Raw genomic sequence first — 57,258 nt, forward strand, 5'->3', positions numbered from 1 at the left:
CGACGCCTGGTACTACCGGGTGCTGAAACTGGACGCGCCCTATGAAATCAACGTCGACCTGGACATGGCCAACCAGGACAAGCTGACGGTGTTCATCAACTACCGCGTGTTCGACTACAGCGGCAACTTCATCGGTGTCGCCGGCATCGGTCTTACGGTCGAAGCCGTGGTGCGCCTGATCGATGACTACCAGCAGCGCTACCAGCGTCAGGTGTACTTCGTCGATCCGCAAGGCAACGTGGTGTTGACCGGCTCAAAGGGCGGTGCCCATGGTGCCCGCACGGGCCAGTCGCTACGCGAACTGGACGGTTTGCGGGAATTGCTCAGGCAGATGCCACAACCGGTCAGCGGCAGCCATGAATACCTGAGCAGTGACGGTCACAGTCACTTTCTCAACGTGCGCCTGGTGCCAGAGCTGAACTGGTACCTGTTCGTCGACAAACGCGAAGACGGCGCCCTGGATAACATCCGCCAGTCGCTGTACCTGAACCTGGTGATCTGCACCATCATCGGCCTGGTGGTGCTGTCGCTGCTCAACGCCATGGTCAAGCGCCATCAGGACAATATCGAAACCCTGGCCACCCGTGACAGCCTCACCGGCCTGCCCAACCGCCGCGGCTTCGACCTGCTGGCCGCCCAGGCGCTACAAGAATCCCAGCGCGAGCCCAAGCCACTGGTCGCCTTGCTGATCGATCTCGATCACTTCAAGCAACTCAACGACACCCATGGCCACCTGGCCGGGGACGAAGTCCTGCGCCAGTTCGCTGACGTACTGGAAAACTGCCTGCGCCAGGCGGATATTATCTGTCGCTGGGGTGGCGAGGAGTTCATCGTACTGCTCAAGGACACCGACGGTGCTCATGCCCAGGAAGTAGCGGAAAAGCTCCGCCTGCACACCGAACAACGGGATTTCAGCTTCGCCGACAAAGTGATCCGCTTGACCACCAGCATCGGCTTGAGCAGCCTGCAGCCGGAGGATACCCTGCACAGCCTGATCGCCCGCGCCGATCATGCGCTGTACCGCGCCAAGCAAAGTGGACGCAACCGTGTCTGCGTAGAAATGCCCAGGTCCGACTATGAATGACACCCAACGCTGCCCCGCCTGTGGCGCCAGCAACCGCTGCAGCCTCGCCGACCCGCGCACAGCGGCCCAGGCGTGCTGGTGCTACAGCGTCAGCATCGCCGCCGAAGTGCTTGAGGCGTTGCCTGTCGAACAGCGCAACAAGGCTTGCCTGTGCCCCGCCTGCGCCCAGGTGCTGGAACAACTGGAAGCGGCAAAACCCGTCGGCGAGCGTTAAACTGCAGCGCCCTGCACCTGGCCTTGTATGCGTCTCGATCGATTCCTCAGCAACCTGCCCTGCTTCAACCGTCAGCAAGTACGCCTGCTGCTGGCAGAACGACGGGTGCGTGTGGACGGTTATTGCGTCAGCGACCCACGCCTGGAAGTGCGTGAATTCAGCCGCATCGAGGTCGATGAACAGTTGCTGCAGGCCGGACGTGCGGCGCGCTACCTGATGCTGCACAAACCCCAGGGCTGCGTCAGCGCCACCCAGGACCCGGAGCACCGCACCGTGCTCGACCTGATCGATGAAGCGGACAAGCACGAGTTGCACATTGCCGGACGCCTGGACTTCAACACCACCGGCCTGATGCTGCTGACCAACGACGGCCAATGGTCACGACGCCTGACCCAGCCGCAAACCAAACTGCCGAAGATCTACTACGTCGAAACCGAGCAGGTCATCGAAGCCCATTACCTCGAAAAATTCCAGCAGGGCTTCTACTTCGCCTTCGAGGACCTCACCACCCTGCCCGCCGAACTGACCCAGCTCGGCCCGCGCAGCGCGCGCCTGAGCATCGTTGAAGGCCGCTACCATCAGGTCAAGCGCATGTTCGGTCACTTCGACAACAAGGTGCTGCGCCTGCACCGCGAAGCCATGGGCCCGCTGCACCTGGACCCCGGTTTGCGTCCCGGCGAGTACCGCGCGCTCTATCCCGAGGAAATCCTGGCGATCTGAGGTCACGACCGCCGGGCAGAAAAGTTTCGTCAATTTCCCCAAAGGCACTTGCGGGTTACTCCGCTGCCTGCTTGAATCCAATCGTCGGTCTGCATGTGACCAATCAGTCACGCCCGTAGTCCAAGACACCTTTTTGCTGGCTACCCGTGCCTTGAAGCACCGGAGTCCGGCAGATTGCCCACCTAGAACAATACCCGTCGACCGGCGTTACAGGATCGACAAGGGCCCTCAGTTTCTCTTCAAGGCGTATGCCTACCTGTCATAAAGAACGCGCATCCTTGCATGTGCGAACACCCTTTTTGCGCCAGGAGTCGACGACATGAGGCCAGAAATTGCTGTGCTTGATATACAAGGTCAGTATCGGGTTTACACGGAGTTCTATCGCGCAGACGCCGCTGAGAAGACAATCATCCTGATCAATGGCTCGCTGGCCACGACGGCCTCGTTTGCCCAGACGGTGCGCAGCCTGCACCCGCAATTCAACGTGGTGCTCTACGATCAGCCCTATGCCGGCAAGTCCAAGGCACACAACCGCCACGAGCGGCTGCTGACCAAGGAAACCGAGGGGCAGATCCTCCTCGAGCTGATCGACCACTTCGCCGCCGACCATGTGATGTCGTTTTCCTGGGGCGGCGCCTGCACCCTGCTGGCCCTGGCGCACAAGCCACGGCGCATCGAAAAGGCCGTGGTCAGCTCGTTCTCGCCGGTGATCAACGAGCCGATGCGCGAGTACCTTGAACGTGGCTGCCAGTACCTCAGTGCCTGTGACCGCTACCAGGTCGGCAACCTGGTCAACGACACCATCGGCAAACACCTGCCATCGCTGTTCAAGCGCTTCAACTACCGGCACGTCAGCAGCCTGGACAACCACGAATACGCGCAGATGCACTTTCACATCAACCAGGTGCTCGACCACGACCTGGACAATGCCCTGCGCTCGGCCCGGGTGATCGACATTCCGGTGCTGTTCATCAACGGCGAGTGGGACGAATACACCACCAGCGATGACGCCCGGCAGTTCAGCCAGCATGTGCGCAACAGCCACTTCAGCGAAATCCGCGCCACCGGCCACTTCCTCGACATGGAACACAAGGCGGCCAGCAACGCCACGCGTGACGCCTTGCTGGGTTTCCTCAAACCCGCCGTCCGGGAGTCGCGCATCCGTAATCAGCACGTCCAGGAGCATCATGCACTGGCGATCTGAATACCCTGGTTGGCGGTAGCGCAGCCTCCTGCATCAACGGCCCGAACGGGCAGAAGGAAGATGCATGACCCCGCACTACCGGCCAACGACCCAGGCTTTTTGCACAACAAGGCTTCAAATCGCAGAGCACTTCTGGTACAACGTCAGCCCTGCAAGCGGGTGTCGTATAATGGCATTACTCCAGCTTCCCAAGCTGATAACGAGGGTTCGATTCCCTTCACCCGCTCCAGCCCTTCATTCCCCCGTTATCCCATCCCTTCCCGCAACACCCCACAACCCCGAAAGCATTGACTCAAAACCATCCCCAGCCAATCCCTTCTATTCCCAGCCATTCCCCCACTACCCTTGATTCCGTGTATGGCGGGATATATGGTGCAGAACTGTTCGAACCAAACCATACAAAAACCACCATGAAGCGATCCGAAATCAAGCGCCGGCCATTGGCCGATACGGCGCTGGCTTCCCTGGAACCAGAGGAAAAGGAATACCGCGAAAATTATGGAGTTGATCGGCTCTATTTCATGGTTGGCAGCACCGGCCGGAAGCGCTGGGAACTGAGATTCAAGAAGCCCGATGGTAAATGGGGATGGCACGGCCTTGGTTCCTATCCTGACGTTCCCGCCAAAAAGGCCAGGGACAAAGCGCAGGATGCAAAGAGGCTGAACGCTGGCAGCGTTGATCCCATCACCCGCAAAGCAAACCGCAAGGCGTCCAGGGATGCGGCAGAGACGGACACTTTCAGAGCCGCCGATCTGTGGCTTGAAAAGAAGATCGAGGACGGTCGCGCCGAGAAGACACTCGCTGGAATCAATGGCGCTCTGACGAACGACATATTGCCAGCCCTTGGCAAAAAGCCTTTGAGCAAGATCACCCGGGCCGACTGCGCCAACCTGCAAGCAAGCATCGAGGGTCGCGGAGCCCACAACACCGCCGAAAAGGTACGCGTGTGGGTAGCGGCACCATCGTACGCACGGCCCCATGGCTTACTCTACTGTCCTGCCGGGCTCGTATCCGTCAATCGGTAAAAGTGATAAATTTCCGCAAATTTTAAAATGCAGTGCCGCACATACGCCGCATAAACAGGAACTTCCCTATGGACGCTGTCACTCCACCAAAAACAAGAATCGGGATACTGCATGCCCTTAGGGGCTTTGCTGCCCTACTGGTTGTGTATGGGCACATGTTTTCAGTTGGCTTCAATGACTCTGTATCGCCCCATTACTACGTACCAGCCATCACAGGGACGGCCATATCAGAAAGCCAACGATTTCTGGAAGCTTACTATCTATCGTTTGAATTACTGCTTGCCAGTCTCGGCACAAACTCCGGGCATCTAGGTGTCATGCTGTTCTTCCTTATAAGCGGCTTTGTTATCAGTATCAGCATCAACAAAACCAACCAGTTAACCTTTTTGGCTAGGCGTGCAGCCAGGATATATCCGAGCTGCATTGCGGCAGTGATTGCAACGGCCATCCTCGTTAAGCTGTACTGCAACTTCTACGGCGCTGAATATCCATTCAGTCTTGGGAATGTACTCAATTCCGCAACTCTGACGTCTGGCTGGCTAGGTCAAGGCGCGGTGATTCCAGTCCTTTGGACCCTATCCGTAGAAATCATATTTTACTTGGTGCTTAGCGCTGTTGCAGCCAGTACCAAATCAAAGCTTGGGCTCAAGGAATTAACCATTGCATCACTTGCGTGTATTGCTCTTGTTTCGATAGGCGCAATGCCACTAGAAAGACTGAGCAACTGGCCGACCGTCGTTGCCGCACTTAAATGGACGTCATTTGTTGCGGTGAACGTTGCCTACATGCTGATAGGTTCGGCGGTATTCCTTCTCTACTCACGCTCTGTGAGCGTATTGCAAGGCAGTATCGGAATAGCAACAACAATCGCCCTTTACGGGATAGCAATTTTTATTTTCTCAACTCAGCGAGAGCCAATAGGCGCGAGTTTCTTTGGTGGACTGGGTATCCTTGCTATGTTCGTCGCAATACTAGTACTTGGCCAAAGTATGAACCCAAGAGGGATCATAAAGTTTTACGGTGATATCAGTTACCCGCTTTATTTATGTCACATACCGCTTGCCTGGATAGTTCTCTACGAAACTACAAGGCATGGAATTAGCTTGCACGTTGGCGCAGCGCTTTCAATTGCGGTGATAACTTTTGTATCCTGGATCCTTCACATAGCAATCGAGAGGCCATCGCAGGAGTGGAGTAAAAAGCTGAGCATTTCCATTCCCCGCAAAGCAGCGGCCGCAGCTTCTCAGTAAGGTAATCGGCCAAACCAGTGGCAGGTTAGGGCGAGCCCGCCACTGGTAACCGCTCAGGCTGGATAGGTTTGAGCCACCCAGTTCACCGTACCTACACGATGGTTTCCCGATTGAACAATTTCTGGAGGGGAGCCCTGAGTAACGGTGCCATGCACGCAATTGTGGATATCAGAAAACAAGTGCCCACCCGCTCCAGCCCCTTCAAGACATTCAGCCTGAACATCCCTGCCCTCGCTCCAGGGCGACAAAACCTTCATCTCATTTCCCGCTGATCACCCGCGTCCACAGCCGCGTGCTCAAACGCATGCCCGCCGGTGACAAGGTCTTGATCGGAAACAGCGAATCGAGCACCGAAGACGGTGGATAGATCGCCGGGTTGTCGCGTAATTCCGGCGTGATGTATTCCAGCGCGGCGGCATTGCCGTTGGGGTATTTCACCGCGTTGCTGATATTGGCATCACCTTCGGCTCGAGCAGGTAATTGAGGTAGGCATAGGCGCTTTCCAGGTGCGGCGCGCCCTTGGGGATCACCACCATGTCGACCGCCACCGTGGAGCCTTCGCGCGGGATGCTGTAGCCGATGTTCACCCCGTTGCCGGCCTGCTGCGCGCTGCTCATGGCCTGCAGTACGTCGCCGCTGAAGCCGATGGCCACGCAGATGTTGCCGTTGGCCAGGTCACTGACGTACTTCGACTGGTGGAAATAGCTGATGTAGGGACGAATCGTCATCAAGGCGGCTTCGGCCTTTTTCAGGTCTGCCGGATCCTGGCTATGTGGGTCCAGCCCCAGGGTCTTGAGGGTGATCGAGACGATCTGGGTCGGATTGTCGAGAAACGCCACGCCGCACTGGCTGAGCTTCTCGATGTTCTCCGGCTTGAACAGCATGTCCCAGGACTGGGTCACGTCGGTGTTGCCAAAGATCGCCTTGATCTTGTCAACGTTGTAGCCGATGCCGGTGGTTACCCACATGTAGGGAATCGCGTAGCGGTTGCCCGGGTCGCTGGCCTCGAGGATTTTCATCAGCTTGGGGTCGAGGTTGTTCCAGTTCGGCAGCTTGCTGCGATCCAGCTCCTGAATGGCCCCGGCCTTGATCAGGCGCGGCAGGAAGTGGTTGGATGGGCTGGCCAGGTCATAGCCACTGCTGCCGGTCATCAACTTGGCCTCGGTGGTCTCGTTGCTGTCGATCAGGTCGTAGGTGGTCTGGATCTGGGTGCGACGAGTGAACTCGCTCAGGGTGTCGTCGGCGATGTAACCACTCCAGTTGGCAATGTTGACGGTTTCAGCCGCCTGGGCCGTCGTGGTCAGCAACGCCATCGACAACAGGGTCATGCAGGTGCGCTTGATCATGGGGTGCCTCTCTTGTTTTTGTTGCGGCGTGTGCGCCGAAGGGTTCAACGTTCGTTGCGGGCCCGCCAGACTTCCCAGGCCATGCGGGCTTTGGCGCCCATGTCGAAGAACGGCCTGGGTGGCAGATAGCCCGGTTTGGCCTGGCCGAGAACATCGCTGAGCAAGGCCGAGTCGGCGCCAATCGCCATCTCGACCAGCAAGCGTCCCCACAAGGTGCCGCGGGCAACGCCGGAACCGTTGCAACCGGCGACCGTATGCAGGCCGTCATCGACCCTGGCGAAATACGGCTCACCAGAACGGGTGCCGCTCAGATGGCCGGTCCAGGTGTACTCGAGGTCTTGTGCGTTGATGCCGGGGAAGCGCTTTTGCAGCCCCAGCAGGTGCTCGCGTTGGCGCGCCGCCAGTCCTCGGGCGTCAATGTCGTGCTGGCGGTACTCGACGGTATTGCGAATCAACAGGCGATGCCCCGGCAGCAAGCGCAGCGTGCACCCGCCTGGCAAGGTGGAGAGCACACCCCAGCCCTGCTCGTCGAACAGGCTCTGCCAGTGGTCTTGCGTCAACGGGCGGGTGATGCTGGCGCTCAGCTCCAGCGGGAACGTGCCACTGCGCTTCACCCCGACCCTTGGCAAGAACGCGCCCACACAAATCAGTACCTGTTTTGCCTGCACCTCGCCGCCTGCAGTACGGGCTGTCCAGCCCTTGCCCGGCGCACGCTGCAAATCGCTGACCGCAGTGTGTTCGTAGACTTCGACTTGCGCAGGCAGGCTGTCGGCCAGGCCTTTGACGTAGCGCGCAGGCTGCAGCAGCCCGTTCCCACCAGCACAGTGAATGGCTCGACTATAAAACGCTGTACCCAACCGTTGTTTGAGGTCGCCCGCGTCGAGGAAGCGTGCCTGGGCGCCAACCGCCTTCAACGTCTCCAGGGTCTGCTCGACAGCGTCGAGGTGCGCAGGCTCGTGCACGGCAAAGTGGTAGCCGTCATTGCTGAGTTCGCAGTCGATAGCCAGTTCGGCGATGCGCTGGCGGACCTCAATGCCGGCCGCAACGCCAATCCGCGAAGCAACCTGATAGGCCGAAAATCCCGGGGTGCCGACCAGCTCGCTGGCACCAGGCAACTCATGGCTGACCACAAAGCCCGAGTTGCGCGCAGAAGCACCCTGGGCAACCCGCTGGCGGTCAAGCAAAGCAATACGCTGAGACGGAAAACGGCTGGCCAGGGTATGCGCTGCCGAAAGGCCGGTGATGCCACCGCCGATGATCAGCCAGTCGACCTTTTGCCGGCCTTCGAGCCGCGGCCGCACAGCAGATTCGCCAGCCAGGGCGATCCAGCCACAGTGGTTGTTCATTGTCTGTCACTCCTCCACAATCAATGCGCAGGAGTTATTGGCAATAACCCGCTGATGCGCCGTGTACACCTTTAATCTACGGGCATATGGGCATTGACTCTAACGCTAAAAACTCATCCATCCATTCGGATTTAGCATGGATAAAATGCTTCGCGTGCCCTCTTTGCAGGCATTGCAAACGCTGGTCAAAGTGGCCGATACCAGCAGCTTCACCGAAGCTGCCCGGCAGTTGCATCTGACCCAGAGTGCTATCAGCCGACAGGTTCAGCAGCTCGAAGAGCACTACCAGACCGTGCTGTTCGAGCGCACCAGTCGCAAGGTGGCGCTGACCACGCAGGGGCGCGAGGTGTACGAGGTCGCCCGGGAGATGTTGAAGTCGTTGCGAGGCCTGGAACAACGACTGGCACCGGCGTCGCTTGACCGCCCTTTTCGCATTCGCGTTTTCGTGTCGCTGGCGGTGCGCTGGCTGCTGCCCAGGTTGAGCTCGTTCTACACTGTCAATCCCGGCCTCTGCCTGTCGATCGAGACCGTCAGCGGCGAGCTGGTCGACACCGGCGGCGACTGCGATGCCTATGTGCTGTATCTGCCCGACGGGCTGGACGAGCGTCCACTGACACTGTTGTTCGAGGAGTACCTGATTCCGGTCTGCGCGCCGACCTTCAGTGATGGCCGGACACCCCCGCGTGCGCTCGACGAACTTGAACAGCATGCCCTGATCCACGGTTCCACCCGACGGCATGAGTGGACGGTATGGCTACAGGCACAGCAGGACCCGTCCGAGCGCAGCTTCAAACATATAATGTTCAACCTCGACGACCTGGCCCTGGATGCCGCGGGCCGCGGTCTGGGTGTCGCCATGACGGACCGGATGCTGGCCCACGACGCACTGATGCGTGGCGACCTGATAGTCCCCTTCGGCGAGGCGCTGAAGACCGGCGCGGTCTATGCGCTGTGGTTGCGCGACAGCGGCATGACCCACCCCGCCTGCCACGCAGTATTGAACTGGTTCGAGGAACAGATTGAACAGACCGCCACCTCGACCAGCGGCACGCTCGCCCCACTGATCCAGCCCCGTCCCTGACGACCTCTGGCGTTGTATGATGGCAGGCTCATGGCCATGTGCCCGCAGTAATTGAAAGAGAACGCAATGACAATTTTTTTCCTAGGGTGGACCGCGCAGTACGAACAAAGGATGGTCCATCATCTGGCTGCTTCCCACGACGTAAAAATGCTGGTGGCTCCGAAGTGGATGAAGCGTGTCGGGCGCTATCTCAATTCATTCAGCAAAGGCCGCAATCGCCCAACGCGAGGACATCATTGGCTGGCCGATCAGTTGATGAAGCCGCACAAGGTCAAACAGGATGACATTCTGATCTGCAATGAAGGCCAGTTCCGTCGCGGCCTCAACCCGGCAATAGTGGAGCGCTTCAAAGGCCATAAGGTGCTGATGGTCCGCGACCTGGTCACGGCGTCGTTCATTGATGCCCTGCGGCCACGTTTTGACAAACTCTACAGCTTCGACAAGGCGCAATGCGATGCCTTGGGGCTGGACTACCTCAATCAGTTCTTTCCCTTCGGCTTCGACGAAGCGCTGCGCCTCGCCGAGCAGAGTGGCGACAATCGCACTGCACCTGCTTGCTTCTTCCTCGGGCGGGACAAAGGGCGTTCAGCGCTGGTGGAGTCAGTCGCCCAGGTGCTTGAAAAAAACGGCTGTCAGGTTGATTTCCATTTAGTACCCGACTCCACCTCGCTGCCAGCGTCACGCTTCTACATCGATGATGTACTGCCTTATGCAGAAAATATCCGCCGTTCCATGGCCGCCGACATTCTGTTGGAAATCAATCAACCCGGCCAGGCCGGCATCACCCTGCGAACCCTTGAAGCGGCTTATTTCAACAAGCGGCTGATCACCAATAACGCATCGGTCAAGACGCTGGATATCTATCGCCCTGAAAACATATATGTCATTGAAGACAATGACTTCAGCGGGCTGGCGGATTTTCTCGGCGGACAGCCGGTGCGCCTGAACCATGAGGCGCTGTATGGTTACAGCCCGGAGGCAATGATCCAGCACGTCATCCAGGACATGCGCCCGACACACTCGCATAACGCGTGACCAGCATCACCTTTTGATCTGGCGCCCTGCTCTGGAGCACGCAATACGCTTTAATTAACGCTATTGCGTATTCCTCAGCCTTGTTGCGAAACACTCGAAAGGATCCACTCATGCTGCTTTCTCGCTGGCTCCCAGGCCTGGCCAATCTCCTGCATTATCGCCGCGAGTGGTTCCATGCCGACCTGCAGGCCGGGTTATCGGTGGCGGCGATTCAGATCCCGATCGCCATCGCCTATGCGCAGATCGTCGGCCTGCCGCCGCAATACGGGCTCTATGCCTGCATTTTGCCGATGATGGTCTACGCCCTGGTCGGCAGTTCGCGGCAGTTGATGGTCGGCCCGGATGCGGCGACCTGCGCCATGGTCGCCGGGGCCATTGCGCCGCTGGCGCTGGGTGACCCCTCCCGATTGGCGCAATTGTCGGTGATTGTCACCATACTGGTCGGCCTGATGCTGATCGGGGCCGGGCTGGCGCGCGCCGGCTTTATCGCCAGTTTCTTCTCACGCCCGATTCTGATCGGTTACCTCAACGGCATCGGTCTGAGTCTGCTGGCGGGCCAACTGGGGAAGGTGCTGGGCTTTCAGATCGAAGGCAACGGCTTCATTCTCAGTTTGATCAACCTGCTGCAACGCCTGGAGGAAATCCACTGGGTGACGCTGAGTATCGGACTGATCGGCCTGGCGTTGCTGATCTGGTTACCGCGCCGATTCCCCCGGCTACCCGCCGCGCTGGTGACGGTGGTGCTGGCGACACTGGTGGTCGGCGTGTTCGGCCTGGACCGCTTCGGCGTAGCGATTCTCGGCCCGGTGCCAGCCGGGATGCCGGAACTGGCCTGGCCAAAAACCAACCTCGAGGAAATGAAAAGCCTGCTGCGTGACGCCCTGGGTATCGCCACCGTGAGTTTCTGTAGCGCGATGCTGACCGCCCGCAGCTTTGCCGCCCGGCATGGCTATGCGATCAATGCCAACCACGAGTTCCTCGCTCTGGGGGTGACCAACATTGCCGCCGGGATTTCCCAGGGCTTCGCCGTCAGCGGCGCCGACTCGCGTACGGCGGTCAACGACATGGTCGGTGGCAAGAGCCAGCTGGTGGGCATCATCGCCGCCCTGGTGATCGCGATGATCCTGTTGTTCTTCACCGCCCCCATGGCCTGGATTCCCCAGGCAGCGCTGGGCGCAGTACTGCTGATGGCCGGCTGGGGCCTGATCGACGTGAAATCCCTGGGCAAGATCTACAAGCTCAGCCGTTTCGAATTCTGGCTGTGTGTGCTGACCACCGTGGGCGTGCTCGGCGTCGGGGTGTTGCCGGGCATCATCATCGCCGTGACCCTGGCCATCCTGCGCCTGCTCTACAGCATCTACCAACCCACCGACGCGGTGCTCGGCTGGGTGCCAGGTGTGGAAGGCCAGGTTGATATCGAAGGACACAAGGACGCGCGTACGGTCAAAGGCCTGGTGGTGTATCGCTTCGACGACGCGATCCTGTTCTTCAATGCCGACTACTTCAAGATGCGCCTGCTCGAAGCAGTGCAACGCGAACTGGAGCCACGTGCAGTGCTGTTCGATGCCGAGGCGGTCAGTTCCATCGACGTCAGCGGCATTGCGGCGCTACGGGAAGTGCGTGAAACCCTTGAGGCGCGCGGCATCCACTTCGGCATTGCGCGGGCGCGCGGGCGCTTTCTGCGTATGCTGGTGCGATCGGGGATCGCCCGGGAAATGGAGAACGGGATGCTGTTCGGCTCGGTGCGTTCGGGAATTCGGGCGTATCGGTTGTGGCGTAACCGCATGCGCAGGGAAGCAATGACTGAATAATCGCGGGGCAAGTCGGATCGCCGCGCCGCCGCTCCCACAGGTTGCAGCTTTCCTGTGGAAGCGGGCTTGCCCCGCGATGAAGCTGGCATTAACGCTGCGGCATCAGCCCCGGCAAGGCATGCATCAGGGCATTGACCGCGAAACCGATGAACATCACCCCGCAAGCACGGGTGATCCACAGTTCATAGCGGGTGTAGAGCGTGCGCACATGACGCGCGCCGACAATGGCGATGAGAATCACATAGGCCAACAGGCCGCCAACAAAACTCAGGGCAATTAGCGCTGGCAGCATCGACCATTCCAGGGTTTCGGCGCGGCTGGAGATCAGCGCGGTAAAAGTCGCCACTGCAACCGGGTAGGCCTTGGGATTGGTCAGGCCAAACACGATGCCGTGCCAGAACGGCTGGCGTACCGGGCCCTGCTCGCCCTGGCCATTACCCGGACGGCTGCGCAGTGCGCGCAAGCCCAGCCAGAACAGGTACAGGCCGCTGAGCAGACCGAGGATGTCGAACACCGAGCTGCCGATCTGGCGCGCACCGACAATCGCCACCAGTGCCGTGCTGCACCACAGCACGTCGCCCAGCAGATGACCGCAGAGGAAACCGGCCCCGGCCTTGCGCCCGCGCGACGCGCCAATGCCCAGCACCGCGAGCACGCCCGGCCCCGGGGTGATGCCATAGATAAATCCGGAAGCCAGCACGGCAAACAGCAGCGAGAAGGTCATCGGCGATTGGATCCTGAGCGAGGGCGCAAAGGCCGAAGTCTACGGCAGCCGCTGGCGTCAGGCCAGATGCTCAATAGCCCTGCGCCTCGAGGATTTGCACTTCGTTCTGCACGGGTGGTCTGGCGAAGTAACGCAGCAGCTGGCCGCTACGATTGGTGAAAATGCCATCGACACCGGCCGCCATGACCTTGGCGAAGTCCACGTCTTCATCGACGGTGTACACATGCACCAGCAGGCCTTTGTCATGGCTCAGCTGGTTCATCCAGGGTTGCACCAGGTCGGCATAGCTTTGCGCCCCGCCCGCTGTCAGTGCTGCCGAAGGTCCGGTGCCGATGGCCCCGGCGTCCTTGGCGTAATCAAGCCAGCGTTCGAACTCGGCCTTGTCCCGGGGTTGCTGGCGGGCATAGAACGCCGCCTTGTCGGTTTCGCCAGATTCGGCAAAGCTCTGCCCGGACGCAGGTTCGATGCTGCCCTTGCCGATCCACAGCAGCAGGACCTTGGGCACTTGCGGCATTTCCTTGTGCAGTAATGCCAGACTGTTGCGATCAAAGCTCTGCAGCACCACCCGCCCGGGTGTGTCGAGCCAGCCACGGGCCTGCAGACGCGCCTTCAGGTCGGCCTCGATGCCCGGGAACAAGCTCGGCACCTTGGTTTCGATATACAACCCGGGGCGCTTGTCCGGTTGGCCTTCGGCGATGTCGATGACCTCGTCCAGGGTGAGGATCTGCAAGCCCTTGAAGCGCTGCCGCGCCCGTTCGGGGCTGGCCTGATTGAACCAGCTACCGGCATCCAGCGACTTGAGCTCAGCCAGGGTAAAGGCACTGACCGGGCTGTCCTTGCGCTCGGGAAAGCGCTCGGCGACATCGCTGGTGCGCTGCAGGTTGTCATCGTGTACCGCCACCAGCACACCGTCTTTGCTGCGTTGCAGATCCAGTTCGAGATAATCCGCGCCCAGCTCCCGGGCCAGCAGATAAGCCGGGGCGGTGGACTCCGGCGCATCGAACGATGCACCGCGATGGGCAATCACTGCCGGGTGCGGGATGCCCTGGCGCGCCGCCAGTTCGCGGCCCTGATCGGCTGCGGCCAGCCCGGCCAGGGGCAACATCAGCAAACAGGCAAATGTGCGGATTCCTTGCAACGTCATGACGCTTCCTCTTCATCGCTAGCAAAACCAGCATAGTCACCGACACTGATGACAACCCGGTGGCATGTTAAAGTCGCGCCGATCACGCGACCCACCTGGAACAATGAACCCATGCCTCACACCGACCTCGACGCCAGCCTCCACCTCTGGCCTGAACTGATCGCCAAGCATCCGTGCAGCGGCCTGCTGCTGGGTAATGGCGCCAGTCGAGCGTTGTGGCGCCCGTTCACCTATTTCTCGCTGTTCGAAGAAGCCCAGCGGGTGCGTCACAAGCCCTTGAGCCTGACCGACCAGGCGTTGTTCAAATCCCTCGGCAGCGAGCTGTTCGAGCCGGTGCTCAGCGCCCTGAACACCACGGTACGCATCAACGCCGCCCTGGCAATCAGCTCGTCCGCACCGCTGAACCGCTACTACGCGATCAAGGAAGCGCTGATTCATGCCGTGCGCAGCGTGCACATCCCCTGGCGCCTGCTGCCGAAGTCGACCCTGCAACTGATCAACAGCGAACTGCGCAATTACCACAGCGTCTACTCAAGCAACTACGACCTGCTCTGCCACTGGGCCGCCAGCCAGTCCACGGAGGGTTTCCAGTCGTTGTTCGATGAGGAAGGCGTCTTCGATATCCGCCACACACGCCACCCCGGCACCCGCTTGCTGTACTTGCACGGTGGCTTGCACCTGCTCAAGCAACAGGACGGCAGTACCCGCCAGCGCAGTGCCAGCGACAGCCAGTTGCTCGATGGATTTGCCGTGAACACGCCCGGTGATGTGCCGCTGTTCGTCAACGAAAGCAGCAGCGACGACAAGCTCAAGGCGATCCGCAGTTCCGATTACCTGAGCTGGTGTCTTGGCGAACTGGCGGGGCATCAAGGCGGGCTGTGCCTGTTCGGTCAGCACCTGGACAGCAGCGACCGCCACCTGTTGCAGGCGCTCAAGCAGGCCCGCCCGGCGCACCTGGCGATTGCCATCCGGCCGTTGAGCGAGGCCTCGATAATCAGCCAGAAACAGCATTACGCCCAACGCTTTGCCGACACTGCAGACTTGCCGCTGTACTTTTTCGACGCCAGCAGCCACCCCTTGGGCGCGCCCGGCCTGGAAATCCCGGTGCCGATGCCGGTTCGCAAGCGACGCTGACAGCGCGGCAATTTCGGCGTGGCAAATAACAATCATTATCGATAGTATTCGCAGCTTTCTTTGCCGGTACGTCCTGGAAAGCTTGCATGCAACGCCCAAAATCCGACCCGCTTGCGCATGACAGCTGCCGCGGGTTTTATGCCGATATCCTGCATTTCCTGCGCAAGCGCATGGACAATGCCAGTGATGCCGCCGACATGACCCAGGACGTATTCACCCAGTGGCTGGGCTATCGCGACCGTTCCCGGGTGGAGCAACCCCGGGCGTTTCTGTTCCAGGTCGCACGTAATCTGCTCAGCGATCACTGGCGCCGCCAGCGTGTCCGTCACACCGTGCTCGATGAGCAGACCCAGGCCGATGAAGACGCGAGCATCGACAACTCTGCCGACCCGCTGAACCATGCCCAGCAGCAGCAACGCCTGGAGCAGTTGAAAACAGTCCTCGCCGAACTCTCGCCGCGCCGGCGCGAAGCCCTTATGCTGCACCGTTTCGAAGGTTTGACGCAGGCCCAGATCGGTGAGCGCATGGGGATCTCCGTGAGCATGGTAGAAAAACACATTGCCGCCGCCCTGCTGCATTGCAAACAACGCCTGGACAGTGACAACGGCATGGAGCAGCCAGAATGACCACCCCCCGCGAAATCGATAAGTCTTTGGTCGATGCCCAGGCGGCCAGCTGGTTTACCCACAATCGCAATAACCCTGCGCGCGCCTCGCGCAAGGACTTTGCCTTGTGGATGCAGACGCCGGAACACGCCCGCGCCTACAGGCAGTTCGAACAGCTCTGGGATGACCTGGCCGCACTCAAAAGCATCAACCGGCCAGTGCCCTTGCCCACGCGCAAAGCCGGCAACTGGAAGCCGGCGCTGGCCATGGCCGCCGCACTGGTCTGCGCCCTGCTGGCGGGCAACCTGGGGCTGCCCGCCACTCACTACGTGCACACCGTGGCGGCCAACAACGAGCAGCCGCAAATCCTGCAACTGCCTGATGGCAGCCGGTTGAACGTCAATGCCCACACCCATCTGCGCCTGGACTTCGACGCCGAACGCCGCCTGATTTACCTGGACAAGGGCCAGCTGTACATCGAGGTTGCCGCCGACAAGGAGCGCCCGTTGTTCGTGATTGCCGGTAGCGCCCGCGTACGGGTGGTCGGTACCGCGTTCGACCTGCGCCGCAGCCGCCAGGAGCTGGTGCTGAGCGTCGCTCACGGTCAGGTAGCGCTGGAGACGCCAGGCGAACAGCGGGCCCCGGCGTTGCTCGGCGCACGCCAGCGCGCCACCTATGATTTCGCCCGTGGCAGCCTCGACAGGCAGACCTTGAACGATCAGCAAGTGGCCGACTGGCGTGGCGGCCATGTGGCCTTTCGCGACCGCGAGCTGAGCAGCCTGATCGATGAAATTTCACTCTATCGCCGTGCGGAGATCCTCCTCGCCGATCCGGCCCTGGGCCGCTACAGGGTCTCGGGCAACCTCGATGTCAACGACCCCGATGCCCTGCTCAATGCCTTGCCCGCACTGCTGCCGGTCAAGACCGTGACCCTGGCCGACGGCCGCCTGCGGATCGAGCGCAAATAAAAACCTGAGAATATTTTTCATTCGCATATGAGGGTTTTCAGCAGCACCGCGTCTTCCTCCCGTCTGCGTATTCATTGCAGGCCTTTTTGGCCTTTGTTGCCGTACTGGGGGATTTCATGTTGCGTGCGTTTCGTCCATTCACACCTTTGTCTGCCCGTCCATCGCTGCTGGCGGCTTGCCTGGCCCTGAGCCTGCAAGCCGAAGCGGCGCCGGTGGCGCTGAACCTGCCAGCGCAATCGCTGGCGGTGTCGCTGAGCCAGCTGGCCCAACAGGCCAAGGTGCAATTGCTGTTCGACGAAACCTTGCTGCGTAGCGTGCAAGCTCCGGCCCTGAACGGTTCTTACGAAGCTCAGGAGGCCATCGACCAACTGCTGCGCAACAGCCGCTTCGCCGTGGTCAAGGTCGGCAGCACCTACGTGGTGCGCCTGCGCGAAGATGACCCGACCGCCGACAACGGCATCCAGCTCAGCGCGGTGAGCATCGTGGGCGACGGTCAGCAGGTCGACCCGAGCACTGTCGGCCGCTCGACCCTGACCCAGGAAGACATCGACCGCTACCAACCGAGCAACATTCCCAGCGTGCTCTCGACCCTGCCCGGGGTGAACATGGGCGGCTCGGTCAAGCCCGGTGGCCAGACCATCAACATCTGGGGCCTGGGCGATGCCGAAGACGTGCCGATGACCGTCGATGGCGCGACCAAAAGCGGCTTCGAGCGTTATCAGCAGGGCACCATCTTCATCGAGCCGGAGCTGATCAAGAACATCGAAGTGGAGAAAGGCCCGCACTCGATCTACACCGGCAACGGCGGCTTCGGCGGCAGCGTCAACATGACCACCAAGGATGCTCCGGACCTGCTGCAGGAAGGCCGCAACAGCGGCGCCATGCTCAAGTACGGCTATGCCAGCAACGACCATCAGCAGGTCTACAGTTCAGCACTGTTCGGCCGTACCGATGATGGCCGCATGGATGCCCTGGTCTACCTGACCAAGCGTGACGGCGACGACATGAAACTGGCCGGCACCCTGCCCGACCCGGACAACGATTACCCGATCAACCCCCAGCGCCTGCCCAACAGTGCCCTGGACCTGGACGGTGCGCTGCTCAAATTCAACCTGCACCTGACCGACGAGCACAGCCTGGGCTTTTCCTGGTCGCGTTCGCAGAGCGAGCGCTGGGCGCCGTTTTCCTCCACCGCTTACCCGACACCACCGACTCAGTCAGATATCGACAAGTGGGGCTACGACAACGCTGTCAGGCGTTACCTGGCCCATCGCACCACCACCGATACCACCTGGTCGACCACCTACAAATACCAGCCAATCAACAACCCGCTGGTGGACCTGCAGGTGAAGTACTCGGTGTCGGATACCAAGCAGACCGACGAGCGCGACGCTACCGCGTACTTCCAGCCGTCTACCGGCGGGCGCAAGATGGACACCGAATACACCGACCAGATGCTCGATGTGCGCAACACCAGCCTGTTTGCCACCGGGCCGCTGGAACATGCCTTCACCACAGGCTTCCAGGTGCGCCGCCACGAGCGCGACACGCAGATGTGGATGCCGGGCAGCAAATACGACACGCCCCTGTACAACTACGGCAACTACCAACCGAGCTTCATGCCCAGCGGTAGCGTCGACAGCCAGGGTTACTTCATCCAGGACGCCATCACCCTCGGTGAGGTGACCGTCACCCCTTCCCTGCGCTACGACCACGTCGCCAACAAGGGCAAGGAAAACGATGCACCGTTCTACAACGATCCGCAGCTTGGGCACGACTACAGCGAGAAAACCTATAGCGGCTGGTCGCCACGCCTGTCGATTTTCTGGAAGACCAACGAACAGACAGCGTTCTTCGCCGACTACAGCAAAACCTGGCGCGCCCCGGTGCTCGACGAGCAATACGAAATCCAGGGCCTTGGCAGCCGCACTGCTTCCAGCCGCAACCTCGACCCGGAGCGCATCACCGCCTTGCGCGCCGGTAACATCACCACCCTCTCGGATGTGTTCACCGACCACGACAATGTGCTGATCCGCACCACCTTGTTTCGCAACGAAATCGAAGACGAAATTTTCAAAGCCACCGGCATCGGCTGCCCCGAGCAACTGGTCAGCGGCCAGAGCATCGCCAAGGCCTGCGGCAAAGGCTTGATGTCCAATTACCGCAATATCAAGAGTGTCACCATCAAGGGCTTCGAGGTCGAAAGCTTCTACGACTCCACCTACCTGTTCGGTGCGGTGTCGTACTCGTGGATCACTGGCCGCCATGAGGGCGCCTACACCAACCCCTGGGGGCCGGACGTCTGGGCCAAGGACATTCCGGCGCCGAAATGGATCACCACCCTCGGGGTGAAAATCCCCAGCTGGGACGCCAAGGTCGGCTGGCAGGCGCAGTTCGTGCGCAAGACCGACCGCCTGCCCAGCGACAACTACCGCGAAGGACCGGCCAGTTCGCTGGGTGACCGCTACTACGATCACTACGCCAACGAGGACTATCAGATCCACGGCCTGTTCGCCAACTGGAAGCCACAGCAGCCGTACCTCAAAGGCACCGAGGTCAACCTGACCATCGATAACCTGTTCAACAACGACTACCGCTCTGAACTCAGTGGCGCCTACGCCTACAGTCAGGGCCGCAATGCCAAGGTGAGCATTACCCGCTTCTTCTGAGTCGGCGGCAAACTGTACGGATGAACTTGTGACCAACTGTAACAAGATCATCCGTGCCGGCTGTGGCTCAATGACTGGACTTATCTGCCACAGGCTTTTGCTATGTCCAGCCGCGAAAACACCGGAATGGCCCTTGGCCTGCTCGGTGTCATCATCTTCAGCCTGACCCTGCCGATGACCCGGATCGTCGTACAGGAGCTGCATCCGTTGCTCAACGGCCTCGGCCGTGCCCTGCTGGCGGCAATCCCGGCGGCGGCATTGCTGCTCTGGCGTCGGGAGAAATGGCCGACCTGGCAACAGATCAAAGGCCTGAGCCTGGTAGCGCTGGGGGTGATCCTCGGCTTTCCGGTGTTTTCCGCCTGGGCCATGCAGACGGTGCCTGCGTCCCACGGTGCCCTGGTCAACGGTCTGCAGCCGTTGTGCGTCGCCTTCTATGCGGCCTGGCTATCCCACGAACGGCCGTCGAAAGCCTTCTGGGCCTGCGCCGCGCTGGGCAGTGCGTTGGTGCTGGTGTACGCGATGATCATGGGTGCCGGGCAGATTCAGGCCGGTGACTTGTTGATGCTGGCGGCCATTGCCGTCGGCGGCCTGGGTTATGCCGAAGGTGGACGACTGGCGCGGGAGATGGGCGGCTGGCAGGTGATCTGCTGGGCCCTGGTGCTGGCCAGCCCGCTGTTGATCGGCCCGGTGGTGTACCTGGCCCTGCAACATCAGGGACCGGTCAGTGCACAGGCCTGGTGGGCTTTTGGCTATGTGTCGCTGTTCTCGCAGTTCATCGGCTTCTTTGCCTGGTATGCCGGGCTGGCCCTGGGCGGCATTGCGCGGGTCAGTCAGATCCAGTTGCTGCAGATTTTCTTCACCATCGCCTTTTCCGCGCTGTTCTTTGGTGAGCAGGTCGAGCCGATTACCTGGGTATTTGCCGCGGGGGTGATCGGTACTGTGGTGTTGGGGCGCAAGACTCGTGTGCATCCGGCACCGGTGCGGGCCTGAGTGGGACTTTGAGGGAGCAGCTCACTTTGAGGGAGCAGCTCCCACAGGAAATCAGGCGGCGATCAAGCCATCCGCGCGCAACAGGGTCTCCAGGCAATGCTCCTTGACCCCGTAGAACGCCTTCAGCTGCTGAATCTTCTCCAGCAGCGCCGTTGAATCCCCCGGCGTCTGGCGCTTCACCGCGAGGATCATCTTGTTCTTGTTGGTGTGCTCCAGCGAGATGAACTCGAACACCTTGGTCTCATAACCACAGGCCTCCAGGTACAAGGCACGCAAGCTGTCGGTGAGCATCTCGGCCTGCTGCCCCAGGTGCAGCCCATACTGCAGCATCGGCTTGAGCAAGCCCGGGCTGTGCAACTGCGGACGAATCTGTTTATGGCAGCACGGCGAGCACATGATGATCGCCGCGCCACAGCGGATGCCGGTATGAATCGCGTAGTCGGTGGCGATATCGCAGGCATGCAGGGCGATCATCACCTCGATGGCGCTGGGCACCACGCTGCGCACATCGCCACACTCGAACACCAGCCCCGGATGTTCCAGGCGCTTGGCCGCCGCGTTACACAGCTCGACCATGTCCTGACGCAACTCGACCCCCGTCACCTGCGCCTCGCGCTGCAGGGTGTTACGCAGGTAATCGTGGATGGCGAAGGTCAGGTAGCCCTTGCCCGAGCCGAAGTCGGCCACCCGCAGGGGTTGATCGGCGGCCAGCGGCGCCGCGTTCAAGGCATGGGAAAACACTTCGATGAACTTGTTGATCTGTTTCCACTTGCGCGACATCGCCGGGATCAACGCCTGCTGCTTGTCGGTGACGCCCAGGTCATGCAGGAACGGACGGCTCAGTTCCAGGTAACGCTTTTTCTCCCGGTCATGTTCGCCGGCAGGCGCCTGACGCTCCTGCTGCACGGCGCTGCGATGCAGCATCGGCTTGCCCTTCTTGCTGAACTCCAATTGCGCTTCGTCGCTCAGGCTCAGCAGGTGGGCATTGCGGAACGAACCCGGCAGCAACTCGGCGACCAGCGCCAGGGCCTCGTCATTGGGCAGGTTGCGGGTGATGTCACGGGTCTGGTAGCGGTACACAAACGACAGGCAAGCCTGGCCCTTGACGGTCAAGGGTTTGGCGATGATCCGCTGCAAGGCTTCTTCAGTGCCGACATGGCGCGCCAGCACCAGCTTGATCAGGGCATTTTGTTGCAGGCTGGTGGCGAGCAGGCTCAGAAACTGCGCACGCGCATCCGGCGCGGCCTGGGCGGTGGGGGAATCGGACATCGGGAGTGGGTGCCTCGGGTTGCGGAGGGAGCGGCTAGGCGCAATGCCGGGTATTTTACGTGGATGACCGGCCTGCGCACAGCTTTTGTCGATCAGCGTTCCCCGCTCAAGCCAGGACCACCAGACGGTTGGGCAGCTCGTTGCGCTCATGGGTCAAGGGCACGTGCTGGCTCAGCAGATCGCCACAGGCCTCGATACAGGTGACAAAACCCTGCAGGGTCTGGCCCTGGCGCACCTGCTCGGTAAAGCGCTGGACAATGCCGTCCCACACCTGGTTATCCAGATGCCTGGAGATCCCTTCATCAACCAGGATTTCAACGTAGCGCTCAGCCTCGCTGACGAAAATCAGCACCCCGGTACTGCCCGCTGTATGGTGCAGGTTCTGCTCCAGAAACTGCCGCCGGGCCAGGTTCGAGGCGCGCCAGTGGCGCACCGTACGCGGGATCAGGCGGGTGGTCAGGCTGGGCAGGCGAAACACCAGGCTCAAGACGATGAAGGTCAGCCACTGGGCGATCAGCAAGCCGTTTACGCTCAACCAGCCGCCCAGGTAGTAAACAGCGCCCGGCACCAGCAAGGCCAGCAGGCTGGCCCAGAGCAAGGGGATATAGGCGTAGTCGTCGGCGCGGGTCGCAAGTACCGTGACCAGTTCGGCATCGGTGCGCCGCTCGACCCGGGCGATGGCCTCGGCGACCTGGCGTTGTTCAAATTCACTGAGCAATGTCATGCACTGGGTATCTCGTTGATTATTGTTCTACCAGCCACCGGAGGATCCACCACCGCCGAAGCCGCCGCCACCGCCGCTGAAACCACCTCCGCCGCCGCCACCAAACCCGCCATAGCCGCCGCCGAAACCACCGCCCAAACCGCCCATGCCGCCACGGCCACCACGGCCGCCGCCGATCCCCATGGATTGCGCAGCGAAGACCACGATAATCAGCAATACGAACAGACCCACGGCCCAGGCCGGCGCACCCTCTTCGTCACCGCCGCCTTGAGCCCGCGACGGCTCGGCCAAGGGATTGCCGCCCAATACCTGGAGGATTGCCGCCGTGCCCTGGACGATGCCCAGGCTGAATTCGCCGCGGCGAAACGCCGGGGTGATGATGCCATTGATGATCACTGACGCCTGGGCATCGGTCAGACGCTCTTCCAGGCCATAGCCGACTTCGATGCGCAGCTTGCGCGCCTGCGGCGCGACGATCAACAGCGCGCCGTTGTCCTTGCCCTTCTGGCCGACCCCCCAGTGGCGGCCAAGCTGGTAGCCGAAGTCCTCGATGGGCAGCCCTTGCAGGTCATTTACCGTGACCACCACGACCTGCTCGCCAGTGGCCTGTTCATGGGCCGTGAGCATGCGCTCGAGCTGATCGCGGCTGCCGGCGTCGAGCAATCCGGCATTGTCCACCACCCGGCCGGTCAGGGCCGGGAAGCTCGGCTCGGCACGCAGCGGCGTGACGATCAGTAGCGCCAGCAGCAGCGTCCAGTGCAACAGACGCATCAGAATTTCACTTCAGGGGCTTTGTCGGCATCGCTGGCCGTGGCCTCGAAGGTCTCACGCAGCGGCAGGCTGCTATACATCACGGCGTGCCAGATACGCCCGGGGAAAGTGCGAATCTCTGTGTTGTAGCGCTGAACCGCGGCGATGAAATCCTTGCGGGCCACGGCAATGCGATTTTCTGTGCCTTCAAGCTGGGATTGCAAGGCAAGGAAGTTCTGGTTCGACTTCAGGTCCGGATAACGCTCCGACACCACCATCAGGCGGCTGAGCGCCCCGGTCAGTTGCGATTGCGCGTCCTGGAACTGCTGCATTTTCTTTGGATCATCCAGCGTGCTGGCATCCACCTGGATCGACGTCGCCTTGGACCGCGCTTCGATGACTGCGGTCAGGGTTTCCTGTTCCTGCTTGGCATAACCTTTGACCGTTTCCACCAGGTTGGGGATCAGGTCGGCGCGGCGCTGGTACTGGTTCTGCACCTGGGCCCAGGCGGCCTTGACCTGCTCATCGTAGTCGGGAATGTTGTTGATCCCGCAACCGGCCAGCAGGCTGCCGAGCATCAGCAGCAGCCACAGCCTAACGCCCTTGAACTGGATTACCTGCATAGTTGCCCTACTCCTTGATCAGCGTGAACCCGTGTACTTGAGGCATAATCCTTCACCGCCGCTGGATCGCGATGGCCCAATCGGCTAAAAGATGCCCCAGCAAACTACAACAATAGCCGCTTCCCCAACTTCGGCTGGGCAGTATCACCGTGAATACTGCCCCGGGCCTTGAGAACAGAATTAATGAACAAGCTGTGTTTGCTGGGCCTCGTCGTCAGCCTGGCCAGTCAGTCGGCCTTTGCCGATACCCCTGCAGAGCCATTGAAGAACAAACAGGCCTTTATCGCCGACCTCATGGGCCAGATGACCCTGGACGAGAAAATCGGCCAGTTGCGCCTGATCAGCATCGGCCCGGAAATGCCCCGCGAGCAGATCCGCAAGGAAATCGCCGCCGGCCGCATCGGCGGTACCTTCAACTCGATCACCCGTGCCGAAAACCGTCCGATGCAGGACGCGGCAGGTCGCAGCCGCCTGAAGATCCCGATGTTCTTCGCCTACGACGTGATCCACGGCCACCGCACGATTTTCCCGATCAGCCTGGCGCTGGCCTCGAGCTGGGACATGGACGCCATCGCCAAGGTCGGACGGGTATCCGCCCTCGAAGCCTCCGCCGACGGTATCGACATGACCTTCGCGCCAATGGTCGATATCGCCCGCGACCCACGTTGGGGCCGCACCAGTGAAGGCTTTGGTGAAGACACCTACCTGGTCTCGCGGATTTCCAAAGTCATGGTCGAGTCCTTCCAGGGCAAGAGCCCGGCCGAGGCAACCAGCCTGATGGCCAGCGTCAAGCACTTCGCCCTGTACGGCGCGGTGGAAGGCGGCCGCGACTACAACACGGTCGACATGAGCCCGACCAAGATGTTCAACGACTACCTGCCCCCCTACCGCGCCGCCATCGATGCCGGCGCCGGTGGGGTGATGGTTGCGCTGAACTCGATCAACGGCGTGCCGGCCACCTCCAACACTTGGCTGATGCACGACCTGCTGCGCAAGGACTGGGGCTTCAAGGGTGTGACCGTCAGCGACCACGGGGCAATCACCGAACTGGTGCGCCATGGTGTCGCCCGCGATGGCCGCGAAGCGGCGAAGCTGGCGATCAAGGCCGGCATCGACCTGAGCATGAACGACTCGCTGTACGATTCAGAACTGGCCAGCCTGCTCAAGGCCGGCGAAATCAACCAGGCCGATATCGACAACGCCGTGCGTGAAGTGCTTGGCGCCAAGTACGACATGGGCCTGTTCGCCGACCCGTACCGTCGCATCGGCAAGGCCAGCGACGACCCGGCCGATACCTACGCCGAAAACCGCCTGCACCGTGCCGAAGCGCGTGACGTGGCGCGCCGCAGCATGGTGCTGCTGGAAAACCGCGAGCAGACCCTGCCACTGAAAAAGGCCGGCACCATCGCCCTGGTCGGGCCGCTGGCCGATGCACCGATCGACATGATGGGCAGCTGGGCCGCCGCCGGCCGTCCACAGCAGTCGGTGACCGTGCGCGAAGGCATGCGCCAGGTGCTCGGTGACCAGGCCAAGGTGATCTATGCCAAAGGCTCCAACGTCACCCACGACAAGGCCATCCTCGATTACCTGAACTTCCTCAACTTCGATGCGCCGGAAATCGTCGACGACCCACGTCCGGCTGCGGTGCTGATCGATGAAGCGGTCAAAGCGGCCAAGCAGTCCGATGTGATCGTCGCCGTGGTCGGTGAGTCGCGTGGCATGTCGCACGAATCGTCGAGCCGCACCACCCTGGAAATCCCGGCCGCCCAGCGCGAGCTGATCAAGGCCCTGAAAGCCACCGGCAAGCCGCTGGTACTGGTGCTGATGAACGGCCGGCCGCTGTCGCTGAGCTGGGAACGCGAACAGGCCGATGCGATCCTGGAAACCTGGTTCACCGGTACCGAAGGCGGCAATGCCATTGCCGATGTACTGTTCGGCGACTACAACCCCTCGGGCAAACTGCCAATCACCTTCCCGCGCTCGGTCGGGCAGATCCCGATGTACTACAACCACCTGAGCATCGGCCGGCCTTTCACCCCGGGCAAGCCTGGCAACTACACCTCGCAGTACTTCGAGGAGCCCAACGGCCCGCTCTATCCTTTCGGCTACGGCCTGAGCTACAGCGAGTTCAGCCTGTCGCCACTGACCCTGTCGAGCAAGACCCTGAAAAAGGGCCAGACCCTCGAAGCCAGTATCCGCGTGAAAAACACCGGCAAGCGTGATGGCGAAACCGTGGTGCAGCTGTACGTGCAAGACATTGCCGCGTCCATGAGCCGCCCGATCAAGGAGTTGAAGAACTTCCAGAAGGTCATGCTCAAGGCCGGTGAAGAGCGCACCGTACGCTTCCAGATCAGTGAAGAAGACCTGAAGTTCTACAACACCCAACTGCAATGGGCGGCCGAGCCCGGCGAGTTCAATGTCCAGATCGGGCTTGACTCCCAGGCGGTGCAGCAACAGCGTTTCGAACTGCTGTAATCCGTTACCAAGCGTCAAGGGAAGGCCAGGAGGCCTTCCCCCTCTGCCGGGATCTGCACCATGCCTTACTCTTTTCGTGCCCTGCGACTGGGGCTGATCATTTTCTTCATCCTGGCCGGTACGCTGTTCACCGCTGGCTGGGCGATGCACCACGCCAAACGCCAGTCGATGGTCGAGGATGCCGGCCGGGCCAGCCAGCAACTGGGCTTGTACGCCAACTCGCTGCACACCCTGATCGAACGCTACCGCGCCCTGCCCGCCGTCCTGGCCCTGGACCCGGAGCTGATCAGCGCGCTCAGTGGCCCGGTCACCGAGCCGGTCCAGGATGCCCTGAACCGCAAACTCGAACGTATCAATGGCGCGGCCAACTCCTCGACTCTGGAACTGCTCGACCGCACCGGCCTGGCCGTGGCCGCCAGCAACTGGCGCCTGCCCAGCACCTATGTCGGTTCCAACTACGGCTTTCGCCCCTACTTCAAACAGACCCGCAGCCAGGGCAGCGGGCGCTTCTACGCGGTCGGCGTGACCAGCGGCGTGCCGGGCTACTTCCTCTCCAGCGCCGTGCAGGACGAACATGGCCGCTTCCTCGGGGCCATGGTGGTCAAGCTGGAGTTCCCCGAGCTTGAACGTGAATGGCGCCAGGGCAACGACATCCTGCTGGTCAGCGATGCCCGCGGGATCATTTTCATCGCCAACCAGGACGGTTGGCGCTACCGCCAACTCAAGCCCCTGAGCAGCGCCGACCATGCCGAGCTGGCCGCTACCCGCCAGTACGACAAGCAACAGCTGGTGCCGCTGCAGCACCAGGTGCTCAGCCGTTTCGATGACGACAGTCACCTGATGCGCGTGCAGGGCCCGGAAGGCAGCACTGAATACCTGTGGGAAAGCCTGCCGCTGGAAGCCGAGGGCTGGACCCTGCACTTGCTGCGCAAACCGCAGGTCAGTGACGACGGGCGCAATGCCGCCCTCGCCGCTGCGGCCGTATGGCTGAGCCTGGTCTTTGCCTTGCTGTTCATCAGCCAACGCCTGCGCCTGGCGCGCTTGCGCCAGCGCAGCCGGGAAGAGCTCAAGCGCCTGGTCGAAGAGCGCACCCGCGACCTGCGCACCGCCCAGGAGGGCCTGGTGCAATCGGCCAAGCTGGCGGCTCTGGGGCAGATGTCGGCGGCCCTGGCCCATGAAATCAATCAACCGCTGACCACCCAGCGCATGCAACTGGCAACCTTGCGCCTGCTGCTCGACAACCAGCGCTACGATGAAGCCCGCCAGGCGCTGGAACCGCTGGAGCAGATGCTGACGCGCATGGCGGCGCTAACCGGCCACCTGAAAACCTTCGCCCGCAACAGCCCCAGCGGCCTGCGCGAGCGTCTGGACCTGGCCACCGTGGTCGATCAGGCCTTGCAACTGCTCGATACGCGGATTCGCGCCGAACAGGTGAAAGTCTCCCTGTACCTGGCCCGGCCGGCCTGGGTGCGTGGCGATGCGATCCGTCTGGAGCAGGTGCTGATCAACCTGTTGCGCAACGCCCTCGACGCCATGGCCGGAAAAAGCTACAAACGTCTGGAAATCCGTATCGAAATCGAGGCCGAGCAGTGGCGCCTGAGCGTCCTCGACAGCGGCGGCGGTATCGCCGCCGAACACCTGGCGAATGTCTTCGACCCGTTCTTCACCACCAAGCCTGTGGGCGAAGGCCTGGGCCTTGGCCTGGCGATTTCCTATGGCATCATTCATGAAGCCGGCGGGCGCCTTGCGGTCGACAATCAACCGGGTGGCGCGCGTTTCAGCCTTACCCTGCCCTGTGATCTGGAGCCTTGATGTTCAATTCGGTAATGGTCGTCGACGATGAAGCCAGCATCCGCACTGCGGTCGAGCAATGGCTGAGCCTGTCCGGCTTCAGCGTGCAGCTGTTCAGCCGCGCCGAAGACTGCCTGAACCAGCTGCCCGCGCACTTTCCCGGGGTCATCCTCAGTGATGTGCGCATGCCCGGCATGGATGGCCTGCAGTTACTCGAACAGCTCCAGGCCCGCGATGCCGACCTGCCGGTGATTCTCCTGACCGGTCATGGCGATGTGCCCATGGCGGTCGAAGCCATGCGTAACGGCGCCTATGACTTTCTGGAAAAGCCCTTCAGCCCGGAAAGCCTGCTGGGCAGCCTGCGCCGTGCCCTGGAGAAACGCCAGCTGGTGCTGGAAAACCACCGCCTGCATGAGCAGGCCGACCTCAAGGCACGCCTGGAACTGAACCTGCTGGGCATGTCGCAGGGCATGCAGCAGTTGCGCAGACAAGTGCTGGACCTCGCCAGCCTGCCGGTCAACGTGCTGATCCGCGGTGAAACCGGCAGCGGCAAGGAACAGGTCGCGCGCTGCCTGCACGACTTCGGCCCGCGCGCCGACAAACCCTTCGTTGCGCTCAACTGCGCGGCGATTCCCGAAACCCTGTTCGAAGCCGAGTTGTTCGGCCATGAAAGCGGCGCCTTCACCGGCGCCCAGGGCAAGCGCATCGGCAAGCTGGAATACGCCAATGGCGGCACGGTGTTCCTCGATGAAATCGAGAGCATGCCGCTGGCCCAGCAAGCCAAACTGCTGCGCGTGCTGCAGGAACAGAAACTCGAACGCCTGGGTGCCAACCAGAGCATCAGCGTCGATTTGCGCATCATCGCCGCGACCAAGCCTGACCTGCTCGAAGAAGCCCGCGCCGGACGTTTTCGCGAAGACCTGGCCTACCGCCTGAACGTCGCCGAACTGCGCCTGGCGCCGTTGCGCGAGCGGCGCGAAGACATCCCCTTGCTGTTCGAACACTTTGCCCGCCTGGCAGCCGAACGCGTCGGCCGCAGCGCACCACGGCTCAGCGGCGCGCACCTGGGACGTCTGCTCAGCCACGACTGGCCCGGCAACGTCCGCGAATTGGCCAACGCCGCCGAGCGTCACGCCCTTGGCCTCGGAGAGCCGAGCATTGCCCTGGTCGAGCCCGGACAATCCCTGGCCGCCCAGCAGGAAGCCTTCGAAGCCCAGTGCCTGCGAGCCGCTCTGAGCCGCCACAAGGGTGAGATCAAAGCGGTCATGGAAGAACTGCAACTGCCCCGGCGCACGCTCAACGAAAAGATGCAGCGCCATGGCCTGCTGCGCGAAGACTTCCTCGACGCGGACCGCCCGCAATAAGCGGAATCTTGCCGACCAGCTACCGGAAGATAAGCGGATTTCCGCTCACCAGTCTGCGACAACCCTTCTAATCCGGGCCTTCAGCACCTGGCACAGCTCCTGCTATAGCCCTGTCAGGTTGCGTTTCGACGCGCTCCACAAAAACAACTATGAAGGTCCCTTCGATGGATAACTCCAGCACCCTGCCCGCCGGGGCGGCCATTGCGCCAGCCGCGGAAAAAACCACCCGAAGCCGACTCAAGTCGATTTTCAGCGGTTCGATCGGCAACATGGTCGAATGGTACGACTGGTACGTCTACGCCGCGTTTTCCCTGTACTTCGCCAAAGCCTTCTTCCCGGCCGGCGACACCACCGCCCAACTGCTCAACACTGCCGCGATCTTCGCCGTGGGCTTCCTGATGCGCCCGATCGGCGGCTGGCTGATGGGTATCTATGCCGACCGCAAGGGCCGCAAAGCCGCATTGATGGCCTCGGTACTGCTGATGTGCGCAGGCTCGCTGGTCATCGCCCTGACCCCGGGTTATGAAACCATCGGCGTTGCCGCCCCGGTCCTGCTGGTGGTCGCCCGCCTGATGCAAGGCCTGTCGGTGGGTGGCGAATACGGCACCTCGGCCACCTACCTGAGCGAGATGGCGACCAAAGAGCGTCGTGGTTTCTTCTCCAGCTTCCAGTACGTGACCCTGATCTCCGGCCAGCTCATCGCCCTGGCGGTGCTGATCGTCCTGCAACAGACCCTGACCACCGAGCAGCTGTATGCCTGGGGCTGGCGCGTACCGTTCGTGATCGGCGCCTTGTGCGCGGTCGTTGCCCTGTACCTGCGTCGTGGCATGGAAGAAACCGCCTCCTTCACCAAGAAGGAAAAGTCCAAGGAAAGCCTGATGCGCACCCTGATGCGCCATCCCAAGGAACTGGCGACCGTGGTCGGCCTGACCATGGGCGGCACCCTGGCCTTCTACACCTACACCACCTACATGCAGAAATACCTGGTGAACACGGTGGGCATGAGCATCACCGATTCGACCACCATCTCGGCGGCGACCTTGTTCCTGTTCATGTGCCTGCAACCGATCATCGGCAGCCTGTCCGACAAGATCGGCCGCCGTCCGATCCTGATCGCCTTCGGTGTCCTCGGCACCCTGTGCACGGTGCCGATCCTGACCACCCTGCACACCATCCAGACCTGGTGGGGCGCATTCTTCCTGATCATGGCGGCACTGATCATCGTCAGCGGCTACACCTCGATCAACGCCGTGGTCAAAGCCGAACTGTTCCCGACCGAAATCCGCGCCCTGGGCGTCGGCCTGCCTTACGCACTGACCGTGTCGATCTTCGGCGGCACCGCTGAATACGTGGCGCTGTGGTTCAAGAGCATCGGCATGGAAACCGGCTTCTACTGGTACGTGACCGCCTGTATCGCCTGCTCGTTGCTGGTGTATGTGTTCATGAAAGACACCCGCAAGCATTCGCGGATCACCACTGACTGAAGTTAAGTTCTCAGGCTGTAAAAAAGGGGCATCCGCCAGCGGATTGCCCCTTTTTTGTTTCTTAACGCGCGATTAATCCCGGCCCTGCACACTTCAACCATCGTCAGACCGAGTCGCCTGCATCGCTGGCAAGGCCAGCTCCCACAATTCTGCGGTTCAACTCAAACCCTGTGGGAGCCGGCCTTGCCGGCGATGAGACCCTTACTGTCGCCATATAAATCGATTTATTCGATTTATATACGCTATTTTTTGCGCTTTTTAATCAATTTAATCGGCGTAGGATTAAACCCATAGAAACAAACAACCTCTCACCACCCCGGAGCAACGACCATGAAAAGCAAACTGATCCTGACCCTGGCCTTCTCGGTACTGGCTGCCAACGCTTTCGCCGAAGACGGCTTCGACCGTACCAACAGCCACAACTTCGGTGCCGTACAAACCCAGTCGGCGACTTATGCAGAAGATGGTTTTGATCGCACTGGCGGCGCCAAATTTGCAGAAGACGGCTTCGATCGCACCGGCGGCGCCAAATTTGCCGAAGACGGCTTCGATCGCACCGGCGGCGCCAAATTCGCTGAAGACGGTTTCGATCGCACTGGCGGTGCCAAATTCGCCGAAGACGGCTTCGATCGCACCCAGGCCCACCGCATCAGCTAATCCCTGATGCGACGCAGTCAGCCCGGCTTCGGCCGGGCTTAATCGTTTTCAGCCGGGCAAAGCCTTGGCACACTAGGCGCTTACTCACAGGGAAGGCCGCAAGGCCAGCGCAGATGTACTACTACGAACCCGCAAAAGGCCACGGCCTGCCTCACGACCCCTTCAACGCCATCGTCGGTCCGCGCCCCATCGGCTGGATTTCATCCCAGGACACCGAGGGCCGCTTGAACCTTGCGCCCTACAGCTTTTTCAATGCCTTCAACTACATTCCGCCGATCATCGGTTTCTCCAGCGTCGGGCGCAAAGACAGCCTGAACAACATCGAGAAAACCGGCGAGTTCGCCTGGAACCTGGCGACCCGGCCACTGGCCGAGGCGATGAACCAGAGCTGTGCAGCGGTCCCGGCCGAAGTCGATGAATTCGCCTTGAGTGGCCTGACCCCGGTAGCGTCCAAAGTCATCGCCGTGCCGCGAGTGCAGGAAAGCCCGGTGTCGTTCGAATGCAAGGTGACCCAGATCATCCAGCTGCAGCGCGCCGATCAGGCGCTGGTACCGAGCTGGTTGATCCTCGGGGAAGTGGTGGCGGTGCATATTGCCGAGCATCTGCTCAAGGATGGCATCTACGACACCGCTGCCGCACAGCCGATCCTGCGCGGGGGTGGACCTGCGGATTATTTCGAGTTGGGCAATCTGTTCAAGATGGCCCGCCCGCAGGTCAACGGCTGAGTTACCAGACCAGCTCGGCGTCGTCGTTGACGTCCTGCAGGCGTTCAAGCTCGGCGCACGCCGCCTCGTCAGCCGCCATGGCGGTCTTGAACGTCAGCCCGTCGAGCACTTTGTGAAACCGCGGTGCGCCACCGGCGCCCAGGCCTTTGACGGCGATCGCCGCGCAGTAGCCTTCTTCGCCGCGCACAGCGGCCGATACTGCTTCGAACCGGGAAAACTCTTTACGTGCCATGTGCCTCAAATCCACATCGATTGCCTGAAAGCGCCATTCTAACCCGCAGACGGCTCGCCGAAGGTATGCAGGTCCAGGCTGGCGACCACCTGGGCCTGAACCAGCTCGCCGAACAGGTCCAGGGTGGGTGAGGCAAAGTAGCCGCTCATCGCCTGCTGATCACGCCAGAAACCACTCAGCAGCCACAGATCGGCATCGGCTTGGGACTGCTGCAGGTTGAAGTGCAGGCAGCCCGGCGTCTTCCGCGACGGTTCGAGCAATTGGCGCAAGCGCTCGCCCAGCTCCACTGAGCGACCGCTGCTGGCCCGGATAAAAGCAAGGTGGGTGACCGAGTGTGGCGAGGTCATGAGCATCTCTCCTAGAGCAGCCAGTTGTTATTGCCAGGTTGCACAGGTTAGGCGACGTCTCGCGCGCGCCGTTAGGCCATTCCTGTCACACGCTTGCCTGATCCTGCGCGCGGCAGGATCAGGCAAGCGGACGACAGCATCCGGCTAGCGTCGCTGCTTGCACAAACCTATGCTGCTCAGGTCCCTATCTGGAAGCGCTGCAATGACTACCCTCGACCCCGCCCTGGAACAACAGCGCCAGGAGCTGGCTGATCTGGTGCGCCGTCACGCCCCGCGCAGCATCAGCGTCGAATCGGCCATCGACGACCTGTACCTGGTGCAATACGAAGAAAGCGTGCGTTCCATGCCAGCGCTGGCGCAGCCGGCGTTGTGCATCCTTGCCCACGGCAGCAAGGAAATCTGCCTGGGCGATGAACGCTACGTGTATGACCCGCTGCACTACATGGTGCTCTCGGTCGCCCTGCCGATCAGTGGTGTGCTGCTCGAGGCCAGCCCGGAGAACCCCAGCCTTGGCGTGCGGATGAACATCGACCCGGCACAGATCAACAACCTGATCGCCGAGGCCGGGCCCATGGGCGTGCCGGCGCTGCCTTCGGGGCGCGGGTTGTATGTCGAACGCACCGATCCGTTACTGCTCGATGCCTTGCTGCGCCTGATCCGCCTGCTGGATACACCCAAGGACATCGCCGTACTGGCGCCGTTGATTCGGCGTGAGATTCTGTACCGTTTGCTGCGCGGCCCGCAGGGTTATCGTCTGTATGAAATAGCCATGTCCAGCAGCCAGACCCACCGGGTTTGCCAGGCCATTGAATGGCTCAACCAGCACTTCCACCGTCCGCTGCGCATTGAGGATCTGGCTCGGGAAGTGAACCTCAGCAGTTCGACCCTGCACCATCGGTTCAAAGCCGTGACGTCCATGAGTCCGCTGCAATATCAAAAGCAGCTGCGCCTGCAGGAAGCGCGGCGGTTGATGCTCAATGACGGGCTGGAAGCGGCGGTGGCCGGGTATCGGGTGGGGTATGAAAGCCCGTCGCAGTTCAGCCGGGAGTACAGCCGGCTGTACGGCGCGCCGCCGGTGCGGGATCTGGCGCGATTGCGTAGTGCGCTTTAGAACGCTATCGCCGGCAAGGCCGGCTCCCACAGGTTCATCAGTTGCCTGTGGGAGCGGCGATTGGGCCTACACCGCCCTGACTACATGCTTGACCTCTTGAAAGGCACTCAACCCCCAAGGCCCCAGCTCGCGCCCGATACTGCTCTGCTTGTAACCACCCCAGGCCGTCTGCGGGAAGATCACCTGCGGTGCATTGATCCACACCAGCCCGGCCTCAAGGGCGTTGGCCACGCGCTCGGCGGCGCTCAGGTCGCTACTGACCACACTGGCCACCAGACCGAACTCGCTGTCATTGGCCAGCGCCACGGCTTGCGCTTCGCTGGCCACCGGCCGCACGCAAAGCACCGGGCCAAAGATTTCCTCACGCCACAACGCACTGTCCAGCGGTACGTCGGTGAATACCGTGGGGCTGATGAAATACCCGCATGGCAACTGTATTGGCCGCTCACCACCGCACAGCAGTCGCGCGCCAGCTTCCAGGCCCGCCGCGATGTGCTTGCGTACACGCTGGTACTGCGCCTGGTTGACCAGGGCGCCCATTTCATTGTCGCCGGCAAACGGATCGCCGACGCGGATCGCCTCGGCCCGGGTCTTCAACCGCGCGATAAAGTCCGGATACAAGGCTTCGGCAACCAGCACCCGGCTGGTAGCCGAACACATCTGCCCGGCATTGAAGAACCCGCCCATACAAGCCAGTTCCACAGCCAGTTCCAGGTCTGCCGCTTCCAGTACCAGCAAAGACGATTTGCCGCCCAGCTCCAGGCTCACGCCTTTGACGGTTTCCGCCGCCCGCTGCATGACCTGCACGCCCACCGCATTGCTGCCGGTGAAGGACACCTTGGCGATACGTGGATCGGCTGCCAGGGCGGCGCCTACTGCAATTCCGGTCCCGCAGACCAGGTTGAATACACCTTCCGGCAATCCGGCCTCGGCGATCACGCAGGCCAGCTCCAGCTCCGCCAGCGGCGTCACTTCCGAAGGCTTGAGCACCACACAGCAGCCGGCGGCCAATGCTGGCGCCAGTTTCCATGCGGTGGTGACCATAGGGAAATTCCACGGCACGATCAGCCCGACCACGCCACACGGCTCACGCCGCAGCCGCGCGACGAAATCGTCACTGGGCAGTGCCACCGGGCAGTCCTGCCCGGCATCCAGCTGATCGGCAAGTTCGGCGTAATAGCGGAAGGTGGCGATGACATCGTCCACGTCCATTTGCGCTTCGGCGAGCGGCTTGCCGTTGTTGCTGGCCTGCAGGAAGACCAGGCGCTCGCGACGCGCCTCGACCCCCTCGGCAATCGCCCGCAGTACTGATGCACGCTCGGCACCGGTGCTGCTCGACCAGCCCGCGAATGCAGCCCGCGCCGCCTGGGTCGCGCGCTCTACCGCCGCCCCGTCGCCACCTGCCACTTCCGCCAGTTGCTGCTCGTTACTCGGGTTGATCACCGTCAGTGCTTGCGGACCGTGCTGCCAGACACCTGCAATGTAGACGCCAGGAAGTTTCATCATGCTGGCACCGCCTGCATCCAGCGATTCTGGTCGATTTCGATCAGGCTCGGCCCCTTGCGGTCACACGCCTGGCGCAGCGCCTCACGCAATTGCTCGACATCACCTACAGCCTGGGCGGCACAACCCAGGGCCTTGGCCACCCCGATGAAGTCCGGGGTGTGGATGTCCACGCCCACCGGCTCGATGGCACGGTTGACCATGTACTTCTTGATTTCCTCGTAACCCTGGTTGTTCCACAGCAGGACGATCAGCGGCACCTGCGCCTCGGTAGCGCTGGCCAGTTCCGGCAGGGTGAACTGCAGGCCACCGTCACCGATCAGGCAGATCACCGGTGCGCGGTCTTCAATCGCTTCGGCGCTGCCCAACCAGGCGCCCATGGCCGCAGGCAAGGCGTAACCGAGGGTGCCGTAACCGGTGGAGGCATTGAACCAGCGCCGCGGCTGATCCATGTCCAGGGTCAGGTTGCCGGTGTATACCGGTTGCGTCGAATCGCCGACCAATACCGCATTCGGCAAGGTCTCAAGCAGGGTCTTGAGCATGCGCGTCTGGCTGTGCATCGGCAGATCCCAGTCGGCCAGCAGCCGCTCACGCAAGCGTGCGGCGCGGCTCACACCCCATTCGGCAGCGCGTACCGGCGCAGGCTGTTCGGCCAGGGCCACCAGCAGGGCTTCGGTCGCCACCGTGGCGTCGGCCACCAGGGCGATCTCTGGCGGATAGTTGCGCACGGTCTGGTCCGGGTCGATATCGATGCGCAGCAAACGCCCTGGAATCTCGAAGCCACCTTTGAAGGTTACGTCATAGTCGGTTTCGGCAAGCTCGGTACCGATCGCCAGCACCACGTCGGCTTCGGCGACCAGCTCACGGGTCGCCACCAGCGACTGGGTCGAACCGATCTGCAACGCATGGCTGGCAGGCAGCACGCCTTTGGCGTTGATGGTCAGCGCCACCGGGGCCTGCAGGTACTCGGCCAGGCGGGTCAGCACGGCACTGGCATCAATCGCTCCACCACCGGCGAGAATCAGCGGACGCCGGGCGCTGGCCAGCAGCGCGGCCATTTGCGCTACGGGTGCCGGGGCAGCGCCAGCACGGGCAATGCGTACAGGGGCACTGGCCAGCAGGTGATCGGCGTCTTCAACCAAGACATCCAGCGGAATCTCGATATGCACTGGACGTGGCCGCGCGCCATCGAATACGGCGAATGCGCGGGCCAGGACCATCGGCAAGTCATCGGCAGTCATCAGGGTATGAGAGAACGCCGCCACCCCGGCCACCAGGCTGCCCTGGGCCGGCAGTTCATGCAGCTTGCCGCGCCCGCCACCGAGCTGATTGCGCGACTGCACACTGGAGATCACCAGCATCGGGATCGAGTCGGCATAGGCCTGGCCCATCGCGGTGGTGATGTTGGTCATCCCTGGGCCGGTGATGATGAAGCAGACGCCCGGCTTGCCACGGGTACGCGCATAGCCATCAGCCATGAAACCTGCGCCCTGCTCGTGACGTGGGGTGATATGCCGGATAGAGGAACGCGCCAGCCCGCGGTAGAGCTCGACGGTATGCACGCCGGGAATCCCGAAGACATGATCGACGCCGTAGCCTTCAAGGAGTTTGACCAGTACTTCACCGCAAGTTGCCATGTTCGTCTGCCTGTTATTGTGCTGAAAACAGGCTTTATTGGACCGCCGCCCCGCTACCGGCACAATGCAAAAAAGCTCATACTAGCCATGTCCACAGATCATGGCTGACGCCCGATGAAACGCCTGCCGCCGCTGCCCGCCCTGCATACTTTTCTGGTCACCGCCCAGTGCTGCAACTTCACCCGCGCGGCGCAGCTGCTGCACATTACCCAGGGTGCGGTCAGTCGGCAGATTGCCGGCCTCGAGGATCATCTCGGTTATCCGCTGTTCCTGCGCCAGGCCCGTGGTTTGAGCCTGACCCGCGAAGGCCAGGACTGGCTGCCACGGGTGCAGCAGGTGTTCGCCCTGATCGAGGAAGGTGTGCAGCAAGTCGGTGCGCGCAGCGCCACGTTGCAACTCAAGGCGCCCACCTGCGTGATGCGCTGGCTGCTGCCACGGCTGATGGAGTGGCAGGCGTTGCGCCCGGATGTGCCAGTGGAGCTGACCACTACGGTGCAGCACGGGGTGGATTTTCGTCGCGAAGTGTTTGATGCGGCGGTGGTATATGGTGCCGCCCCCAACCATGGTCTGCAGAAACTCAAACTGTTCGATGAACAGCTGACACCGGTGTGTGCGCCGCAATTGCTGGCGGGCCCGCTGCCCTTGCAGCAACTGGCGGATCTGGAGCAACACATGCTGCTGCACCCGACCCGCGACCAGCACGACTGGAACACCTGGCTCAGTGCAGCGGGTGCCAGCCTTCCCCGGCAAGGCAAAGGCCAGCATTTCGAAACCCTGGACATGGCCATGTCGATGGCCTCCCAGGGTACCGGGGTGGCGATCGGCGATTGGTCGCTGATCGGTGATGACCTCAGTTGCGGACGGCTGGTAACACCCTTCCCACTCAAGGTCAGCACCGGTCAGGCGTATTACCTGGTCTGGCCGCAAGGTTCAGCTTCATCAACCTTGCAGGAACTGCTCAACTGGCTGTGGGAGCGGGCTTGCCCCGCGATGCGATGTGACTGAACAGGCCCAATCGCGGGGCAAGCCCGCTCCCACCGCTCAGTAACCGACGGTAAAACGCTGACGCGAGTGGGCAGGTTTTTCCACTTCATCGAGCATGGCAATGGCGTAGTCGGCAAAGCTGATCCAGCTCTTGCCGTCGGCACCGATCAGCAGGTGATCCTTGCCGGTCTTGTAGCTACCGGTCCGTGCCCCTTCAACAAACTCGGCCGAGGGTGACAGGAAGGTCCAGTCCAGCTCCTTTTCCTGACGCAGGGTATCGAGGTAATGCCCGCCAGCAGTGGCTTCGGCCTTGTACGCTTCGGGAAAGTCCGGACTGTCGATCACCTTGTGCCCCGACGGCAGCAGCAGGCTACCCGCCCCGCCCACCACCAGCAGACGCTTGACCCCAGCTTTCTTCACCGGCTCGATGATGGCCTGCGGTTTGATGCTGGAAAAATGCGCCGCGCTGAGCACCACGTCATGCCCCTTCAGCGCATGCTCCAGGGCTGCAGCATCACTGACATCCAGTGCCACGCTGGTCACGCCTTCGCGCCCCTGCAGCTTGGCCGGGTTGCGGGCGATAGCGGTAACGCTGTGGCCACGACGCAGCGCTTCTTCCAGCAACTGGCTGCCGGCACGCCCGGTTGCCCCGATGATTGCGATCTTGCTCATGAAAAACCTCCAGTCAGGATTGAATGTCACTTACCACTTCATCTCGCCCTTGGCGACCTTGGCACTGAGCTCCAGCGAGCTCTCTTCGCCCAGGTCCGGGTAGCGCTTTTTCATCGCCGCGATCAATTCGGCGGCATTACCAGCCTTGGCGGTTTCCTCATCGAAAGCGCGGATGTAGTCGGCAGTAAAGCGCACCGCTGCCAGCGACTCGCCGGGCTGGCCCAGGTAATGACCCGGCACCACGACCTGCGGCTTGAGCAGTTCGATACGCTTGAGGGTGGTAAGCCAGTCCTTGTGTGATTGCGCCGTCTGGGTGTCGGCCATCCACACATGCAGGTTGTCCGCGACCACCACACCGCCGACCACCGCCTTGATCGAGGGAATCCAGACAAAACTGCGATCCGCCTGCGGGCCATCAAGACCAAGGACTTCCAGGCGCTGGCCTTCGAGGGTCAGCTGATTGCCTGCGAGCACCTGCGGGACCACCAGTTTGCCCGGCTTGTCGGTGCCCATCTGCGGCCCCCAGTACGCCAGCTTGGCGTCCATGGTCTGCTTGATATGAGCGACCGTCGCCGCGGAAGCGAGCACCTTGGCCTGTGGATAGGCGTCGGTCAGGGTCTGCAGGCCAAAGTAGTAATCCGGGTCACCATGACTGATATAGATGGTGGTCAGCTGCTTACCGCTGGCACGCAGTTTCGCCAGCACCTGCTCGGCCTGGGCTTTGCCGAACTGGGCATCGACCAGAATGGCGTCGTGCTTGCCGCTGACAATCACCGAACTGACCGGAAACAGCGCTTCGGTACCCGGGTTGTAGACATCCAGCTGCAACGGCTGCTCGGCGGCCTGCGCCTGGGCCAGGACACCGAGAGTGGCAACGGCCAGCAACAAACCGCGCAAGGAGAAAGAACGACGCATCAAGGCAATTCCTGTGAGGGTGGCAATGAGCAACAGCTTAGTTGCACGAACCAATGCAAAAAATGCGATGCTGGAACATAGTTTGTTTCTGAAAGCGGGCAAATCATGGATCGTCTGACAGCAATGCGGGTCTTCGTCAGTGTGGTCGACCTGGGCAGCCAGTCGGCCGCCGCCGATCACCTGGACCTCTCGCGCCCGGTGGTGTCCCGCTATCTGGCTGAACTGGAAGACTGGGTGGGTGCGCGCTTGATGCAGCGCACCACGCGGCGTCTGAGCCTGACCGCCGCCGGCCAGGAAACCCTGCCGCGCTGTCGACAGATGCTGGAGCTCGCCGGTGACATTCAGGCGGCCGTCAGTGCACCGGACGAGGCGCCACGGGGTGAGCTGCGGATCAGCGTCAGCACCTCGTTCGGCCAGGCCCAGCTGATGGATGCCATGGCCGACTACGTCAAACGCTATCCGGGGGTGAAGATCGATCTGCAGATGCTCGATCGCACCGTCAACCTGGTGGATGAACGCATCGACCTGGCCATCCGCACCAGCAACGATCTGGACCCCAACCTCATCGCCCGCCGCCTGACCGTGTGCCGCTCGGTGATCTGCGCCTCCCCCGCTTACCTGCGCGAACACCCGACGCCGTTGCAGGTCCAGGACCTGGCGCGGCACAACTGCCTGACCCACTCCTATTTCGGCCGCAGCCTCTGGCACTTCGAGGTCGAGGGCGAAAGCGTTTCGGTGCCGGTGCAGGGCAATATCAGCGCCAATGAGGCGATGACCCTGCAACGTGCAGCGCTGGCCGGTGCCGGCATCGCCATGCTGCCGACCTACCAGGCGGCCCCTGCGCTGCACAGCGGCGAGCTGCTGCGCCTGTTACCGCAGGCCAAACCTCGCGAACTCGACCTCAATGCTGTCTATACCTCGCGCAAGCACATGCCGGCGACCTTGCGCAGCATGCTCGACTTCCTCACCGAACGCTTTACTGCCGAGCCGGAATGGGACCGCGACCTGCGCTAGCGCGGGCAACCCGGGCAGAGCTGGCCTATGCTTTAAATAGCACTTGTGTGCAGCTAGAAAGAGGTGAGCAGCATGGGCCTCAAATCCAGAAAATGCGCCGTTGTCTGTGCCATCGCAGCTGTCGTCGGGCTTTATGCCGCAGCCGCCTACCGGGTCGAACAGATCCGCAATCAACCGTATTCGGCCGCCAGTTGCAGCCTGGCCCATTGCGTCCCGCACACCGCCACCCTGAACGCCCTTAAATAAACTTCAGCCAGGCAGCCAATCCCGCTGGCGCGCGGATTGGAGCAGACGCTTAGCAAGCTATCGAGTACACTGGCCAGCACCTGTTTTCGCAGCACATGCCTGCGGAATAACCCTGCCCTTCGAGCTGGCCCGTGACCCAACTCAACACTCCGCAACCGGTCCTGCGCAGCGTACTGATGGCGCTGATGCTGGCGATCTTCCTCGGTGCTCTGGACCAGACCATCGTCGCCGTGTCGATGCCGGCGATTTCCGCCCAGTTCAATGATGTTGGCCTGCTGGCCTGGGTGATCTCCGGCTACATGGTGGCAATGACCGTGGCCGTGCCGATCTACGGCAAACTGGGCGACCTGTACGGCAGGCGCCGGATGATCCTCACCGGCACCGCGCTGTTCACCCTGGCTTCGCTTTTCTGCGCCCTGGCACAGAACATGGAACAACTGGTCCTGGCCCGGGTGCTGCAGGGCATCGGCGCGGGCGGCATGGTGTCGGTCAGCCAGGCGATCATCGGTGACTTCGTCCCGCCACGCGAACGCGGGCGCTACCAGGGTTACTTCAGCAGCATGTACGCCCTGGCCAGCGTGATCGGCCCGGTGCTCGGCGGCTACCTCACCGAGTACCTGTCGTGGCGCTGGGTGTTCTGGCTGAACCTGCCGCTGGGACTGACCGCCTGGTGGGTGACCCGGCGCGCCCTGCGAACCCTGGTGGTGCCGCAACGTCAGGCCCAGGTCGACTATATTGGCGCCGCGCTGTTGATTTTCGGTCTGAGCAGCCTGTTGCTGGGCATCACCCTGATCGGCCAGGGACACGCCTGGTACGCTTCCGAGGTTGCTGCCCTGCTGCTCTGCGCGCTGGCTGGGTTGCTGGTTTTCGTTGTCCATGAACGCCGTGTGGCGGAGCCGTTGCTGCCCCTCAAGCTGTTCAGCAATCGAGTCGCCACGCTGTGCTGGTGCACCCTGTTCTTTACCAGCTTCCAGGCCATCTCCCTGACCATGCTGATGCCGCTGCGCTACCAGAGCATTACCGGCGCAGGTGCTGACAGCGCCGCCCTGCACTTGCTGCCGCTGGCCATCGGCCTGCCGATCGGTGCCTACTGCGGTGGCCGCCTGACCAGTTTCACCGGCCGCTACAAACCGCAGATCCTCGGCGGTGCGCTGCTGATGCCGTTTGCCATCGTCGGCATGGCCTTCACCGCGCCGCAGTCAGTCTGGCTCAGTGGCCTGTTCATGGTGTTGACCGGGATTGCCTCGGGCCTGCAGTTTCCCACTTCGCTGGTCGCCAGTCAGAGTGCGGTGGAGCCGCGCGATATCGGCGTGGCCACCAGCACCAGCAACCTGTTCCGCTCGCTCGGCGGCGCCATGGGCGTCGCCTGCATGTCGGCGCTATTGCTGGCGATGTTGCAGGATGGCGGTCTGCGTCTGGCGGGCGATGCCTTGCTGGGCAGCCTTCAGGCCGGGGAGCCGAGTGTGCAGGTGCAGGCCGAATTACTGAGGACCTTCCGCCATCTGTTGCTTGGCAGTGCTATGGTGTCGCTGTTCGGACTGACAGCCGCGCTGGCCTTACCGGATAGGCAACTGCGCGGCCGTATGTAGGATGTTTACGAAGGTTGCGGAAACAATTCATCACAAACCTTCACAAAGTCTCATTTGCGCAAGGCTGGGCTCAAGCGCAGCATATCCAGCCCGGTATCGATCCACAGTTCGGCTTCAGCCAACAGATCGAAGCTCTCCGGTAGTAGCAGCCAGCGACGGATCAGGCCGTCTATATAGGCATAGATCGCCAGCGCCGCACGCTCGGGATCTACATCGGCGGGCAGTTGCCCGCGCCTGACTGCATTGCCCAGCGACAGCGCGATATGGGCATGACACTCAAACGTCGAGGTTTGCCGCTGTTGGCGGATCTCGCACATGTCATCGGTGAATTCACACTTGTGATGCAGAATTTCGTTGATTCGCCGGGTTTTCGGGTCAAGCACCATCTGGTGCATCAACTGGACCAGCAGCTTGCGCATGCAGCCGAGCGGATCAAGCTCATCTTCGCTTTCACTGGCCCGGGCCAGGGCATCCAGCGGCTCGTGCAAGCTTTCCAGCATGGCCTCGACCAGCTCGGCCTTGTCGTTGAAGTGCCAATAGATGGCGCCGCGGGTAACCCCCGCCAGCTTGGCGATATCCGCCAGGGTGGTACGCGCAACCCCGCGCTTGTAGAAGGCCTTTTCCGCAGCTTCGAGAATCTGTGCGCGGGTTTCCTGGGCTTCTTCTTTGGTTCGACGGACCATGGCAGTACGACCTCATCAAAACCCGGGTGCACGTTCAGGCACCTGGGGGCTGGGCCGGATCAACCTCTGACAGGCTGTTACCGGATGTTTAAATTCAAGGCTTGCGGCGGCCTGGGGCTTCGTCTGCAAACTATTTACAAACAACCATGAATGTAAGTATATTCCTTAGCAAGCTATTTATCCACTCGACAACATTTTTTCTATTCGCACCCTTTCCATTTATTCTTGAGCGTCTTCAGCTCTTGCGACCCGAGGATCTTCATGCAATTCAAGCCAGCTGTTACCGCTCTGGTATCCGCCGTCGCCCTGGCAACACTGCTCAGCGGCTGTAAAAAGGAAGAGGCTGCGCCTGTTGCGCATGCTCCTCAGGTCGGCGTCGTTACCCTGCAAACCCAGGCCTATACCCTGACCTCCGACCTGCCGGGGCGTACCACCGCCTACCGCATCGCCGAGGTCCGCCCACAGGTCAATGGCATCATTCTCAAGCGCCTGTTCAAAGAAGGCACCGAGGTCAAGGAAGGTCAGCAGCTGTACCAGATCGATCCTTCGGTGTACGAAGCGACCCTGGCCAGCGCCCAGGCCAACCTGCAGTCGACCCGTTCGCTGTCCGAGCGCTACAAGCAGCTGGTCGCCGAGCAAGCGGTCAGCCGCCAGGAATACGACGACGCGCAAGCCAAACGTTTGCAGGCTGAAGCTGCACTGCGCAGCGCCCAGATCGACCTGCGTTACACCAAGGTCCTGGCCCCGCTGAGCGGCCGTATCGGTCGTTCTTCGGTCACCGAAGGCGCGCTGGTCAACAATGGCCAGGCCGACGCCATGGCGGTGATCCAGCAGCTCGACCCGATCTACGTCGACGTCACCCAGTCTTCGGCCGAGCTGCTCAAGCTGCGCCGCGAGCTGGAAAGCGGCCAGCTGCAGAAGGTCGGCGACAATGCCGCCAAGGTCACCCTGACCCTGGAAGACGGCAGCACCTATCGCCAGGAAGGTCGTCTGGAGTTCTCCGAAGTCTCGGTTGACCCGACCACCGGCTCCGTGACCCTGCGCGCGGTATTCCCGAACCCTGACCACAACCTGCTGCCGGGCATGTTCGTGCATGCGCGCCTGAAAGCCGGGGTCAACGCCCAGGCGATCCTCGCGCCACAGCAAGGGGTTACCCGCGACCTCAAAGGCCAGCCAACGGCACTGGTGGTCAACAAGGACAACAAGGTCGAACTGCGCCAGCTCAAGGCCAGCCGTACCGTCGGTAGTGAATGGCTGATCGAAGAAGGCCTGAACGCCGGCGACCGCGTGATCACCGAGGGCCTGCAGTTCGTCCAGCCGGGCATCGAGGTCAAGGTCAGCGAAGCCACCAACGTCAAGCCTGCTCAGCCAACCCAGGCCAATGCAACGACTGCAGGGGCCAAAGGGGAGTAAACCATGTCGAGATTCTTTATCGATCGCCCGATCTTTGCCTGGGTGATCGCCTTGGTGATCATGTTGGTCGGCGCTTTGTCGATCCTCAAATTGCCGATCAACCAGTACCCGAGCATCGCGCCACCGGCCGTTGCGATCTCTGTGACCTACCCGGGCGCCTCGGCGCAAACCGTGCAGGACACCGTGGTCCAGGTTATCGAGCAACAGCTCAACGGTATCGACAACCTGCGTTATGTCTCGTCGGAAAGTAACTCCGACGGCACCATGACCATCACCGCGACCTTCGAGCAGGGGACCAACTCCGACACCGCCCAGGTCCAGGTGCAGAACAAGCTCAACCTGGCCACCCCGCTGCTGCCGCAAGAAGTGCAGCAACAGGGTATCCGTGTAACCAAGGCAGTGAAGAACTTCCTGTTGGTGATCGGCCTGGTATCGGAAGATGGCAGCATGTCCAAGGATGACTTGGCCAACTACATCGTCTCCAACATGCAGGACCCGATCTCGCGGACCGCCGGTGTCGGTGACTTCCAGGTGTTCGGTGCCCAGTATGCGATGCGTATCTGGCTCGATCCGGCCAAGCTGAACAAGTACCAGTTGACCCCGGTCGACGTGCGCACCGCCGTCGCGGCGCAGAACGTCCAGGTTTCCTCCGGTCAGCTCGGCGGCCTGCCGGCCCTGCCCGGTACCCAGCTCAATGCCACGATCATCGGCAAGACCCGTCTGCAGACCGCCGAGCAATTCGAGAAGATCCTGCTCAAGGTCAACCGTGACGGCTCGCAAGTCCGTCTGAGCGATGTTGCCACCGTCGGCCTTGGCGGCGAGAACTATGCCGTCAGCGCCCAGTTCAACGGCAAACCGGCTTCCGGTCTGGCGGTCAAACTGGCGACCGGCGCCAACGCCCTGGATACCGCCAAGGCACTGCGCAAGACCATCGCCGAGCTTGAGCCATTCTTCCCGGAAGGCATGAAGGCGGTATTCCCGTATGACACCACGCCAGTAGTGACCGAATCGATCAGCGGGGTAATCCACACCCTGATCGAAGCGATCGTGCTGGTGTTCCTGGTGATGTACCTGTTCCTGCAGAACTTCCGCGCCACCATCATCACCACCATGACTGTTCCGGTGGTATTGCTCGGCACCTTCGGCATCCTCGCCGCAGCGGGCTTCAGCATCAACACCCTGACCATGTTCGGTATGGTGCTGGCCATCGGTCTATTGGTGGACGATGCCATCGTTGTGGTGGAAAACGTCGAACGGGTGATGTCCGAAGAGGGCCTGTCACCCAAGGAAGCCACCAAGAAGTCCATGGGCCAGATCCAGGGCGCGCTGGTCGGTATCGCCATGGTGCTCTCGGCGGTACTGCTGCCAATGGCGTTCTTCGGTGGCTCCACCGGGGTGATCTACAAGCAGTTCTCGATCACCATCGTTTCGGCCATGGCGCTGTCGGTACTGGTTGCCCTGATTTTCACCCCGGCGCTGTGCGCGACCATGCTCAAGCCGGTCGCCAAGGGTGAACATCACGTTGCCAAGCGCGGCTTCTTCGGCTGGTTCAACCGCAACTTCGACCGCAGCGTGCAGAGCTACGAGCGTGGCGTGGGCAACATCCTGCGCAACAAGGCGCCGTACCTGCTGGCCTACCTGTTGATCATGGTCGGCATGATCTGGCTGTTCATGCGCATCCCCACCGCCTTCCTCCCCGAGGAAGACCAGGGCGTACTCTTCGCCCAGGTGCAGACCCCGGCCGGCTCCAGTGCCGAACGGACCCAGGTGGTGATCGACGATATGCGCAGCTACCTGCTGGACAAGGAAGCCGATACCGTTGCCTCGGTGTTCACCGTCAACGGCTTCAACTTCGCCGGTCGCGGCCAGAGCTCGGGTATGGCCTTCATCATGCTCAAGCCATGGGAAGAACGTTCCGCCGAGAACAACGTGTTCAACCTGGCGGCTCGCGCCCAGCAGCACTTCTTCACCTTCCGTGACGCGATGGTGTTCGCCTTTGCCCCGCCTGCGGTACTGGAACTGGGTAACGCCACCGGTTTCGACGTGTTCCTGCAAGACCGTGCCGGTGTCGGTCACGAGAAGCTGATGGAAGCACGTAACCAGTTCCTCGGTATGGCCGCGCAGAGCAAGATCCTCTCGGCTGTGCGTCCGAACGGTCTGAACGATGAACCGCAGTACCAGCTGACCGTCGACGACGAGCGCGCCAGTGCCTTGGGCGTAACCATCGCCGACATCAACAACACCCTGTCGATTGCCCTGGGTGCCAGCTACGTCAACGACTTCATCGACCGCGGTCGAGTCAAGAAGGTGTATATCCAGGGTGAATCCGCTTCGCGCATGAGCCCGGAAGACCTGCAGAAGTGGTACGTACGCAACGCCGTGGGCGAGATGGTGCCGTTCTCCTCCTTCGCCACCGGTGAGTGGATCTACGGTGCACCGAAGCTGGCGCGTTACAACGGCGTCGAAGCGATGGAAATTCTCGGTGCGCCAGCCCCTGGCTACAGTACCGGTGAAGCCATGCTCGAAGTCGAGCGCATCGCCGCACAGTTGCCTAAAGGTATCGGCTACTCCTGGACCGGCCTGTCGTACGAGGAGCGCCTGTCGGGCTCCCAGGCGCCTGCGCTGTACGCCCTGTCGCTGCTGATGGTGTTCCTGTGTCTGGCGGCCCTGTATGAAAGCTGGTCGATCCCGATCGCGGTCATGCTCGTGGTGCCGTTGGGGATCATCGGTGCGCTGCTGGCCACCAGCCTGCGCGGCCTGTCCAACGACGTGTACTTCCAGGTGGGCCTGTTGACCACCATTGGCCTGGCGGCGAAGAACGCGATCCTGATCGTCGAATTCGCCAAGGAACTGCACGAGCAGGGCCGCAGCCTGATCGATGCCTCCATCGAGGCTTGCCGCATGCGTCTGCGGCCAATCATCATGACCTCGCTGGCGTTCATTCTCGGCGTGGTACCGTTGGCTATCTCCACCGGTGCAGGCTCGGGCAGCCAGCACGCCATCGGTACCGGGGTAATCGGCGGGATGTTGACGGCCACCGTGCTGGCGATCTTCTGGGTACCGCTGTTCTTCGTTAGCGTGTCGTCGCTGTTCAGTAGCAAGAAGACTGAAGAAAAAGACGCCACCCCTGAAACCCCACGCTATGAGGGCGGGCAATGAGTAAGTCCCTGTTGTCCCTGGCGGTCACCGCTTTCATTCTTGGCGGCTGCTCGCTGATCCCTGACTACCAGACCCCGGACGCACCGGTGGCCGCGCAGTGGCCGCAAGGCCCTGCCTATTCGCCGACCGAGTCGGCGAATGTGGCCGCCGCCGAGCAAGGCTGGCGTCAGTTCTTCCAGGACCCGGCGCTGCAGCAACTGATCCAGACCGCGCTGGTCAACAACCGCGACCTCAAGGTCGCGGCCTTGAACATCGATGCCTACCGGGCGCAGTACCGCATCCAGCGGGCCGATCTGTTCCCGGCGGTCAGCGCCAATGGCAATGGCAGCCGCCAACGGCTGCCAGGTAACCTGTCGCAGACCGGCGATGCCGAGATCACCAGCCAGTACTCGGCAACCCTCGGGGTGAGCGCCTATGAACTCGACCTGTTCGGTCGCGTGCGCAGCCTCACCGAGCAACAACTGGAAATCTACCTGTCCAGCGAAGAAGCCCGGCGCTCGACCCAGATCGCCCTGGTGGCGAGTGTGGCCAACGCCTACTTCACCTGGCAGGCCGACCAGGACCTGCTCAAGCTGACCGAAGACACCCTCAAGACCTACGAGCAAAGCTACGCGTTGACCTTGCGCAGCAACGAAGTGGGTGTGGCTTCGGCCCTGGACCTGAGCCAGGCACGGACCTCGGTAGAAGGCGCCCGGGTCAAGCTGGCCCAGTACCAGCGCCTGGTTGCCCAGGACCAGAACAGCCTGGCGGTACTGCTCGGCACCGGTGTGCCGGACAACCTGCCAGCGGCCAAGGACCTCGACAGCGACTTGCTGGCCGAAGTACCTGCGGGCCTGCCGTCCGACGTGCTGCACCGGCGTCCGGATATCCAGGAAGCCGAACACCTGCTCAAGGCCGCCAACGCCAACATCGGCGCCGCCCGGGCAGCGTTCTTCCCGAGCATCAGCCTGACCGCCAACGCCGGTACTATCAGCCCGGACATGGGTGGACTGTTCAAGGGCGGTTCTGGCACCTGGTTGTTCCAGCCACAGATCAACCTGCCGATCTTCAACGCCGGCGCCCTGCGTGCCAGCCTCGACTACTCGAAGATCCAGAAGGACATCAACGTCGCCAAGTACGAGAAAACCATCCAGACCGCCTTCCAGGAAGTCTCCGATGGCCTCGCCGCGCGCAAGACCTTCAACGAGCAGTTGCAAGCCCAGCGTGATCTGGTTTCTGCCAACCAGGACTACTACCGTCTGGCCGAGCGTCGCTACCGTATCGGTGTCGACAGCAACCTGACCTTCCTCGACGCCCAGCGTCAGTTGTTCAACAGCCAGCAGTCGTTGATCACTGACCGCCTGTCGCAGCTGGTCAGCGAGGTCAACCTGTACAAGGCCCTCGGTGGCGGCTGGTACGAGCAGACCGGTCAGGCGCAGCAGCAGGCGGCGGCCGAGTCGTCGAAAGGCTGAGTCTGGTTTGTGCTTCAGGAGCCCACCCTTGCGGTGGGCTTTTTTGTGCCGGTCCTTATCGCGGGGCAAGCCCGCTCCCACCGAAAATCACCTCTCACTGTGGGAGCGGGCTTGCCCCGCGATAATTATTTAACCAATCAGTTAACGTTCGATTACCGCCCAATACCGCCTGTAACGAATTGATTCACCCCCTCCCGCCGCCGCACCATCCCATCGCAGCTTTTCCAAAGCACACCCCAAAGACTGTTGCCCGGCCTGCGACTCAAAAACCTCGCAGCGGATGGCTTCGGCTTGAATAAAAACAAGAGACACATCTCATGAGCACACCCGCACCCGCACGACATCTGCTACCCGGCCTGCTGGCCATGACTTGCGCACTCCCGGCCCTGGCGGCCGAAAGCGGCTTTGCCGAAGATGCCAAGGTCAACCTCAACCTGCGCAACTTCTACATCAACCGCAACTTCGTCGACCCGGCCAACCCGCAAGGCAAGGCTGAGGAATGGACCCAGAGTTTCATCCTCGACGCCCGCTCCGGGTTCACTCAAGGCATCGTCGGCTTCGGTGTCGATGTGCTCGGCCTGTATTCGGTCAAGCTCGATGGCGGCAAGGGCACGACCGGTACGCACCTGTTGCCGGTGCATGACGATGGACGCCCGGCCGACGACTTTGGCCGCCTGGGCGTGGCGCTCAAGGCCAAGGTGTCGAACACCGAACTGAAAGTCGGCGAGTGGATGCCGGTATTGCCGATCCTGCGTTCGGACGATGGCCGCTCGCTGCCGCAGACCTTCCGCGGCGGGCAGATCACCTCACAGGAAATCGCCGGTCTGACCCTGTATGGCGGCCAGTTCCGCGCCAACAGCCCGCGCAACGATGCGAGCATGGACGACATGTCGATGAACGGCAAAGCGGCCTTCACTTCCGACCGTTTCAACTTTGCCGGGGGCGAATACAGCTTCAACGACAAGCGCACCCTGATCGGCCTGTGGAATGCCGAACTCAAGGACATCTACAACCAGCAGTACATCAACCTGGTCCACAGTCAGCCTCTGGGCGACTGGACCCTGGGCGCCAACCTTGGTTATTTCATCGGCAAGGAAGACGGCGCTGAGCGGGCCGGCGAGCTGGACAACCGCACCGCCTCGGCCCTGCTCTCGGCCCGGTACGGCAGCAGCACGTTCTATGTCGGCTTGCAGAAAGTCAGCGGCGACGATGGCTGGATGCGGGTCAACGGCACCAGCGGCGGCACCCTGGCCAACGACAGCTACAACTCCAGCTTCGACAACGCCAAAGAGCGCTCCTGGCAGCTGCGTCACGACTTCAACTTTGCCGGTGTCGGCATTCCTGGCCTGACCTTGATGAACCGCTACATCAGCGGTGACAACGTCCACACCGCAACCGTCAGCGACGGCAAGGAGTGGGCCCGGGAATCGGAACTGGCCTATGTGATCCAGTCGGGCAGCCTGAAGAACCTGTCGTTCAAATGGCGCAACTCGACCATGCGTCGCGACTACAGCACCAATGCCTTTGACGAGAACCGTCTGATCATCAGCTACCCGATCAGTATTCTCTGAATGATCGCGGGGCAGGCCGACTTGCCCCGCGATCAGCTTCACACCCCGCGAACGGTCCGGCTGCGCTGCCCGCTAACACCGACCGGGACATCCCCTTGCAAGGTCACCCGACGCACCACGCGCTCCTGGGTGCCGTAGTCGTCCACCGCATAATGCTGGGTCGCACGGTTATCCCAGATCGCCACATCACCCGCCTGCCAGCGCCAGCGCACGGTGTTTTCCAGGCGCGTGACGTGGCTCTGCAGCAAGTTGAACAGGTGCGTGGAATCAAACAGCGAATAGCCCTTCAAGCGTTTGACGAAGTGGCCGAGGAGCAAGGTCTTCTCACCGCTGACCGGGTGCACACGCACCAGCGGATGCTCGGTTTCGTACACCGTCGAGGTGAAGATGCGGCGGTAGTTTTCCTGCTGCTCGGCCGTGACATTCGGCTTGGCCGCCGCATAGTCGTACTCGTTGCTATGCACCGCCCAGAGCTGGTCAGCCAGGGCCTGTAGTTCGGCCGAGAGGTCCTGGTAGGCGGTTGCGGTGTTGGCCCAGACCGTGTCGCCACCCGACGCCGGAGCGACCACCGAGCGCAGGATCGAGGCCTTGGGGTAGGCATCGACGAAGGTCACATCGGTGTGCCAGGAGTTGGCCCGGCGCTCGCCGTCCAGCTCCAGCAGGAAGCGCGTGCCCTCACGCACTGGCACCGTGGGGTGGGCAATCGGTTCACCCAGCAAGTGCGCGAAGGCTTCCTGGCCCTGATCGTCAAGGTGATGCTGAGCGCGGAAAAAGATCACCTTGTGCTCCACCAGGGCGGCCTGGATGGCCTCGATCACGGCGGGTTCAAGGTCGGCGCTCAGTTGCACCCCGCGAATCTCGGCACCGATGCGTCCGGCCACCGGGTGGATGTCCAGCACGTGGCTGACGGGCGCTACGGCGTGTGCGGCATTGCTCATGGTATGACCCTCATCTGGCTGCTCTAGGAAAAATGCCGATGAATCACTTGCGCTATCTATATGCAAATAAGCTCTAACAGATATTCAAATGCTTCATTGACGGAATAAGAGCTTGCATTTAAAACCTGAGCCTTCGTGACGGCAAATACCTTCGCCGTATTTTTGGAATGCCGGGAAAGCATATGGATCTTCGCCAACTGCGTTACTTCATCGCCCTCACTGAACACCGCAGTTTTGTTCGCGCCGCGGACGCCATGGGCATCACCCAGCCGGCCTTCAGCCGCAGTATCCAGGGCCTGGAACAGGAGTTCGGTTGTGTTCTGGTGGACCGTGGCAACAAGGACCTGCGCCCGACGCCAGAAGGCCAGGTGGTGCTGCAGCACGCCTTGCGTCTGGTCCAGGGCGCGGCACAGTTGAGTTGCGAAGTGCTGCAGATGACCAAGCTCGATGCTGGCGAGCTGCACTTCGGCTGCGGGCCGGCAGCGGCTGTGCAATTGGTGCCGCGGGCACTGGCGCGATTTCTTCAGGCCCACCCGAAAGTGCACACCCGTCTTGAGGTGGATAACTGGGAGAAACTCAGCCGCGCACTGAACCGCGAGGAGATCGAGTTTTTCATCGCCGATATCCGCCAGTTCGAGGCGGATCCGAACTATCAGACGCTGCCTTTGAGTCCGCGCCGCGGCCTGTTCTTCTGCCGTCCCGGGCATCCATTGCTGGCCAAGGACAGCCTGTCGACCAACGACATGTTCGACTATCCGCTGGCCACCACACTGATTCCGCCGGGGGTGCGCAAGTTGCTGGCCAACCTCAGCGGCAAGACCGATTTCACCCCGCAGCTGCTCACCGAACACTTGCCGACCCTGGTCAGCCTGGTACAGGGCAGCGATGCCATCGGTATCGGTACCGAAGAAGCCTTTGCCAACGATATCCAGCAGGGCCGACTGGTGCGCCTGCACTGGCGCAACCTGCCGGCCAATCTCGACAGCCTCAATGCCCGCTGTGGCATTGTCAGCCGCAGCGGTTATCGCCTGTCGCCTGCGGCGCGGGCGATGATCGATACCCTGATCAGCCTCGATCAGCAGCCAGCGCTGCAGGTGCTGGCCGGGTAGCCTGGGGCGCCAGCCACTGGCTGACCTTGAACGGTTTGCGGATCAGCCGCTGTTCGGCGGCCAGGTCGACCGAGGCCTGCAACTGGTCGAGGAACGGCTGGTCGAGGCTGGAACGGAAGGTCTGGCCGAGGACTTCGTCCTGCAGGTCCCGCTCAAGGATCACCGGCGGGTAGCTGGCCAGTCCTGAAACCAGCTGGATGTAAGCCTGCTTGTTGCTCTCGTCACTGAGCCATTGCACCGCTTGCTGCTGGGCTTCCAGCAGGCGCTGGACCAGTTCGGGGTGGGCATCGACAAAGGCCCCGGAGCCCACCAGCACGGCCTGGATACTGCCGGCGCCTCCCAGGTCTCTGGTGTTCAACGGCAGCTCGGCAAGGCCGCGCTCCTGCAGCGCGGTCAAGCCCGACAGGCCCCAGGTGGCGTCAATCTGCCGGGCGGCCAAGGCGGCGACCGCGGCATTGAAATCGAGGTTGATGACCTTGAAGTCCTTCTCGCTCAGGCCCTGGCTGGCGAGTGCGGCATCAAACGATAACTGGCTGGCGGTGCCGCGAAAGATCGCCACACGCTTGCCCTTCAGGTCCTGCAAGGTCTTGATGCCACTGCCCGGCGCCACGCCCAGGTAATGCTTGATGCCGCGTCCGGTAGCGGCCAGCAGGCGTGTGTCGACGCCATTGGCCTTGCCGATGATGGCCGCCAGATCGCCCAGATAGGCGAAGTCGACCTGGCCGTTGGCAAAGGCTTCGTTGATCACCGGCCCCGCCCCTTTGAAGTAATTCCACTGGATCGTGATGCCGTCGGCGGCGAAGGCTTTTTCCAGCAACTGCTGATTGCGCAGCACATCCGTCACCCCGCCTCCGGAGTGCTGGGTGCCAGCGCTCAGATCGGGGACCGCAATGCGAATCTCGCGGACCGCAGTGGCCTGGGCCAGCGGCGGTAACCAGCCGACCACAGCGGCCAGGGCGGGAGCGGCAAACAGACTGAAAACACGGTTGATCGACAGGTTCATGGCACGCGACTCCTTGTAGTGATGCGGCCACGCTAACCAGATCGTCGATCAACAAATAAATACTAATAAATTACATTTTAATAACCTAAACACATAAACAGGCAGCCATGGGGGTTGCGACGGGCTATGCATCAGGCACAAGGAAAATATGCCTCGAATGCATTGGATACGGCGCTAAGGGCCTGCTTTAAATGCTGTCTCTTATCACCTATTCGAATTTATTTTTAAAAAAATATACCCGAATGGAATATAGAAATAGCCAATCCACGGAGGTCCGCCATGGCCCAAGCATCAATCCCCAGCCTGCCCCTGGCCGCACCTGCAAGACGCCTGCACACAGCCGGCACACCGTTGCAGGCACGCCTCCAGGCCTGGTACCTGCCACTGGCCCTGGCCCTGCTGTGGTGGCTGGCCAGCCACAACCAGTGGATGAGCGAACAGATACTGCCAGCACCCAGCCTGGTCTGGCAGAGCGCACAGGAGCTGGCCCACGGTGAGTTGTGGTCGCATCTGGCAATCAGTCTGCAACGCTTGCTGATCGGTTTGTCAGTGGGGGTCAGCAGCGGTGCCCTGCTCGGTGCCTGGCTGGGTTGCAGCCGTCGCGCCGAACGCCTGGTGCTGCCCACCTTCAACGCCCTGGCGCAAATCCCGACGCTGGCCTGGGTGCCGTTGTTCATGGTGCTATTCGGCATTGGCGAGCTGCTCAAGCTGGTGGTGCTGGTCAAGGCGATCATCGTGCCGGTGACCCTGCACACCCTGGTCGGCGTGCGTGACGCACAGCCGCGTCTGCGCGAAGCGGCCGCCGTGCTCAAGCTGCCGCGCCGCTTGCTGATCACCCGGCTGATCCTGCCCGCAGCACTGCCGGCCTTTCTCGCCGGCGTGCGCCTGGCCCTGGCCACCGGCTGGTCATCCTTGCTGGCGGTCGAGCTGCTCGCCTCCAGTGAGGGTATCGGCTACCTGATGGTCTGGGCCCGGCAGTTGTTCATGCTCGACATCGTCTTCGTCTGCATCGCGGTAATCGGCCTGCTCGGTTTTGCCATGGACCGTGGCCTCGGCTGGCTGGATCGCCGGCTGGTGCACTGGCCGCATCCGCCCGGCGCTGAACTGCGGGTGCAGCATCTGCATGGCCGCGAACGCCTGCAGGCCTTGCTGTTGCCGCTGGCGTTGCTGCTGGTCTGGCAGCTGGCAAATCAGTTGCAGTGGGTCGATAACAACATCCTCGTGGCGCCCGTCCAGGTGCTGAGCACCGCCTGGAACGGCGTGCTCGACGGTTCGCTGACGGCAGCCCTGGCGGTCAGTGTCGGTCGCGCCCTGGCGGGTTTGCTGCTGGGTGGTGGCCTGGGCTTTGCGTTGGGGTTGTGGCTGGGTTTGTCCCGGCCTGCCGAACGCTTGCTGGGGCCGAGCCTGGCCGCTCTGCGGCAGATCGCCATCTTCGCCTGGGTGCCATTGCTCACGGCCTGGTTCGGCCTCGGTGAGCTGGCCAAATGGGTGTTTGTCGGCCTGGCAGCGTTCTTTCCGCTGTTCATCGCCACCCAGCGCAGCGTCGCCAACCGCTCACCACAACTGGAGGAAGCCGCGCAGGTGCTGCACCTGAACCTGCGTCAGCGCCTGTTGCGCCTGGTGTTGCCCGGCGCGGCCCCCGGCATCTTCGCCGGTCTGCGCGTGGGCTTGATCTACGCCTGGCTGGGCACCATCGGCGCCGAGTACTTCATGCCCTCCGGCGGCGGTATCGGCAGCCTGATGATCGGCGCCCAGCAACTGCTGCGCATGGACCTGATCATGGCCGGGATGCTCCTGGTCGGCCTCACCGGCGCGCTGTTGGGCGCCCTCGGACAACACATCGAATCGCGCGCCACGCGCTGGAGACGAGCATGAACGCCATTGCCCATCCGTTGGTCAGTTTCAATCAGGTCGGCAAGCACTTCGCGGTGGCCGGTGGTGAGCTGGAAGCCATCCGCGACTTCAACCTGCAAATCGCCGATGGCGAGTTCGTGGCCATTGTCGGCGCCAGTGGCTGTGGCAAATCCACCCTGCTGCGCCTGCTGATCGGCCTCGATAACGATTACCAGGGCCAGATCCTGATCGACGGCCAGCCGCTCACCGGCATCGGTAGCGAGCGCGGCATCGTGTTCCAGGAACACCGCCTGTTCCCCTGGCTGAGCGTGCACGAAAACATCGCCCTGGGCCTGGTCAACAGCACCTTGACTGACAGCGAACGCGAGCAGCGGATTGCCGAGTACATCGCCCTGGTCGGCCTGCAGGACTTCAGCCAGGCCTACCCGCACCAGCTCTCCGGCGGCATGGCCCAGCGCGTGGCGATTGCCCGCGGCCTGGTGGCCAGCCCGCGGATTCTGCTGCTCGACGAACCCTTCGGTGCCCTCGATGCGCTGACCCGCCAGCAGATGCAGGAAGAACTGCTAGCGATCCGCGAACGCGCGCGGATCACCACGCTGCTGGTGACCCACGATGTCGAGGAAGCACTGTTCCTGGCTGACCGTGTGGTGGTTCTGGAGCCACGGCCGGGACGTATCAAGCGCATCAACCGTATCGACCTGGCGCATCCGCGCCAGCGCTCCAGCTACGACTTCCACCGTCTGCGCGAAGCGCTGCTGCACGAACTGACCGCCGACGACCGCTACCTGCCGGCCGCGCCGGCACAGATCCACAACCTGCCCCTGTCCTACCTTGCCTATTGAGAACCGACCATGAGCCAACGCCCCAACTTTCTGGTCATCGTTGCCGATGACCTGGGATTCTCCGACCTCGGTGCCTTCGGTGGCGAAATCGCCACGCCGAACCTGGATGCCCTGGCCACTGCCGGCCTGCGCCTGACCGACTTTCACACCGCGCCGACCTGCTCGCCAACCCGCTCGATGCTGCTGACCGGCACCGACCACCACATCGCCGGCATCGGCACCATGGCCGAAGCGCTGACTCCGGAGCTGATCGGCAAACCCGGCTACGAGGGTTACCTCAACGACCGGGTGGTGGCGCTGCCGGAACTGCTGCGCGACGCCGGCTACCAGACACTGATGAGCGGCAAGTGGCACCTGGGCCTGAAGGCCGAACTGGCGCCCCACGCCCGTGGCTTCGAACGCTCCTTCGCCCTGCTGCCCGGCGCGGCCAACCACTACGGTTTCGAGCCGACCTATGACGAGCAGACCCCGCGCCTGCTCAAGTCGACCCCGGCGCTGTACATCGAAGACCAGACCTTCGTCGAGCAATTGCCTGAGGGCTTTTACTCCTCCGACGCCTTTGGCGACAAACTGCTGCAATACCTCAAGGAACGTGACCAGAGCCGGCCGTTCTTCGCCTACCTGCCCTTCTCCGCACCACACTGGCCGCTGCAGGCACCGGCCGAGGTGGTCGCCCGCTACAAGGGCCGCTACGACGCCGGGCCTGAAGTGCTGCGCCAGGAGCGCCTGGAAAAATTGCGCCAGCTCGGCCTGATCAAGACCGAGACGCGTGC

49 protein-coding genes, 1 tRNA gene and 1 pseudogene (2 of these 51 running past the window's edge) are annotated in these 57,258 nt (G+C 61.9%); 34 read left to right on the forward strand and 17 right to left on the reverse strand.

What is annotated here, in order from left to right:
- From AC07OF_RS06465 to AC07OF_RS06495, 7 genes are all read left to right on the forward strand, one after another.
- Positions 1-1,084, forward strand: partial view of a sensor domain-containing diguanylate cyclase gene (locus AC07OF_RS06465; RefSeq protein ID WP_476446608.1) — the 3' portion only. 407 nt of this gene lie to the left of the window's left edge; the window shows 1,084 of its 1,491 coding nt (coding positions 408-1,491); its start codon lies beyond the left edge, outside the window; the stop codon is at positions 1,082-1,084.
- Complete coding sequence (locus tag AC07OF_RS06470; protein ID WP_157191339.1) at positions 1,077-1,298, forward strand: cysteine-rich CWC family protein; 222 nt, start codon at positions 1,077-1,079, stop codon at positions 1,296-1,298. The genes AC07OF_RS06465 and AC07OF_RS06470 overlap by 8 nt, the downstream gene beginning before the upstream one ends.
- 27 nt (positions 1,299-1,325) lie before the next feature.
- Positions 1,326-2,018 carry a pseudouridine synthase gene (locus tag AC07OF_RS06475; RefSeq protein WP_476446607.1) on the forward strand — a complete coding sequence of 231 codons (693 nt, stop codon included), beginning with the start codon at positions 1,326-1,328 and terminating at the stop codon, positions 2,016-2,018.
- Between the two features lie 319 nt (positions 2,019-2,337).
- Complete coding sequence (locus AC07OF_RS06480; RefSeq protein ID WP_191830949.1) at positions 2,338-3,222, forward strand: alpha/beta fold hydrolase; 885 nt, start codon at positions 2,338-2,340, stop codon at positions 3,220-3,222.
- A 155-nt stretch (positions 3,223-3,377) separates the two neighbouring features.
- Positions 3,378-3,451 (forward strand) — tRNA-Gly (locus AC07OF_RS06485).
- A gap of 181 nt (positions 3,452-3,632) precedes the next feature.
- Entirely contained in the window at positions 3,633-4,247 is a 615-nt protein-coding gene (locus tag AC07OF_RS06490; RefSeq protein ID WP_157191336.1) for a tyrosine-type recombinase/integrase, read from the forward strand.
- A 68-nt stretch (positions 4,248-4,315) separates the two neighbouring features.
- Complete coding sequence (locus AC07OF_RS06495; RefSeq protein WP_157191335.1) at positions 4,316-5,497, forward strand: acyltransferase family protein; 1,182 nt, start codon at positions 4,316-4,318, stop codon at positions 5,495-5,497.
- Between the two features lie 258 nt (positions 5,498-5,755).
- Here AC07OF_RS06495 and AC07OF_RS06500 read toward each other — a convergent pair.
- Both AC07OF_RS06500 and AC07OF_RS06505 read right to left on the reverse strand, forming a co-directional pair.
- Positions 5,756-6,843 (reverse strand): annotated as a pseudogene (locus AC07OF_RS06500) (polyamine ABC transporter substrate-binding protein).
- A 44-nt stretch (positions 6,844-6,887) separates the two neighbouring features.
- A complete protein-coding gene (locus AC07OF_RS06505) occupies positions 6,888-8,189 on the reverse strand; it encodes an NAD(P)/FAD-dependent oxidoreductase (RefSeq protein WP_476446605.1) in 1,302 nt (433 codons plus the stop codon).
- A 136-nt stretch (positions 8,190-8,325) separates the two neighbouring features.
- Here AC07OF_RS06505 and AC07OF_RS06510 point away from each other — a divergent pair, with 136 nt between their 5' ends.
- From AC07OF_RS06510 to AC07OF_RS06520, 3 genes are all read left to right on the forward strand, one after another.
- Positions 8,326-9,270 carry a LysR substrate-binding domain-containing protein gene (locus AC07OF_RS06510; RefSeq protein WP_157191332.1) on the forward strand — a complete coding sequence of 315 codons (945 nt, stop codon included), beginning with the start codon at positions 8,326-8,328 and terminating at the stop codon, positions 9,268-9,270.
- A gap of 66 nt (positions 9,271-9,336) precedes the next feature.
- Positions 9,337-10,305 carry a WaaS/CpsH family glycosyltransferase gene (locus tag AC07OF_RS06515; protein WP_157191331.1) on the forward strand — a complete coding sequence of 323 codons (969 nt, stop codon included), beginning with the start codon at positions 9,337-9,339 and terminating at the stop codon, positions 10,303-10,305.
- A 110-nt stretch (positions 10,306-10,415) separates the two neighbouring features.
- Positions 10,416-12,116, forward strand: coding sequence for a SulP family inorganic anion transporter (locus tag AC07OF_RS06520; RefSeq protein WP_157191330.1), 1,701 nt, complete (start codon positions 10,416-10,418; stop codon positions 12,114-12,116).
- Between the two features lie 88 nt (positions 12,117-12,204).
- Here AC07OF_RS06520 and AC07OF_RS06525 read toward each other — a convergent pair whose 3' ends face one another.
- Both AC07OF_RS06525 and AC07OF_RS06530 read right to left on the reverse strand, forming a co-directional pair.
- Complete coding sequence (locus tag AC07OF_RS06525) at positions 12,205-12,840, reverse strand: LysE family translocator (protein WP_038607552.1); 636 nt, start codon at positions 12,838-12,840, stop codon at positions 12,205-12,207.
- Between the two features lie 70 nt (positions 12,841-12,910).
- Positions 12,911-13,984, reverse strand: a complete 1,074-nt coding sequence (locus AC07OF_RS06530; protein WP_157191329.1) for a glycerophosphodiester phosphodiesterase — start codon at positions 13,982-13,984, stop codon at positions 12,911-12,913.
- Between the two features lie 111 nt (positions 13,985-14,095).
- On the opposite strand from AC07OF_RS06530, the gene AC07OF_RS06535 reads away from it, so the two are divergent.
- The 5 genes from AC07OF_RS06535 to AC07OF_RS06555 all read left to right on the forward strand — a co-directional run bounded on the left by AC07OF_RS06535 (position 14,096) and on the right by AC07OF_RS06555 (position 20,350).
- Entirely contained in the window at positions 14,096-15,118 is a 1,023-nt protein-coding gene (locus tag AC07OF_RS06535) for a DUF4917 family protein (RefSeq protein ID WP_157191328.1), read from the forward strand.
- 86 nt (positions 15,119-15,204) lie between these two features.
- Positions 15,205-15,744: an RNA polymerase sigma factor gene (locus AC07OF_RS06540; protein WP_495072680.1), complete on the forward strand. Its 540-nt coding sequence runs from the start codon at positions 15,205-15,207 to the stop codon at positions 15,742-15,744.
- Positions 15,741-16,691 (forward strand): FecR family protein, encoded by a 951-nt coding sequence (locus AC07OF_RS06545; RefSeq protein WP_157191326.1) that lies wholly within the window; start codon positions 15,741-15,743, stop codon positions 16,689-16,691. Before AC07OF_RS06540 ends, AC07OF_RS06545 begins: the two co-directional genes overlap by 4 nt.
- 116 nt (positions 16,692-16,807) lie before the next feature.
- The gene (locus AC07OF_RS06550) at positions 16,808-19,360 is read left to right on the forward strand and encodes a TonB-dependent receptor (RefSeq protein ID WP_495072681.1); all 2,553 of its coding nucleotides are present in this window, start codon (positions 16,808-16,810) and stop codon (positions 19,358-19,360) included.
- 102 nt (positions 19,361-19,462) lie between these two features.
- Positions 19,463-20,350, forward strand: coding sequence for a DMT family transporter (locus tag AC07OF_RS06555; protein ID WP_157191324.1), 888 nt, complete (start codon positions 19,463-19,465; stop codon positions 20,348-20,350).
- Positions 20,351-20,401: 51 nt separating this feature from the next.
- Here the strand turns inward: AC07OF_RS06555 and AC07OF_RS06560 are convergent, their stop codons facing one another.
- The 4 genes from AC07OF_RS06560 to AC07OF_RS06575 all read right to left on the reverse strand — a co-directional run bounded on the left by AC07OF_RS06560 (position 20,402) and on the right by AC07OF_RS06575 (position 23,716).
- Positions 20,402-21,619, reverse strand: coding sequence for a class I SAM-dependent methyltransferase (locus tag AC07OF_RS06560; RefSeq protein WP_157191323.1), 1,218 nt, complete (start codon positions 21,617-21,619; stop codon positions 20,402-20,404).
- Between the two features lie 106 nt (positions 21,620-21,725).
- Positions 21,726-22,343: a TPM domain-containing protein gene (locus AC07OF_RS06565; RefSeq protein ID WP_157191322.1), complete on the reverse strand. Its 618-nt coding sequence runs from the start codon at positions 22,341-22,343 to the stop codon at positions 21,726-21,728.
- Between the two features lie 27 nt (positions 22,344-22,370).
- Entirely contained in the window at positions 22,371-23,114 is a 744-nt protein-coding gene (locus tag AC07OF_RS06570; protein WP_157191321.1) for a TPM domain-containing protein, read from the reverse strand.
- The gene (locus tag AC07OF_RS06575) at positions 23,114-23,716 is read right to left on the reverse strand and encodes a LemA family protein (RefSeq protein ID WP_157191320.1); all 603 of its coding nucleotides are present in this window, start codon (positions 23,714-23,716) and stop codon (positions 23,114-23,116) included. The genes AC07OF_RS06570 and AC07OF_RS06575 overlap by 1 nt, the downstream gene beginning before the upstream one ends.
- Before the next feature lie 183 nt (positions 23,717-23,899).
- On the opposite strand from AC07OF_RS06575, the gene bglX reads away from it, so the two are divergent.
- The 6 genes from bglX (at position 23,900) to AC07OF_RS06605 (ending at position 32,212) form a co-directional block, all read left to right on the forward strand.
- Positions 23,900-26,191: a beta-glucosidase BglX gene (bglX, locus tag AC07OF_RS06580; protein ID WP_157191319.1), complete on the forward strand. Its 2,292-nt coding sequence runs from the start codon at positions 23,900-23,902 to the stop codon at positions 26,189-26,191.
- 60 nt (positions 26,192-26,251) lie between these two features.
- On the forward strand, positions 26,252-28,003 hold the full coding sequence (locus AC07OF_RS06585) for a sensor histidine kinase (RefSeq protein WP_157191318.1): 1,752 nt from the start codon (positions 26,252-26,254) through the stop codon (positions 28,001-28,003).
- Positions 28,003-29,346: a sigma-54-dependent transcriptional regulator gene (locus tag AC07OF_RS06590; protein ID WP_157191317.1), complete on the forward strand. Its 1,344-nt coding sequence runs from the start codon at positions 28,003-28,005 to the stop codon at positions 29,344-29,346. The genes AC07OF_RS06585 and AC07OF_RS06590 overlap by 1 nt, the downstream gene beginning before the upstream one ends.
- Before the next feature lie 164 nt (positions 29,347-29,510).
- Positions 29,511-30,830: an MFS transporter gene (locus AC07OF_RS06595; RefSeq protein WP_038607523.1), complete on the forward strand. Its 1,320-nt coding sequence runs from the start codon at positions 29,511-29,513 to the stop codon at positions 30,828-30,830.
- Positions 30,831-31,160: 330 nt separating this feature from the next.
- A complete protein-coding gene (locus tag AC07OF_RS06600) occupies positions 31,161-31,487 on the forward strand; it encodes a hypothetical protein (protein WP_191830963.1) in 327 nt (108 codons plus the stop codon).
- 113 nt (positions 31,488-31,600) lie between these two features.
- Entirely contained in the window at positions 31,601-32,212 is a 612-nt protein-coding gene (locus AC07OF_RS06605) for a flavin reductase family protein (RefSeq protein WP_342624369.1), read from the forward strand.
- Position 32,213: 1 nt separating this feature from the next.
- On the opposite strand, the gene AC07OF_RS06610 is transcribed toward AC07OF_RS06605, so the two are convergent.
- Positions 32,214-32,444, reverse strand: coding sequence for a hypothetical protein (locus AC07OF_RS06610; RefSeq protein WP_495072682.1), 231 nt, complete (start codon positions 32,442-32,444; stop codon positions 32,214-32,216).
- A 38-nt stretch (positions 32,445-32,482) separates the two neighbouring features.
- Positions 32,483-32,791 carry an antibiotic biosynthesis monooxygenase family protein gene (locus tag AC07OF_RS06615; RefSeq protein ID WP_461530652.1) on the reverse strand — a complete coding sequence of 103 codons (309 nt, stop codon included), beginning with the start codon at positions 32,789-32,791 and terminating at the stop codon, positions 32,483-32,485.
- Between the two features lie 202 nt (positions 32,792-32,993).
- Between AC07OF_RS06615 and AC07OF_RS06620 the strand changes: the two genes are divergently transcribed.
- The gene (locus AC07OF_RS06620; RefSeq protein WP_495072683.1) at positions 32,994-33,902 is read left to right on the forward strand and encodes an AraC family transcriptional regulator; all 909 of its coding nucleotides are present in this window, start codon (positions 32,994-32,996) and stop codon (positions 33,900-33,902) included.
- Between the two features lie 66 nt (positions 33,903-33,968).
- On the opposite strand, the gene AC07OF_RS06625 is transcribed toward AC07OF_RS06620, so the two are convergent.
- Together AC07OF_RS06625 and AC07OF_RS06630 are read right to left on the reverse strand one after the other, a co-directional pair.
- Positions 33,969-35,408, reverse strand: a complete 1,440-nt coding sequence (locus tag AC07OF_RS06625) for an aldehyde dehydrogenase family protein (RefSeq protein WP_157191313.1) — start codon at positions 35,406-35,408, stop codon at positions 33,969-33,971.
- The gene (locus AC07OF_RS06630) at positions 35,405-37,042 is read right to left on the reverse strand and encodes a 5-guanidino-2-oxopentanoate decarboxylase (protein WP_495072684.1); all 1,638 of its coding nucleotides are present in this window, start codon (positions 37,040-37,042) and stop codon (positions 35,405-35,407) included. The genes AC07OF_RS06625 and AC07OF_RS06630 overlap by 4 nt, the downstream gene beginning before the upstream one ends.
- A gap of 114 nt (positions 37,043-37,156) precedes the next feature.
- Between AC07OF_RS06630 and AC07OF_RS06635 the strand changes: the two genes are divergently transcribed.
- Entirely contained in the window at positions 37,157-38,047 is an 891-nt protein-coding gene (locus AC07OF_RS06635) for a LysR substrate-binding domain-containing protein (RefSeq protein WP_157191311.1), read from the forward strand.
- A 36-nt stretch (positions 38,048-38,083) separates the two neighbouring features.
- Here the strand turns inward: AC07OF_RS06635 and AC07OF_RS06640 are convergent, their stop codons facing one another.
- Positions 38,084-38,698 (reverse strand): NAD(P)-dependent oxidoreductase, encoded by a 615-nt coding sequence (locus AC07OF_RS06640; protein ID WP_157191310.1) that lies wholly within the window; start codon positions 38,696-38,698, stop codon positions 38,084-38,086.
- A 30-nt stretch (positions 38,699-38,728) separates the two neighbouring features.
- The gene (locus AC07OF_RS06645) at positions 38,729-39,613 is read right to left on the reverse strand and encodes an MBL fold metallo-hydrolase (RefSeq protein WP_476446591.1); all 885 of its coding nucleotides are present in this window, start codon (positions 39,611-39,613) and stop codon (positions 38,729-38,731) included.
- 105 nt (positions 39,614-39,718) lie between these two features.
- Between AC07OF_RS06645 and AC07OF_RS06650 the strand changes: the two genes are divergently transcribed.
- The 3 genes from AC07OF_RS06650 (at position 39,719) to AC07OF_RS06660 (ending at position 42,462) form a co-directional block, all read left to right on the forward strand.
- Positions 39,719-40,627 carry a LysR family transcriptional regulator gene (locus tag AC07OF_RS06650; protein ID WP_191830972.1) on the forward strand — a complete coding sequence of 303 codons (909 nt, stop codon included), beginning with the start codon at positions 39,719-39,721 and terminating at the stop codon, positions 40,625-40,627.
- A gap of 72 nt (positions 40,628-40,699) precedes the next feature.
- Positions 40,700-40,873 (forward strand): hypothetical protein, encoded by a 174-nt coding sequence (locus AC07OF_RS06655; RefSeq protein WP_191830973.1) that lies wholly within the window; start codon positions 40,700-40,702, stop codon positions 40,871-40,873.
- Positions 40,874-41,049: 176 nt separating this feature from the next.
- The gene (locus AC07OF_RS06660; protein WP_269769840.1) at positions 41,050-42,462 is read left to right on the forward strand and encodes an MDR family MFS transporter; all 1,413 of its coding nucleotides are present in this window, start codon (positions 41,050-41,052) and stop codon (positions 42,460-42,462) included.
- 50 nt (positions 42,463-42,512) lie between these two features.
- On the opposite strand, the gene AC07OF_RS06665 is transcribed toward AC07OF_RS06660, so the two are convergent.
- The gene (locus AC07OF_RS06665) at positions 42,513-43,145 is read right to left on the reverse strand and encodes a TetR family transcriptional regulator (protein WP_038607479.1); all 633 of its coding nucleotides are present in this window, start codon (positions 43,143-43,145) and stop codon (positions 42,513-42,515) included.
- Positions 43,146-43,406: 261 nt separating this feature from the next.
- Here AC07OF_RS06665 and AC07OF_RS06670 point away from each other — a divergent pair, with 261 nt between their 5' ends.
- The 4 genes from AC07OF_RS06670 to AC07OF_RS06685 all read left to right on the forward strand — a co-directional run bounded on the left by AC07OF_RS06670 (position 43,407) and on the right by AC07OF_RS06685 (position 50,739).
- Positions 43,407-44,558 carry an efflux RND transporter periplasmic adaptor subunit gene (locus tag AC07OF_RS06670; RefSeq protein ID WP_157191307.1) on the forward strand — a complete coding sequence of 384 codons (1,152 nt, stop codon included), beginning with the start codon at positions 43,407-43,409 and terminating at the stop codon, positions 44,556-44,558.
- 3 nt (positions 44,559-44,561) lie between these two features.
- The gene (locus tag AC07OF_RS06675; protein ID WP_476446589.1) at positions 44,562-47,717 is read left to right on the forward strand and encodes an efflux RND transporter permease subunit; all 3,156 of its coding nucleotides are present in this window, start codon (positions 44,562-44,564) and stop codon (positions 47,715-47,717) included.
- Positions 47,714-49,168, forward strand: coding sequence for an AdeC/AdeK/OprM family multidrug efflux complex outer membrane factor (locus tag AC07OF_RS06680; protein WP_157191305.1), 1,455 nt, complete (start codon positions 47,714-47,716; stop codon positions 49,166-49,168). Before AC07OF_RS06675 ends, AC07OF_RS06680 begins: the two co-directional genes overlap by 4 nt.
- A 317-nt stretch (positions 49,169-49,485) precedes the next feature.
- Positions 49,486-50,739 carry an OprD family porin gene (locus AC07OF_RS06685; RefSeq protein ID WP_038607468.1) on the forward strand — a complete coding sequence of 418 codons (1,254 nt, stop codon included), beginning with the start codon at positions 49,486-49,488 and terminating at the stop codon, positions 50,737-50,739.
- 38 nt (positions 50,740-50,777) lie between these two features.
- Here AC07OF_RS06685 and AC07OF_RS06690 read toward each other — a convergent pair whose 3' ends face one another.
- Positions 50,778-51,677, reverse strand: a complete 900-nt coding sequence (locus AC07OF_RS06690) for a TauD/TfdA dioxygenase family protein (protein ID WP_476446586.1) — start codon at positions 51,675-51,677, stop codon at positions 50,778-50,780.
- A 182-nt stretch (positions 51,678-51,859) separates the two neighbouring features.
- On the opposite strand from AC07OF_RS06690, the gene AC07OF_RS06695 reads away from it, so the two are divergent.
- A complete protein-coding gene (locus tag AC07OF_RS06695; RefSeq protein ID WP_157191303.1) occupies positions 51,860-52,786 on the forward strand; it encodes a LysR family transcriptional regulator in 927 nt (308 codons plus the stop codon).
- Here AC07OF_RS06695 and AC07OF_RS06700 read toward each other — a convergent pair.
- A complete protein-coding gene (locus tag AC07OF_RS06700; RefSeq protein ID WP_495072685.1) occupies positions 52,743-53,789 on the reverse strand; it encodes an ABC transporter substrate-binding protein in 1,047 nt (348 codons plus the stop codon). The two genes, AC07OF_RS06695 and AC07OF_RS06700, sit on opposite strands and share 44 nt — an antisense overlap.
- Positions 53,790-54,068: 279 nt before the next feature.
- Between AC07OF_RS06700 and AC07OF_RS06705 the strand changes: the two genes are divergently transcribed.
- The 3 genes in view from AC07OF_RS06705 to AC07OF_RS06715 are tightly spaced (at most 9 nt apart) and all read left to right on the forward strand, a layout consistent with a single transcriptional unit that may run on beyond the window.
- Positions 54,069-55,664 (forward strand): ABC transporter permease, encoded by a 1,596-nt coding sequence (locus AC07OF_RS06705; protein WP_495072686.1) that lies wholly within the window; start codon positions 54,069-54,071, stop codon positions 55,662-55,664.
- Positions 55,661-56,485 carry an ABC transporter ATP-binding protein gene (locus AC07OF_RS06710; protein ID WP_157191300.1) on the forward strand — a complete coding sequence of 275 codons (825 nt, stop codon included), beginning with the start codon at positions 55,661-55,663 and terminating at the stop codon, positions 56,483-56,485. The genes AC07OF_RS06705 and AC07OF_RS06710 overlap by 4 nt, the downstream gene beginning before the upstream one ends.
- Before the next feature lie 9 nt (positions 56,486-56,494).
- Positions 56,495-57,258: the beginning of an arylsulfatase gene (locus AC07OF_RS06715; protein ID WP_495072687.1), read on the forward strand. 838 nt of this gene lie beyond the right edge of the window; the window shows 764 of its 1,602 coding nt (coding positions 1-764); the start codon lies at positions 56,495-56,497; its stop codon lies beyond the right edge, outside the window.

This window comes from Pseudomonas sp. GW821-FHT10B02, assembly GCF_059415665.1.

Coding starts and splice junctions, on each gene's coding strand:
- AC07OF_RS06680 (WP_157191305.1), top strand. CDS start 47,714: ATGAGTAAGTCCCTGTTGTCCCTGGCGGTCACCGCTTTCATTCTTGGC.
- AC07OF_RS06470 (WP_157191339.1), top strand. CDS start 1,077: ATGAATGACACCCAACGCTGCCCCGCCTGTGGCGCCAGCAACCGCTGC.
- AC07OF_RS06575 (WP_157191320.1), bottom strand. CDS start 23,716: ATGCAGGTAATCCAGTTCAAGGGCGTTAGGCTGTGGCTGCTGCTGATG.
- bglX (WP_157191319.1), top strand. CDS start 23,900: ATGAACAAGCTGTGTTTGCTGGGCCTCGTCGTCAGCCTGGCCAGTCAG.
- AC07OF_RS06520 (WP_157191330.1), top strand. CDS start 10,416: ATGCTGCTTTCTCGCTGGCTCCCAGGCCTGGCCAATCTCCTGCATTAT.
- AC07OF_RS06625 (WP_157191313.1), bottom strand. CDS start 35,408: ATGATGAAACTTCCTGGCGTCTACATTGCAGGTGTCTGGCAGCACGGT.
- AC07OF_RS06685 (WP_038607468.1), top strand. CDS start 49,486: ATGAGCACACCCGCACCCGCACGACATCTGCTACCCGGCCTGCTGGCC.
- AC07OF_RS06540 (WP_495072680.1), top strand. CDS start 15,205: ATGCAACGCCCAAAATCCGACCCGCTTGCGCATGACAGCTGCCGCGGG.
- AC07OF_RS06600 (WP_191830963.1), top strand. CDS start 31,161: ATGAAAAGCAAACTGATCCTGACCCTGGCCTTCTCGGTACTGGCTGCC.
- AC07OF_RS06645 (WP_476446591.1), bottom strand. CDS start 39,613: ATGCGTCGTTCTTTCTCCTTGCGCGGTTTGTTGCTGGCCGTTGCCACT.
- AC07OF_RS06710 (WP_157191300.1), top strand. CDS start 55,661: ATGAACGCCATTGCCCATCCGTTGGTCAGTTTCAATCAGGTCGGCAAG.
- AC07OF_RS06690 (WP_476446586.1), bottom strand. CDS start 51,677: ATGAGCAATGCCGCACACGCCGTAGCGCCCGTCAGCCACGTGCTGGAC.
- AC07OF_RS06705 (WP_495072686.1), top strand. CDS start 54,069: ATGGCCCAAGCATCAATCCCCAGCCTGCCCCTGGCCGCACCTGCAAGA.
- AC07OF_RS06490 (WP_157191336.1), top strand. CDS start 3,633: ATGAAGCGATCCGAAATCAAGCGCCGGCCATTGGCCGATACGGCGCTG.
- AC07OF_RS06635 (WP_157191311.1), top strand. CDS start 37,157: ATGAAACGCCTGCCGCCGCTGCCCGCCCTGCATACTTTTCTGGTCACC.
- AC07OF_RS06615 (WP_461530652.1), bottom strand. CDS start 32,791: ATGACCTCGCCACACTCGGTCACCCACCTTGCTTTTATCCGGGCCAGC.
- AC07OF_RS06670 (WP_157191307.1), top strand. CDS start 43,407: ATGCAATTCAAGCCAGCTGTTACCGCTCTGGTATCCGCCGTCGCCCTG.
- AC07OF_RS06505 (WP_476446605.1), bottom strand. CDS start 8,189: ATGAACAACCACTGTGGCTGGATCGCCCTGGCTGGCGAATCTGCTGTG.
- AC07OF_RS06655 (WP_191830973.1), top strand. CDS start 40,700: ATGGGCCTCAAATCCAGAAAATGCGCCGTTGTCTGTGCCATCGCAGCT.
- AC07OF_RS06530 (WP_157191329.1), bottom strand. CDS start 13,984: ATGACGTTGCAAGGAATCCGCACATTTGCCTGTTTGCTGATGTTGCCC.
- AC07OF_RS06605 (WP_342624369.1), top strand. CDS start 31,601: ATGTACTACTACGAACCCGCAAAAGGCCACGGCCTGCCTCACGACCCC.
- AC07OF_RS06665 (WP_038607479.1), bottom strand. CDS start 43,145: ATGGTCCGTCGAACCAAAGAAGAAGCCCAGGAAACCCGCGCACAGATT.
- AC07OF_RS06695 (WP_157191303.1), top strand. CDS start 51,860: ATGGATCTTCGCCAACTGCGTTACTTCATCGCCCTCACTGAACACCGC.
- AC07OF_RS06650 (WP_191830972.1), top strand. CDS start 39,719: ATGGATCGTCTGACAGCAATGCGGGTCTTCGTCAGTGTGGTCGACCTG.
- AC07OF_RS06630 (WP_495072684.1), bottom strand. CDS start 37,042: ATGGCAACTTGCGGTGAAGTACTGGTCAAACTCCTTGAAGGCTACGGC.
- AC07OF_RS06620 (WP_495072683.1), top strand. CDS start 32,994: ATGACTACCCTCGACCCCGCCCTGGAACAACAGCGCCAGGAGCTGGCT.
- AC07OF_RS06700 (WP_495072685.1), bottom strand. CDS start 53,789: ATGAACCTGTCGATCAACCGTGTTTTCAGTCTGTTTGCCGCTCCCGCC.
- AC07OF_RS06510 (WP_157191332.1), top strand. CDS start 8,326: ATGGATAAAATGCTTCGCGTGCCCTCTTTGCAGGCATTGCAAACGCTG.
- AC07OF_RS06525 (WP_038607552.1), bottom strand. CDS start 12,840: ATGACCTTCTCGCTGCTGTTTGCCGTGCTGGCTTCCGGATTTATCTAT.
- AC07OF_RS06640 (WP_157191310.1), bottom strand. CDS start 38,698: ATGAGCAAGATCGCAATCATCGGGGCAACCGGGCGTGCCGGCAGCCAG.
- AC07OF_RS06535 (WP_157191328.1), top strand. CDS start 14,096: ATGCCTCACACCGACCTCGACGCCAGCCTCCACCTCTGGCCTGAACTG.
- AC07OF_RS06570 (WP_157191321.1), bottom strand. CDS start 23,114: ATGCGTCTGTTGCACTGGACGCTGCTGCTGGCGCTACTGATCGTCACG.
- AC07OF_RS06675 (WP_476446589.1), top strand. CDS start 44,562: ATGTCGAGATTCTTTATCGATCGCCCGATCTTTGCCTGGGTGATCGCC.
- AC07OF_RS06585 (WP_157191318.1), top strand. CDS start 26,252: ATGCCTTACTCTTTTCGTGCCCTGCGACTGGGGCTGATCATTTTCTTC.
- AC07OF_RS06660 (WP_269769840.1), top strand. CDS start 41,050: ATGGCGCTGATGCTGGCGATCTTCCTCGGTGCTCTGGACCAGACCATC.
- AC07OF_RS06480 (WP_191830949.1), top strand. CDS start 2,338: ATGAGGCCAGAAATTGCTGTGCTTGATATACAAGGTCAGTATCGGGTT.
- AC07OF_RS06565 (WP_157191322.1), bottom strand. CDS start 22,343: ATGACATTGCTCAGTGAATTTGAACAACGCCAGGTCGCCGAGGCCATC.
- AC07OF_RS06610 (WP_495072682.1), bottom strand. CDS start 32,444: ATGGCACGTAAAGAGTTTTCCCGGTTCGAAGCAGTATCGGCCGCTGTG.
- AC07OF_RS06560 (WP_157191323.1), bottom strand. CDS start 21,619: ATGTCCGATTCCCCCACCGCCCAGGCCGCGCCGGATGCGCGTGCGCAG.
- AC07OF_RS06595 (WP_038607523.1), top strand. CDS start 29,511: ATGGATAACTCCAGCACCCTGCCCGCCGGGGCGGCCATTGCGCCAGCC.
- AC07OF_RS06555 (WP_157191324.1), top strand. CDS start 19,463: ATGTCCAGCCGCGAAAACACCGGAATGGCCCTTGGCCTGCTCGGTGTC.
- AC07OF_RS06545 (WP_157191326.1), top strand. CDS start 15,741: ATGACCACCCCCCGCGAAATCGATAAGTCTTTGGTCGATGCCCAGGCG.
- AC07OF_RS06475 (WP_476446607.1), top strand. CDS start 1,326: ATGCGTCTCGATCGATTCCTCAGCAACCTGCCCTGCTTCAACCGTCAG.
- AC07OF_RS06515 (WP_157191331.1), top strand. CDS start 9,337: ATGACAATTTTTTTCCTAGGGTGGACCGCGCAGTACGAACAAAGGATG.
- AC07OF_RS06495 (WP_157191335.1), top strand. CDS start 4,316: ATGGACGCTGTCACTCCACCAAAAACAAGAATCGGGATACTGCATGCC.
- AC07OF_RS06550 (WP_495072681.1), top strand. CDS start 16,808: ATGTTGCGTGCGTTTCGTCCATTCACACCTTTGTCTGCCCGTCCATCG.
- AC07OF_RS06590 (WP_157191317.1), top strand. CDS start 28,003: ATGTTCAATTCGGTAATGGTCGTCGACGATGAAGCCAGCATCCGCACT.